This window comes from Lacrimispora indolis DSM 755, assembly GCF_000526995.1.
GTDB classification, from domain to species: domain Bacteria; phylum Bacillota; class Clostridia; order Lachnospirales; family Lachnospiraceae; genus Lacrimispora; species Lacrimispora indolis.
Genome location: NZ_AZUI01000001.1, coordinates 3,080,001 through 3,137,671, shown reverse-complemented (window position 1 = coordinate 3,137,671; position 57,671 = coordinate 3,080,001). Strand labels below are relative to the sequence as shown.

General features: G+C 45.1%; 53 protein-coding genes, 7 tRNA genes, 1 rRNA gene and 1 pseudogene (2 of these 62 cut by a window edge). 23 read left to right on the top strand and 39 right to left on the bottom strand.

Features of this window, described 5'->3' with window-relative positions; all coding sequences use genetic code 11:
- Together hisH and K401_RS0115105 are read right to left on the bottom strand one after the other, a co-directional pair.
- Positions 1 to 600 carry the 5' portion of an imidazole glycerol phosphate synthase subunit HisH gene (gene hisH, locus K401_RS0115110; protein ID WP_024293726.1) on the bottom strand. The gene continues 9 nt to the left of window position 1, outside the view, so the window shows 600 of its 609 coding nt (coding positions 1-600); the start codon lies at positions 598 to 600; its stop codon lies beyond the left edge, outside the window.
- A 71-nt stretch (positions 601 to 671) separates the two neighbouring features.
- The gene (locus K401_RS0115105; RefSeq protein WP_024293725.1) at positions 672 to 1,289 is read right to left on the bottom strand and encodes an SIR2 family NAD-dependent protein deacylase; all 618 of its coding nucleotides are present in this window, start codon (positions 1,287 to 1,289) and stop codon (positions 672 to 674) included.
- 248 nt (positions 1,290 to 1,537) lie between these two features.
- Here K401_RS0115105 and K401_RS0115100 point away from each other — a divergent pair, with 248 nt between their 5' ends.
- The 3 genes from K401_RS0115100 to K401_RS0115090 are packed head-to-tail and all read left to right on the top strand — an operon-like array spanning position 1,538 to position 3,707.
- On the top strand, positions 1,538 to 1,969 hold the full coding sequence (locus tag K401_RS0115100; RefSeq protein WP_024293724.1) for a DUF4430 domain-containing protein: 432 nt from the start codon (positions 1,538 to 1,540) through the stop codon (positions 1,967 to 1,969).
- Positions 1,966 to 2,487, top strand: a complete 522-nt coding sequence (locus tag K401_RS0115095; protein WP_024293723.1) for a hypothetical protein — start codon at positions 1,966 to 1,968, stop codon at positions 2,485 to 2,487. The genes K401_RS0115100 and K401_RS0115095 overlap by 4 nt, the downstream gene beginning before the upstream one ends.
- Positions 2,488 to 2,501: 14 nt before the next feature.
- Complete coding sequence (locus tag K401_RS0115090) at positions 2,502 to 3,707, top strand: class I SAM-dependent rRNA methyltransferase (protein WP_024293722.1); 1,206 nt, start codon at positions 2,502 to 2,504, stop codon at positions 3,705 to 3,707.
- A 48-nt stretch (positions 3,708 to 3,755) separates the two neighbouring features.
- Here the strand turns inward: K401_RS0115090 and K401_RS0115085 are convergent, their stop codons facing one another.
- From K401_RS0115085 to K401_RS0115070, 4 genes are all read right to left on the bottom strand, one after another.
- Positions 3,756 to 4,907: an aldo/keto reductase gene (locus K401_RS0115085; RefSeq protein WP_024293721.1), complete on the bottom strand. Its 1,152-nt coding sequence runs from the start codon at positions 4,905 to 4,907 to the stop codon at positions 3,756 to 3,758.
- A gap of 392 nt (positions 4,908 to 5,299) precedes the next feature.
- Entirely contained in the window at positions 5,300 to 6,172 is an 873-nt protein-coding gene (locus K401_RS0115080) for a hypothetical protein (protein ID WP_024293720.1), read from the bottom strand.
- A gap of 17 nt (positions 6,173 to 6,189) precedes the next feature.
- Positions 6,190 to 6,897 (bottom strand): ABC transporter ATP-binding protein, encoded by a 708-nt coding sequence (locus tag K401_RS0115075; protein WP_024293719.1) that lies wholly within the window; start codon positions 6,895 to 6,897, stop codon positions 6,190 to 6,192.
- Entirely contained in the window at positions 6,894 to 7,268 is a 375-nt protein-coding gene (locus tag K401_RS0115070; RefSeq protein WP_024293718.1) for a GntR family transcriptional regulator, read from the bottom strand. Before K401_RS0115070 ends, K401_RS0115075 begins: the two co-directional genes overlap by 4 nt.
- Positions 7,269 to 7,535: 267 nt before the next feature.
- On the opposite strand from K401_RS0115070, the pseudogene K401_RS31295 reads away from it, so the two are divergent.
- Positions 7,536 to 9,121 (top strand): annotated as a pseudogene (locus tag K401_RS31295) (transposase).
- 231 nt (positions 9,122 to 9,352) lie between these two features.
- Here the strand turns inward: K401_RS31295 and K401_RS0115055 are convergent.
- The 6 genes from K401_RS0115055 to K401_RS0115030 form a co-directional block, all read right to left on the bottom strand.
- Positions 9,353 to 10,312, bottom strand: coding sequence for a polysaccharide deacetylase family protein (locus K401_RS0115055; protein ID WP_024293717.1), 960 nt, complete (start codon positions 10,310 to 10,312; stop codon positions 9,353 to 9,355).
- A 130-nt stretch (positions 10,313 to 10,442) separates the two neighbouring features.
- On the bottom strand, positions 10,443 to 11,174 hold the full coding sequence (locus tag K401_RS0115050) for a PHP domain-containing protein (RefSeq protein ID WP_024293716.1): 732 nt from the start codon (positions 11,172 to 11,174) through the stop codon (positions 10,443 to 10,445).
- A complete protein-coding gene (locus K401_RS0115045; RefSeq protein WP_024293715.1) occupies positions 11,155 to 11,505 on the bottom strand; it encodes a hypothetical protein in 351 nt (116 codons plus the stop codon). The genes K401_RS0115050 and K401_RS0115045 overlap by 20 nt, the downstream gene beginning before the upstream one ends.
- Positions 11,483 to 12,895: a [Fe-Fe] hydrogenase large subunit C-terminal domain-containing protein gene (locus K401_RS0115040; RefSeq protein WP_024293714.1), complete on the bottom strand. Its 1,413-nt coding sequence runs from the start codon at positions 12,893 to 12,895 to the stop codon at positions 11,483 to 11,485. The genes K401_RS0115045 and K401_RS0115040 overlap by 23 nt, the downstream gene beginning before the upstream one ends.
- Before the next feature lie 121 nt (positions 12,896 to 13,016).
- Positions 13,017 to 13,439 (bottom strand): ATP-binding protein, encoded by a 423-nt coding sequence (locus tag K401_RS0115035; protein ID WP_024293713.1) that lies wholly within the window; start codon positions 13,437 to 13,439, stop codon positions 13,017 to 13,019.
- Positions 13,439 to 13,786 carry a DRTGG domain-containing protein gene (locus K401_RS0115030; protein ID WP_024293712.1) on the bottom strand — a complete coding sequence of 116 codons (348 nt, stop codon included), beginning with the start codon at positions 13,784 to 13,786 and terminating at the stop codon, positions 13,439 to 13,441. Before K401_RS0115030 ends, K401_RS0115035 begins: the two co-directional genes overlap by 1 nt.
- A 209-nt stretch (positions 13,787 to 13,995) precedes the next feature.
- On the opposite strand from K401_RS0115030, the gene K401_RS0115025 reads away from it, so the two are divergent.
- From K401_RS0115025 to K401_RS0114995, 7 genes are all read left to right on the top strand, one after another.
- Positions 13,996 to 14,490: an NADH-quinone oxidoreductase subunit NuoE family protein gene (locus K401_RS0115025; protein WP_024293711.1), complete on the top strand. Its 495-nt coding sequence runs from the start codon at positions 13,996 to 13,998 to the stop codon at positions 14,488 to 14,490.
- 12 nt (positions 14,491 to 14,502) lie between these two features.
- Positions 14,503 to 15,060, top strand: coding sequence for an ATP-binding protein (locus K401_RS0115020; protein ID WP_024293710.1), 558 nt, complete (start codon positions 14,503 to 14,505; stop codon positions 15,058 to 15,060).
- Between the two features lie 107 nt (positions 15,061 to 15,167).
- Positions 15,168 to 15,545: a (2Fe-2S) ferredoxin domain-containing protein gene (locus tag K401_RS0115015; protein WP_024293709.1), complete on the top strand. Its 378-nt coding sequence runs from the start codon at positions 15,168 to 15,170 to the stop codon at positions 15,543 to 15,545.
- Between the two features lie 12 nt (positions 15,546 to 15,557).
- Complete coding sequence (locus K401_RS0115010; RefSeq protein WP_024293708.1) at positions 15,558 to 17,345, top strand: NADH-quinone oxidoreductase subunit NuoF; 1,788 nt, start codon at positions 15,558 to 15,560, stop codon at positions 17,343 to 17,345.
- A 17-nt stretch (positions 17,346 to 17,362) separates the two neighbouring features.
- Positions 17,363 to 19,108: an NADH-dependent [FeFe] hydrogenase, group A6 gene (locus K401_RS0115005; protein WP_024293707.1), complete on the top strand. Its 1,746-nt coding sequence runs from the start codon at positions 17,363 to 17,365 to the stop codon at positions 19,106 to 19,108.
- 120 nt (positions 19,109 to 19,228) lie between these two features.
- Complete coding sequence (locus K401_RS33225) at positions 19,229 to 19,402, top strand: hypothetical protein (RefSeq protein ID WP_166435274.1); 174 nt, start codon at positions 19,229 to 19,231, stop codon at positions 19,400 to 19,402.
- Between the two features lie 13 nt (positions 19,403 to 19,415).
- Positions 19,416 to 19,661 carry a spore coat protein gene (locus K401_RS0114995; RefSeq protein WP_024293706.1) on the top strand — a complete coding sequence of 82 codons (246 nt, stop codon included), beginning with the start codon at positions 19,416 to 19,418 and terminating at the stop codon, positions 19,659 to 19,661.
- 92 nt (positions 19,662 to 19,753) lie between these two features.
- Here the strand turns inward: K401_RS0114995 and rpe are convergent, their stop codons facing one another.
- From rpe to K401_RS0114920, 15 genes are all read right to left on the bottom strand, one after another.
- Positions 19,754 to 20,410: a ribulose-phosphate 3-epimerase gene (gene rpe, locus K401_RS0114990; RefSeq protein WP_024293705.1), complete on the bottom strand. Its 657-nt coding sequence runs from the start codon at positions 20,408 to 20,410 to the stop codon at positions 19,754 to 19,756.
- Positions 20,403 to 21,185 carry a YhfC family glutamic-type intramembrane protease gene (locus K401_RS0114985; protein WP_024293704.1) on the bottom strand — a complete coding sequence of 261 codons (783 nt, stop codon included), beginning with the start codon at positions 21,183 to 21,185 and terminating at the stop codon, positions 20,403 to 20,405. The genes rpe and K401_RS0114985 overlap by 8 nt, the downstream gene beginning before the upstream one ends.
- Positions 21,186 to 21,215: 30 nt before the next feature.
- Complete coding sequence (locus K401_RS0114980) at positions 21,216 to 22,565, bottom strand: glycoside hydrolase family 1 protein (RefSeq protein ID WP_024293703.1); 1,350 nt, start codon at positions 22,563 to 22,565, stop codon at positions 21,216 to 21,218.
- Between the two features lie 10 nt (positions 22,566 to 22,575).
- Positions 22,576 to 23,466, bottom strand: a complete 891-nt coding sequence (locus K401_RS0114975; protein ID WP_024293702.1) for a type I phosphomannose isomerase catalytic subunit — start codon at positions 23,464 to 23,466, stop codon at positions 22,576 to 22,578.
- Between the two features lie 2 nt (positions 23,467 to 23,468).
- Positions 23,469 to 23,780 (bottom strand): PTS sugar transporter subunit IIB, encoded by a 312-nt coding sequence (locus tag K401_RS0114970; RefSeq protein WP_024293701.1) that lies wholly within the window; start codon positions 23,778 to 23,780, stop codon positions 23,469 to 23,471.
- Between the two features lie 72 nt (positions 23,781 to 23,852).
- Positions 23,853 to 25,283, bottom strand: coding sequence for a glycoside hydrolase family 1 protein (locus K401_RS0114965; protein WP_024293700.1), 1,431 nt, complete (start codon positions 25,281 to 25,283; stop codon positions 23,853 to 23,855).
- A 36-nt stretch (positions 25,284 to 25,319) separates the two neighbouring features.
- Positions 25,320 to 26,678 carry a PTS cellobiose transporter subunit IIC gene (gene celB / locus K401_RS0114960; RefSeq protein ID WP_024293699.1) on the bottom strand — a complete coding sequence of 453 codons (1,359 nt, stop codon included), beginning with the start codon at positions 26,676 to 26,678 and terminating at the stop codon, positions 25,320 to 25,322.
- A gap of 18 nt (positions 26,679 to 26,696) precedes the next feature.
- Positions 26,697 to 27,032, bottom strand: a complete 336-nt coding sequence (locus K401_RS0114955) for a PTS sugar transporter subunit IIA (RefSeq protein ID WP_024293698.1) — start codon at positions 27,030 to 27,032, stop codon at positions 26,697 to 26,699.
- Between the two features lie 21 nt (positions 27,033 to 27,053).
- Positions 27,054 to 28,955 (bottom strand): BglG family transcription antiterminator, encoded by a 1,902-nt coding sequence (locus K401_RS0114950; protein WP_024293697.1) that lies wholly within the window; start codon positions 28,953 to 28,955, stop codon positions 27,054 to 27,056.
- Between the two features lie 258 nt (positions 28,956 to 29,213).
- Positions 29,214 to 30,665, bottom strand: a complete 1,452-nt coding sequence (locus K401_RS0114945; RefSeq protein ID WP_024293696.1) for a 4Fe-4S dicluster domain-containing protein — start codon at positions 30,663 to 30,665, stop codon at positions 29,214 to 29,216.
- 55 nt (positions 30,666 to 30,720) lie between these two features.
- Complete coding sequence (locus K401_RS0114940) at positions 30,721 to 31,902, bottom strand: SpoIIE family protein phosphatase (protein ID WP_024293695.1); 1,182 nt, start codon at positions 31,900 to 31,902, stop codon at positions 30,721 to 30,723.
- On the bottom strand, positions 31,902 to 33,635 hold the full coding sequence (locus K401_RS0114935; RefSeq protein ID WP_024293694.1) for a [Fe-Fe] hydrogenase large subunit C-terminal domain-containing protein: 1,734 nt from the start codon (positions 33,633 to 33,635) through the stop codon (positions 31,902 to 31,904). The genes K401_RS0114940 and K401_RS0114935 overlap by 1 nt, the downstream gene beginning before the upstream one ends.
- A 2-nt stretch (positions 33,636 to 33,637) precedes the next feature.
- A complete protein-coding gene (locus K401_RS0114930) occupies positions 33,638 to 33,877 on the bottom strand; it encodes a (2Fe-2S) ferredoxin domain-containing protein (RefSeq protein WP_024293693.1) in 240 nt (79 codons plus the stop codon).
- A gap of 109 nt (positions 33,878 to 33,986) precedes the next feature.
- Positions 33,987 to 35,738: an adenine deaminase gene (gene ade / locus K401_RS0114925; RefSeq protein WP_024293692.1), complete on the bottom strand. Its 1,752-nt coding sequence runs from the start codon at positions 35,736 to 35,738 to the stop codon at positions 33,987 to 33,989.
- A gap of 19 nt (positions 35,739 to 35,757) precedes the next feature.
- Positions 35,758 to 36,588, bottom strand: coding sequence for a purine-nucleoside phosphorylase (locus K401_RS0114920; protein ID WP_024293691.1), 831 nt, complete (start codon positions 36,586 to 36,588; stop codon positions 35,758 to 35,760).
- Between the two features lie 314 nt (positions 36,589 to 36,902).
- On the opposite strand from K401_RS0114920, the gene K401_RS0114915 reads away from it, so the two are divergent.
- The 3 genes from K401_RS0114915 to K401_RS0114905 are packed head-to-tail and all read left to right on the top strand — an operon-like array spanning position 36,903 to position 39,348.
- Positions 36,903 to 37,964 carry an ABC transporter substrate-binding protein gene (locus K401_RS0114915; RefSeq protein WP_024293690.1) on the top strand — a complete coding sequence of 354 codons (1,062 nt, stop codon included), beginning with the start codon at positions 36,903 to 36,905 and terminating at the stop codon, positions 37,962 to 37,964.
- 32 nt (positions 37,965 to 37,996) lie between these two features.
- Positions 37,997 to 38,779 carry an ABC transporter permease gene (locus K401_RS0114910; RefSeq protein WP_024293689.1) on the top strand — a complete coding sequence of 261 codons (783 nt, stop codon included), beginning with the start codon at positions 37,997 to 37,999 and terminating at the stop codon, positions 38,777 to 38,779.
- Positions 38,770 to 39,348 carry an ATP-binding cassette domain-containing protein gene (locus K401_RS0114905; protein ID WP_024293688.1) on the top strand — a complete coding sequence of 193 codons (579 nt, stop codon included), beginning with the start codon at positions 38,770 to 38,772 and terminating at the stop codon, positions 39,346 to 39,348. The genes K401_RS0114910 and K401_RS0114905 overlap by 10 nt, the downstream gene beginning before the upstream one ends.
- Positions 39,349 to 39,416: 68 nt before the next feature.
- On the opposite strand, the gene K401_RS0114900 is transcribed toward K401_RS0114905, so the two are convergent.
- Positions 39,417 to 40,127 carry a hypothetical protein gene (locus K401_RS0114900; RefSeq protein WP_024293687.1) on the bottom strand — a complete coding sequence of 237 codons (711 nt, stop codon included), beginning with the start codon at positions 40,125 to 40,127 and terminating at the stop codon, positions 39,417 to 39,419.
- Positions 40,128 to 40,246: 119 nt separating this feature from the next.
- Complete coding sequence (locus K401_RS0114895; RefSeq protein WP_024293686.1) at positions 40,247 to 40,717, bottom strand: methylated-DNA--[protein]-cysteine S-methyltransferase; 471 nt, start codon at positions 40,715 to 40,717, stop codon at positions 40,247 to 40,249.
- Positions 40,718 to 41,194: 477 nt separating this feature from the next.
- On the opposite strand from K401_RS0114895, the gene K401_RS0114890 reads away from it, so the two are divergent.
- The 7 genes from K401_RS0114890 (at position 41,195) to K401_RS0114855 (ending at position 43,223) form a co-directional block, all read left to right on the top strand.
- Positions 41,195 to 41,269: transfer RNA gene (locus K401_RS0114890), tRNA-Pro, on the top strand.
- Between the two features lie 47 nt (positions 41,270 to 41,316).
- Positions 41,317 to 41,387 (top strand) — tRNA-Gly (locus K401_RS0114885).
- Between the two features lie 3 nt (positions 41,388 to 41,390).
- Positions 41,391 to 41,464: transfer RNA gene (locus K401_RS0114880), tRNA-Arg, on the top strand.
- Between the two features lie 33 nt (positions 41,465 to 41,497).
- A tRNA-His gene (locus K401_RS0114875) sits at positions 41,498 to 41,573 on the top strand.
- A 39-nt stretch (positions 41,574 to 41,612) separates the two neighbouring features.
- Positions 41,613 to 41,684: transfer RNA gene (locus K401_RS0114870), tRNA-Gln, on the top strand.
- A 3-nt stretch (positions 41,685 to 41,687) separates the two neighbouring features.
- Positions 41,688 to 41,760, top strand: a tRNA-Lys gene (locus tag K401_RS0114865).
- A gap of 611 nt (positions 41,761 to 42,371) precedes the next feature.
- Positions 42,372 to 43,223 carry an AraC family transcriptional regulator gene (locus K401_RS0114855; protein ID WP_024293684.1) on the top strand — a complete coding sequence of 284 codons (852 nt, stop codon included), beginning with the start codon at positions 42,372 to 42,374 and terminating at the stop codon, positions 43,221 to 43,223.
- Between the two features lie 244 nt (positions 43,224 to 43,467).
- Here the strand turns inward: K401_RS0114855 and K401_RS0114845 are convergent, their stop codons facing one another.
- The 7 genes from K401_RS0114845 to K401_RS0114810 form a co-directional block, all read right to left on the bottom strand.
- Positions 43,468 to 43,944, bottom strand: a complete 477-nt coding sequence (locus tag K401_RS0114845) for a MarR family winged helix-turn-helix transcriptional regulator (RefSeq protein WP_024293683.1) — start codon at positions 43,942 to 43,944, stop codon at positions 43,468 to 43,470.
- Between the two features lie 179 nt (positions 43,945 to 44,123).
- A complete protein-coding gene (locus tag K401_RS0114840) occupies positions 44,124 to 45,980 on the bottom strand; it encodes an ABC transporter ATP-binding protein (RefSeq protein ID WP_024293682.1) in 1,857 nt (618 codons plus the stop codon).
- On the bottom strand, positions 45,977 to 47,707 hold the full coding sequence (locus K401_RS0114835; protein WP_024293681.1) for an ABC transporter ATP-binding protein: 1,731 nt from the start codon (positions 47,705 to 47,707) through the stop codon (positions 45,977 to 45,979). Before K401_RS0114835 ends, K401_RS0114840 begins: the two co-directional genes overlap by 4 nt.
- 250 nt (positions 47,708 to 47,957) lie before the next feature.
- The gene (locus K401_RS33860) at positions 47,958 to 48,722 is read right to left on the bottom strand and encodes a hypothetical protein (RefSeq protein ID WP_024293680.1); all 765 of its coding nucleotides are present in this window, start codon (positions 48,720 to 48,722) and stop codon (positions 47,958 to 47,960) included.
- 1,022 nt (positions 48,723 to 49,744) lie between these two features.
- Positions 49,745 to 49,936, bottom strand: a complete 192-nt coding sequence (locus K401_RS0114820; RefSeq protein ID WP_024293679.1) for a YwbE family protein — start codon at positions 49,934 to 49,936, stop codon at positions 49,745 to 49,747.
- A 60-nt stretch (positions 49,937 to 49,996) separates the two neighbouring features.
- Positions 49,997 to 50,416, bottom strand: a complete 420-nt coding sequence (locus K401_RS0114815) for a GNAT family N-acetyltransferase (protein WP_024293678.1) — start codon at positions 50,414 to 50,416, stop codon at positions 49,997 to 49,999.
- Positions 50,417 to 50,508: 92 nt separating this feature from the next.
- Entirely contained in the window at positions 50,509 to 51,183 is a 675-nt protein-coding gene (locus tag K401_RS0114810) for an HAD family hydrolase (protein ID WP_024293677.1), read from the bottom strand.
- A gap of 200 nt (positions 51,184 to 51,383) precedes the next feature.
- On the opposite strand from K401_RS0114810, the gene K401_RS0114805 reads away from it, so the two are divergent.
- Together K401_RS0114805 and K401_RS0114800 are read left to right on the top strand one after the other, a co-directional pair.
- Positions 51,384 to 52,244, top strand: a complete 861-nt coding sequence (locus tag K401_RS0114805) for a tyrosine-type recombinase/integrase (protein ID WP_024293676.1) — start codon at positions 51,384 to 51,386, stop codon at positions 52,242 to 52,244.
- The gene (locus K401_RS0114800; RefSeq protein ID WP_024293675.1) at positions 52,245 to 53,378 is read left to right on the top strand and encodes an IS91 family transposase; all 1,134 of its coding nucleotides are present in this window, start codon (positions 52,245 to 52,247) and stop codon (positions 53,376 to 53,378) included.
- 323 nt (positions 53,379 to 53,701) lie between these two features.
- Here the strand turns inward: K401_RS0114800 and K401_RS0114795 are convergent, their stop codons facing one another.
- The 3 genes from K401_RS0114795 to K401_RS0114785 all read right to left on the bottom strand — a co-directional run.
- Positions 53,702 to 54,364: a hypothetical protein gene (locus K401_RS0114795; protein WP_024293674.1), complete on the bottom strand. Its 663-nt coding sequence runs from the start codon at positions 54,362 to 54,364 to the stop codon at positions 53,702 to 53,704.
- Positions 54,365 to 54,859: 495 nt separating this feature from the next.
- Positions 54,860 to 54,932 (bottom strand) — tRNA-Gly (locus tag K401_RS0114790).
- A gap of 100 nt (positions 54,933 to 55,032) precedes the next feature.
- Positions 55,033 to 57,671: ribosomal RNA gene (locus tag K401_RS0114785) — 23S ribosomal RNA — on the bottom strand (it continues 254 nt past the right edge of the window).

Genomic DNA, 57,671 nt, shown 5'->3' with positions numbered 1-57,671 from the left:
TTCAATGAAATTTTTTAAAATCTTTAAACCAGTATCGCTGCTCTTCTCCGGATGGAACTGACAGGCAAAAAGGTTCCCCCGTTCCACCGAGGCCCCGAACTTAACTCCGTACTCGGAAGATGCGGCCACATCAGATTCCCTGTCTGCTTCTAAATAATATGAATGGACAAAATACACATATGCCCCGGAATCAATCCCTTTGAAAAGTCTTGCATCAGGCTTGATATCCAGGCAGTTCCACCCCATGTGCGGGACTTTAAGCCCCGGCATATCGGGAAATCTCACAATCCTGCCGGGAAGCAGGGAAAGCCCTCTCACCCCTTGGCATTCCTCGCTGCTTTCAAAGAAAAGCTGAAGTCCCAGGCATATCCCAAGAAAGGGTGTTCCTTTTGAGACCACCTGATGGATCACATCTACCAGCCCATACTGATGGAGCTTTTCCATTGCATCCCCAAAGGAGCCCACGCCCGGCAGGATCACTTTGTCCGCAGAAAGGAGGAGCTCCTTGTCCCGGCTTACCACCGGATTTTCCCCCAGCGCGGTCAGGGCCTTCTCCACACTTTTCAAGTTCCCAGCATCATAGTCGATTATCGCAATCATGGCCGTCACCTCTTTACGCCTTTTTTCAACATTTTAACACAGCGGCATACAATGTACAACGCAAAATATAACTATAATTTCCGAAAGAATTCCAAAGAATTTTCTAAAACGCCATCTGCCTTCCCTTTCACAGCCTCCGGAAGCTGGGAAAAGCTTTCATGAATCCGGTACATATGAGCCTTCTTATTTATTGACACGGTCTTCTCAAAAGGCCAGCGGATGACCGTGGGAGTCTGAAATCCAACCCCAAGTTCCAGGACCAGCAGCCTTTTGTTAAGGGTCCCTGCCAGCCATGAGGTATAGGCCTTCCACTGGGGAAGATATCCCTCTTCAATGTAATTCTCTGCCTCAATGGTATTGCCTGTAAGTGATGCCCCGCAGTGGGGACAGACATCCTCCGGAAGTTCTCCCGGCTCCCATATATTCTTTGTACAGGATTTGGAGCACTGTCTCCATGTTACGTTTCCGCAGGGCGCCACCATCCGGCTTTGTTCCAGGGAGGAGTGAAAGATCTCTCCATCGGTGACGGTTGTCACGATAAAAAAATCTTTATCCTTAATGAGCTTTTCCATCTTCTCATAAAGGCTCATGATATCCGGAGAGTTTTCTGCCTTCCATTCCTCTCCGATTCCGATCAAAAGCTTTTCACAAACCTTTATTTCTTCTAAAATCTGTTCTTTCACAGTCATTTTCATCCACCTTTTCTTTTAAACAATTCTCATTTATTATACATCAAAGGATATTTTAAGAAAAGATGGAAATTCTGTCCTTGCGGCCCGCCATGGATATATGCTATACTAATCCATGCATTTAGTCAAATACCCTCAGCAGACCGGAAGGTATTGGGCCCTTGCGGCATTGGCTTGATTCGTCAGAATGCAACCATATCCGCTTGATTCATCAGGAAACAAATAATAAAAAAGGAAGTCAGCAGATTATGAATAAGTTTAAGAGGCTTTCTCCCTTTTTAGGGAGCTGCGCCGCCATTGCGGTCCTGGCACTTCTGTTAGTCATATATACCCTGACAAAACCGGTTCCCATGGCGGGAACAAAAAGCATTTCCATTGAAGTTGTATACGATAATGGAGTAACGGACCACTACCAGATCACCACGGAAGCGCAGTTTCTGTTAGAAGCACTTAAATCCATACCGGATCTTCAAATTGACGGAACCACTTCCGAGGAACTGGGCCTCATGGTCAACACAATTAACGGAAAACGGGCAGACTACCAAAAGGACGGCGCTTACTGGGCTCTTCTCTGCAACGGGGAACCCTGCAGCTATGGAGTGAGCCAGCAGGCCATCAAGGATGGAGAACGCTACACCTTTCAGTATACCTTGTCCTCTGAGGAAAATAAAAAATCATGAAAAACCATCCCCTGTTTACCACCAGGGAGCTGGTATTAGACGCATTGCTTTCAGCCCTTTTATTTGTCAGTCAGGTGGGGTTGTCCTGGCTGCCTAACGTAGAACTGGTATCCCTGCTTCTAATTTTATACACTCTGGTATTCCGCAAACACGTATGGCTCATCCTGTACGTGTTTGTTATATTGGAAGGGCTGGTTTACGGCTTCGGCCTCTGGTGGTTTTCCTATTTATATGTGTGGCCCATTCTACCGGCCGCCGTATTTCTTATCTACAAAAACAAAGCGCCAAAGCTTTATGGTATATCCCTGCTTTCCGGGATCTTTGGAATGCTGTTCGGATTATTCTGTTCCGGATTCTACCTCATTGCCGGAGGCGTTGGCGCAGCCCTCACCTGGTGGACGGCAGGAATCCCCTACGACATCGTCCACGGAACAGGCAATTTCTTTCTGTCCCTCATTTTGTTTCAGCCGTTGTACCGGCTGCTCACCTCACTAAAACGAGGTTTCATTCAACGATAAAGGAGTGTATGCTTATGGAATCAGCAACCGTAAGATTGAAAAAAGGAGAAGGCCGCGCTTTAAAAGCCGGCGGCCTGTGGATCTATGACAATGAAATCGATACCATAACAGGAGATTATATAAACGGAGACATGGTAACCGTAGAAGACTTTGACGGTTACTTCCTGGGCCATGGCTTTATTAATACGGATTCCAAGATCACCATCCGCATCATGTCCCGTAAAAAAGACACCATAACTGACGAAAGCTTCCTGGAGATGCGAGTCCGCAATGCATGGGAATACCGGAAGGCAACCGTGGATACCTCCAGCTGCCGCCTGATCTTCGGAGAGGCTGATTTCCTTCCCGGTATGGTAGTGGATAAGTTTTCAGATATTCTTGTGGTGGAATCCCTGGCCCTTGGCATTGACCGGCTAAAGCCTGTGATCCTGGAAAAACTGAAGAAAGTTCTGGAAGAGGACGGCATAAAAATCCGCGGCATTTACGAGCGAAGCGATGCCAAGGTCCGCCTCCAGGAAGGCATGGAGCGCATAAAAGGCTTCATCGGCCCCGCCTTTGACACCAAGGTGGAAATCATTGAAAATGGAGTCAAATACCTGGTTGACGTCCAGGAAGGACAGAAAACCGGATTTTTCCTTGACCAGAAATACAACCGCCTTGCCATTCAGCGATTATGCAAGGACAAACGGGTCCTGGACTGCTTCACCCACACCGGCTCCTTTGCCTTAAACGCAGGCATTGCCGGAGCCAAGGAAGTCCTTGGGGTAGATGCCTCTGAGCTTGGTATTGCCCAGGCAAGAGAAAACGCCGCATTAAACGGTTTATCTGACCGTGTGGCCTTCCAGTGCGCTGATGTTTTTGAACTTCTTCCTGAGCTTGAGAAAAACGGAGAGAAATTCGACGTGGTGATTCTGGATCCTCCAGCCTTCACCAAATCCAGAAACTCCGTGAAAAACGCAGTAAAAGGCTACCGGGAAATCAATCTGCGGGGCATGAAGCTGGTCAAAGACGGCGGCTACTTAGCCACCTGTTCCTGCTCCCACTTTATGACCCCCGAGCTTTTCACCAAAACCATCCGGGAAGCAGCCGCAAACGTCCACAAACGCCTCCGCCAAGTGGAATACCGGACCCAGGCAGCGGATCATCCCATCCTGTGGGCAGGAGAAGAAACCTCCTATTACCTGAAATTTTACATTTTCCAGGTCTGTGACGAAAAATAACCGGAATTCACCAGGATCATACCATCCTCCCTGACGTTGAGCCTCTCATCATTGGGCCCTTTTCCCAAGCAGTATTTCTGCTTCCATCATGTTTTCTATGACCGGTACCCCAAATGGACAGCGCTCCTCGCAGCTGCCGCAGGCTATACACTCATCGCCGCTATGAAGAAGGCTTTGATAATGGGAACGTATGGAGGGTGGGACGGCTTTTTTATCAAGCCTAGCGATGTCTAAGTATTTGTTCACAGCGGCAATATCTATTTCAGAAGGACATGGCTGGCAATGTCCACAATACACGCAATTTCCCTCAAAAGCGCTATGCACTTCGTTAAAAATCCAGGAATAATCCTTATCAGCTTCGGCTGCCGAAAGATAACTCATGGTGTCATGTAATTCAGCCCGTGTTTTACAGCCTGTCAGAACACTGGCTACTGCCGGCCTTGAAAGTGCATAATGGATACACTGGGCCGAAGTCATGGGCTTGCTGTAAGGCGTATGTTCCGGGGATAGCAGTTTGCCGCCGCCAAAGGTTTTCATTACAGTAATACCAACCTGTTTTTGCGTACAAAGCTTGTATAATTCCGCGCGCCTGGGATCAATTCCGTTAAAAGCCCTAGCATCAAAGCCATGATCAAGACAGTCGAAAATGCTCGCTTTTGAAGAAAGCATATCAAATGCGGGATTGATGCTGAACATCATCATCTCCGGCACTCCCGTGTCAATGACCTTTATTGCCGTTTCAGGGTTATGGGAGCTAAAACCAATGTGCCGGATGTCGCCTTGCTGTTTTAAACGCTCCACATATGCAACAAAATCTGTCTCAAAGACATTTTTATAGTCCTGCTCCGAGTCAATAAAAAACATCATGCCAAAATCTATGTATCCGAAGATCCGCAGGAGCTCTTCAAAATACTGTTTAACCACAGGTAAGTCCCGGCTGATATCATACTGCATATTTACATTCGTGGAGCCGATATGCCCTTGCAGCATCACCTGATCACGCCTATTTCCAATCGCTTTTGCAATATTTTCCCGCACTTGCGTACCAGGCATAAAAACATCCATAATATTAACGCCATACTCAAGTGCGGCGTCAATCGTCTCCTTTACCTGTTCATATGGCTTGCCGTCAAGATGTTCGCAGCCAAGACCAATCATGCTTGCATGTTTTCCGGTTTTCCCAACCTCTCTGTATTCCATATTATTACCCCCTATACTTAAATATCGCTTAATTCCCTGACCCGTGTCTGATCCGCCTCTTCTTATGTCTTTAACTGTAATTTGCGGGATAAAATTTTTCGTTTTTTACTCCCGCTGACTTTCCTGATACCGGCAGAGTCTTTCATTATATTATCCCTTTGCATTATTATAACTGCTATAACAGCACTTGTAAACAAAGAGTCAGGACATGGTCTGGGAGATGAAGGGTAATTGCAAAAATGGCTGCTGTAATTCCTGAAGAAAGGATTTTTATGAATGGATGGAATTCACAAAAAATGCCCCGCAATTAATTGTTACATAATTAATTGCGGAGCAGCATTTCCTGATTATCTTGATTGAGATACCAAGTTTGCATTCAAACCGGTCTGCCATTACTCTAAGTTCAGCCGCTTGGACAGGATGCGCTCTGTGCCGAAAAAGAATATGGCAAGCTGAATTGCATTGTAAATAATCGATCCGATGAAAGCCAGGTGCATGACTAAGGCCACCCCCTGTGTGTCGGGCATCGTCTCAATCATGCGGAAGAAGGATTGAAAGGATGGTACTTTTGCCAGTATGATCATTGCCAGGCCGTTTATAAAGCTAAAAAGCATGGATATTGCAATAAAGGCGACAACGGACATCATGATTCGGTGCTTGCCGGAAAGATGGCCCAGTGCCATGGAAAAGTACATATGATAAAGCTTGACAAGTCCGCTGACAATGACCAGAATGATCAGTTCAAGCACAAACAGCGGCCAGGACGGAACCTGAGCAATCCCGCGGTTGATGACAGCCCATATCTGGGGATCAGTAATTGCCGTAAAAACCCTGGAAGGGCCTGCGGCACCCAGCACCAGAATAAAAATGGATACAAAAGCCGTCAGGATACTGGCTAAAGACATCCCAAATGCCACCGTACCCTTTGCTGCAATCAGCTGCCAGGGCTTCACCGGCAGGGTAAACATCAAATAGCCTTCATCACACAGAAGACCCTTATAAAACCGCTGAATGACAATGATCAGCGTCAGTACACTCAGAGCAACCAGAACGCCGAAGTAGGCGATCACGGAGATCGTCTGAATCAGGCTAAGCAGTCCGTGTCCAAAGCTTAAACCGGACATCAGGCTGTCATAATAGCCGTTGGACAGAGAGCCTATGCCCATAAACGCATTGAGAATGGATATGGCGATAACCGCCAGGTAAATGGGCGCAAGGGTGCGCACAATGGATTTGAACTCATATTTGCAAAGTTTGCCAAACATCTTATTTCCTCCTTTTATTAGCTGCCGTAGGCGAAGATTTCGCGGAACAGCTGATCGACTGACTTGCCTTCCTGCTCCCGGATGTTATCTACGGTGTCGTGGCGCACAACCTTGCCGTTTTGCAGGAAAATAGCCTCGTCTAACACGCGCTCAATATCGGAAATCAGGTGTGTGGACAGCATGACTGTGCCATTTTCGTTATAATTGGTCAGAATCGTGTTCAGAATGAAGTCACGCGCTGCCGGGTCAACGCCGCCGATGGGCTCGTCAAGCAGATAAAGCTGCGCCTTCCGGCTCATAATAAGCGCAAGCTGCACCTTCTCCTTGGTACCCTTAGACATGGTTTTCAGCCGGTCATTGGACCGGATGCCAAGGGCAGCAAACATTTCCGTTGCCTTTGCCCGGTCAAAATCTACGTAAAAATCAGCGAAGAAGTCGGTCAGATCACAGGCTTTCATCCAGTCGGCAAAGTACATGCGGTCCGGCAAATAAGAAATGACTGACTTGGTTTCCACGCCGGGCGCATTGCCGTTTACTTCCAGCGTGCCGGAAGTGGGCTGTAACAGTCCGCACAAAAGCTTGATAAAGGTGGTCTTACCTGAGCCGTTAGGACCCAGAAGGCCGATAATCCGACCGCGGCCCACCGTCAGATCAATATGGTCAAGCGCGGGCTTTGTACCGTAAACCTTTGTCAGGCCGCGCGCAGTAATAAGCTCCTGATTCATACATGTTCCTCCTTTTTATTCCATGCTGCAAGCAGCTCCCGGGTTTGCTCATCGGTGTAGCCCAGGGCACGCATGGACGCAAGAAATTCATCCATTCGCGCATAAGCAATCTCTTCCCGCACACTGCGGATGAGTGACAGATCCTCTGTAACAATCCGTCCCGCTGTGCGGCGCGTTTCTACCAGCCCCCTGCTTTCCAGCTCTGCCAGGGCACGCTGCATGGTGTTTGGGTTTACACCTGCCTCACTGGCCAGCCCGCGCACCGTTGGCACAGCCGCGCCGGATGCATATACGCCGGACACGATGCGCAAAGTGAGCTGATCAACAAGCTGTATCCATATAGGCCGGTCATCGGTCAGTTTCCAGATCATGATACCGCCTCCTTTTTGTATTGTTGTATTAATCAACTAGTACAATGATACAATTATTTTCCTCATTTGTCAACAGGCAGTTTTTAAAATGCTGTTTTCCCTATATTCAGCCGCTGCAAGCTGCTGGCAGATTACGCCGAAAAGCGAATCAAATGACTGTTTATATAAGGATTCCCATTATGACAATAAAAATGGGGCTGTAAAAAAACTTCCCTAAAAAAATCGCTGAGGTCGTGAGACCACAGCGATTTTTTGGTATAATTAATTATGCGACTAAAAAACCACACCAATGGTAATTATACCTCACGTCAGTTGAAATTACCATTAGATATCGAAAAAATAATTAATGTTTCTGATCCGGTATACACTTTTTGTGAGGTGATGGATCACATTGACCTATCAAGATATTTTGTAGAGAAGGGATACAAAACAGGTCGTCCAAGATGTGATGAACAAAAACTCCTTAAAGTTATACTCTTTGCTTTCATGGAGCACGGCATCTGCTCTCTGCGTGAAATAGAAATACTTTGCAGGAATGATATTCGATATATCTATCTCCTTGATGATATGAAGGCTCCTTCTTTTGCGACGTTTGGGAATCTAATTCGCAATGAATTGACGGATTCAATTGAACAGATCTTTACCGATATTAACAGCTACATTTTTAAAAAGGATCAGGTGGATCTGGAGCATACATATATTGATGGCACAAAAATCGAAGCAAATGCGAACCGTTATACCTGGGTGTGGAAAAAATCATGTCTTCGTAACCGTGATAAAGTTTTTGAAAAACTATCGGCATTAATTGATTCGATGAATACAAATGTTTTAGACTATATGGGAATAAAACTTGAAAAGCGAAATGAATATGCCATTGATTATGTCACAGAATTACTTGAAAACTATAAAACAGCAACCGGCCTGGATATGATAAAGCTTGTGTCAGGGACTGGGCACAGAAAAAGTATGGAGCAGCGCCAATATCAGGAGATGCAAAGATTTCTGGAACGTCTGAAATCATATGCAAAGCACATAGAAATATGTGGAAATGAAAGAAACAGCTATTCGAAGACCGACTGCGATGCTACTTTCATGAGAATAAAACGGGACTATATGGGAAATGACCAGCTCCTTCCGGCCTACAATCTACAGGTGGCGATATGTGATGAATACATAGCAACAGTTGATGTAAAACCCTACGCCTCTGACATGGAATGCTTTGTGCCGCTCATGGAAAAGTTCAACAGCATCTATGGACATTATCCCAAATATCCAGTTGCAGATGCCGGGTATGGTTCGTATAATAATTATCTTTACTGCGAAGAGCACGGCATGGAAAAGTTCATGAAGTTTACCATGTTTAAAAAAGAAACCACGGATAAGAAATACCACAATGATCCATACCGGGCTGTCAACTTTAAAAGAGATAAGTCAGGTGCTCTTATCTGTCTGAATGGAAAAAGATTTAAGTTTAAATACAAGAAACAAGTATATAAAAACAAGTATGGAAGAACAGAAGAAATATACGAATGTGAAAGCTGTGAGGACTGCCCATATAAGCCTGACTGCTGTAAAAAGAAATCCGGGAACAGAACCATATGCATGAATCAGGAATTAACAGCAATCCACCAAGAAGTGATGAGTAACCTGGAATCCATTCATGGAGCACTTTTGCGAATGAATCGAAGCATTCAGGCAGAGGGAACCTTTGGGTAATCAAGTGGGATAAGTCGTACAAACGGCTCTAAAGACGAGGCGAAAAGAACGTAAGTCTTGAGCTCACTTTAATTTCATGTAGTTATAATCTTTACAAGTATCATAATAAAAAAAGCCGGTTACTGACAGCTGCATAAAAAGCCAGCGGGATGGAATCATTTATCCCCTTGGATTCCCAAGGGTAACATTGAGTGCGCATTTTTTGCTTAAACAAAGATATCATAATTATTTTTCCGGGCGAAATCAATATAAAATTTGAAATAGGATTCATATCAGCGTTCGCTGATATGAATCCTATTTCAGGAGGGACTTATTTTACAGCCCCATGTCCCATTTCTTATTAGATTCTATACTGTTTCATTCAGCCTTTACGGGTAAAAATGAAAATAAACACCGCCCGGAGCAGCTCCTCCCCGCAGCGCGGCCATCTCACTTACCGTAACCAACTGGTATCCTGCCTCCGTAAGCCTTGGGATGATTTCAAGGGCAGCCGCCCCACTCTGGGAATAAAGCTCATGCATCAGAACAATATCCCCGTCCCGTACCTGACTCATTACCGCATTTACCGTCTTTGCCGCATTTCTCGTCTTCCAGTCCCGCGTATCAATGCTCCACATAATGACAGGAGCCTGGACATTTGCAATGACCGTGTTGTTTTTCGCTCCTCCCGGAGGCCTTACCAGGGAAGGCCTGACACCGCAGGCAGCTTGTACCGCATCATTGCAAAGGTTGATCTGGCTCTGGATCTGAGCCCCGTTTAACTTTGTGAGAGTTTTGTGCTCATAAGTGTGATTGCCGATCTCATGCCCTTCCGCAGCCATGCGCTGCATTTCAGCCCCATAAGCGGAAACCCGGCTGCCCACCACGAAAAATGTAGCCTTTCCGCCATATTGGGCCAGACAGTCCATGATCTGATTTCCCACAGGAGCAAATGGCCCGTCATCAAAGGTCAGAGCCACCATTGGCCTGGAAGGGTCAATCTGGCGTCCTGCCGGCACCTGTTCCTGGCTTTCCTGGGCTGCCGTCTCCTGCTGCCCCTCTGATGTTGTTCCGTCATTTAAGTCCTGGGCCACAGAGCTGTTCTGACTCTCATCACTGCCCCCTTCTTCTCCTTGCTTACCCGGTTGTTCTGAAATATTTCCATTCTCGTCTACCCACCTGGCCACACCAGGACCCAGGTTTTCATCTATCCAGCCATTCCGTACTTCCGCCGCCTCCTGGCCCGATGCTGTTTCATCTGCCATAGACGGAAACGGCGTAGCCGGTACGAATGCTGTCACAAGTGCTACGGTCATCAAACCAAAGCCCCATTGTAATAGTTTTTTCATGTCACATCTCTCCTTTCCTTATTACTGCCCATGCTTTTTGGGCATAGAGGTATAGCCTCAGGGTATAACCCTGTTGCCATAACCACTACTATACAGGAAACAAGAGAAAATTGGAAGGAGATTTCCCAACTTAAATAAAAAAGTTCTGGTGGTGCAGCAGAGCCCGGACAACTGCATCCATGGTTTTTTCCTCTGCCTCTACGGTTAGCCTGGGCTCATGAATGTCCTCCAGATAGTGGGCATCGGAATTGCTTATGATCCGGCAGCCCTCCAGATATGGGTTCCTTTTCCTCAGCTCATGAAGTTTCGTAAGATCCTTTACCTCTGCCGTGGCAAACTGGCTGCCAGGAGGCACAAATCCTAAGTTGGAGAGCAGGCTGTTGGCTGACCTGTCAATATGAGCCGGAAACATAACACCTTCATAAGACCTTACCAGATCCCACAGTTCATCAAAGGAGATATCCACGCTGTTAATAAGAAGATTTGGCACTGTCCCGCATACTACATCTTCCTTATTATATATCTGCTGCTTTCCAAATATTTCCTCATTATTGGGGAAAGGCAGCAGCCGTTCATACACGTATTCATCAAATTCCATTGCCCTTTCAAGGCTGGAAAACAAGCATACCGCATGTACCTCCTCAGAAGTACAGATTTCCATTCCAGGCACTGCAAGGATCCCGTATTCCTCTGCAAAATGAAGCACAGCCGGACAGTTTTTACAGGAATTATGATCCGTCACAGCGATCACGTCAAGCCCTTTTAAGGCAGCCATTCCCACAATATTTGCCGGTGTCATATCATCATCCCCGCACGGTGATAAGCAGGAATGAATGTGAAGATCATAGGTCAGATTCATCATGGGGCAGTCTTTGGTAGACCAGCAGGGCGGCCTCAAAGATGGGCAGCTCTGTTTTTAAAACCGTGATCTCCTGATCCGCTGCCTTTTTTACGGCTGCTTCGTCAAGAGCAGCCCCTTCTGCCATGATCACACAGGCAGCGTCGGCAAGAGAGGCCACTGCAAGAGTATTTATGTTACCCATCACCGTTACCCATGCGCACCCCTCAGTTGCCCTTCCCATTGCAATGCTTAATAAATCGCAGCAAAACGGTTTTTTGATCTCACGGTCAAGCTCTTCTCCTGCATTTACAAGTTCAAACAAATTGCTGTCAATCAATTCTCTTATCGTCATTTTGTTTCCTCCCGTCTTTTCTGTCAAGCTGAGTCATTTCATCAGAAATTCTCTGGATGTACTTTGTCATGACCTTAAACTTTTCATAGCTTTCACTGTCGCCTTCCACAATATCGGCCGCCAGCCTGGAAACCTCCTCTGACAGCTTATGCACATTGTCCCTGAGGAAATAAACGCAGTCCGATTCTACTGCCTCTCCCCGTACAATGTCTTCTGCCAGGGCCTTGCAGGTAGGCGCTCCGCAGGAACCGCAGTCTAAGCCGGGAAGCTTCTTTAACAGCCGTTCCACCTGATTAAGCCTTGCAAAGCTTTCCATCATGGTTTCGCCTAAATTAAACACCGGCTCATACTGGACCTCCTTGGTCCACTTTACCAGTTCTTCTGCTCCTGCCTGCATGTGGCTCCTTGCCACAGGCATGTACTTCCGGAGCCGTTTCAGCTTCACCTCCGCCACATAGGGGTTTTCCACCGTGAGCACGCCGCCCACGCAGCCGCCGTTGCAGGCATTAAGCTCCACAAATTTTAAATTGGTAAATTTCTGGTCCTCCATATCCTCCAGGACCCGGATGACATTTTCAATGCCATCTGCAGCCAGATAATCCTCGGTAAACAGGCCGCTGGCCTCTCCTCCGCTCCGGCCCCAGCTGATCCCGATCTTCCCTGAAGTCCCGATCTCAGGCGGGTCATCTCCCACCGCCTTCATACAGGATAAAAGCCTGGGATATACATCCTTTATGGCAAGCACCTTATCCACTTCGCTGTGCTCTGTACCAAGAGGAGACTTCACATAAGTGACCTTGGAAGGACAGGGGGAAATGAAAATAATCCCGATCTTATCTCTTTCAAGTCTGGTCTTTTCCATGGCTCTCTGGGCTGCAAGAATAGCCGCCACCTCCACCGGAGGGTTTAAGGGCAGCAGATTGGGGATCAGGTTCGGGAACTTGACCCGGATGAGCCGCACCACAGAAGGACAGGCAGTGCTGATTGCCGGAAGCTTGTCCGGATTTTCGCTTAAATACTCCCTGGTAGCCTCACTCACAAGCTCCGCAGCCGCGCTTACCTCAAATACATCATCAAAGCCCATCATAAGAAGAGCATTTAAAACAATATTTACATCATCCAGATTGTTAAACTGGCTGTAAAGGGATGGAGGCGGCAAGGCCACTGTATATTCATACTGTTTTAAAACCTCAAGCTTATCATATGTGGCATGCTTTGCATGGTGAGGACATACCCGGATGCACTCTCCGCAGTCAATGCAGAATTTACTGTTGATCTGTGCCTTCCCGTTTCTCACCCTGATGGCCTGAGTAGGACACCGTTTGATGCAATTGATACATCCCATACAAAGCTCTTCATCAAGCCTGACCGAATGATAAAATTTATCCACTTTATTACCTCATTTCCGCATTATTGCTCACGCCTTTTGGGCATAGAGGTATACCCGAAGGGTGTTTCCGTGTGATTACCCACGCCTTTTGGGCATAGAGGTATGCCCAAGAAGAAGCCTTTTATATATTCACCACCATACGAATGGTCGTCCCTTTTCCTATGACTGTATCGATCTCCATATCATCCGAATATTTTTTCATATTTGGAAGTCCCATTCCGGCTCCAAAGCCAAGGGAACGCACCGCGTCCGGTGCAGTGGAGTATCCTGCCTGCATGGCAAGGCCGATATCCGGGATTCCCGGTCCAACATCATTTAAGATCATCTCGATCCGGTCCGGGGTTATGTTAACGGTTATGTCCCCGCCTTTCGCATGAATCACCATGTTGATCTCCCCCTCATACATGGCAATGGCCACCTTGCGAACAGCTTCCGGGGTGACCCCCATCTTTTTCAGCTTGCTTTTCACATCGCTGCTGGCCTCTCCCGCCCTTGTAAAATCATCGGGAGAAATGCTGTAATGAAATGTTATCATATCCGTCATTAAATAGCACCTCCATGAAGCCCGGCCTCATAAAGCATTCCGCAGGCCGAGAACATGCGGTGTCCTGTTGACAGGATGATGAGACCTCGCTCCTCCGCCATCTGAAGCATGGATTCATCCGGCTTCTTGCCCCTGACAAACACAATACAGACAATGTCTAACATCTCTGCCGTACGAATTACCTGAGGGTTGCACAGTCCCGTAAGCAGGACTGAATGATCCTTGGAAAACGCCAGTACATCACTCATCATATCAGAACCGCAGGCACTCCGGACCTCTTCATCCAAATGGTCCTCACCTGCCAGAACCCGGGCACCCAGTTTATCTTTCACATCTCTTACTGTCATATTGACGCTCTCCCTTCTTTCATTCGCTCTATTCAAACAATTCGCACCATTATTGATGATTATACCATAAATAGTCCGTCCGGTATAGAAATATTACACGGAGGGTTTGTTATTTTTTTGTCGAATGTTGATTAAACTATAGATTTTTTCTCAATAACATGTTAAAATATCAGTTACATTGCATAAGCAACATTTAAGGAGGTTATCAAATGGCTTGTAAAACACAAGGCGTCCAGTTTAACGGGACAAAAGAGCAGGAAGCTGCTTTAAAAGAAGCAATTTCCCTGCTAAGTGACACAAAAGGATCTCTAATGCCTATCATGCAAAAGGCGCAGGAGATTTATGGCTATCTTCCAATCGAAGTCCAGACCATGATTTCTGACGAAACGGGCATACCGCTTGAGAAAATTTATGGTGTAGCAACCTTTTATGCCCAGTTCGCGCTTCAGCCAAAGGGTAAATATCAGATATCTGTCTGTCTTGGAACTGCATGCTATGTAAAGGGTTCCGGAGACATCTTCCATAAGCTTGAAGAACTTCTCGGAATTACCAACGGCGAATGCACGCCGGACGGAAAGTATTCACTTGACTCCTGCCGCTGCGTGGGTGCCTGTGGCCTTGCTCCCGTCATGATGGTGAACGGAGAGGTTTACGGAAGGCTGAGCGCTGATGACGTTCCTGGTATTCTTGCTAAATATGAATAAAAAATTGCGCTTATGATGACAGAGATTTCTTTAAACATTCTGGATGTGGCAGAAAATTCCACACGGGCAGGCGCTACCCTGGTTACCATTCTCGTTTCTGTTGATACTGAGGCAGACAAACTGATTGTCACCATTGAGGACAACGGCTGCGGTATGACAAAAGAACAGGTACTTAAAGTAACGGATCCATTTTTTACCACCAGGGGAACCAGAAAGGTGGGCCTTGGCGTCCCATTCTTTCAATATGCGGCGGAAAGCACAGGCGGAAGCTTTTCCATTAAGTCGGAGCCTGGAGCAGGAACAGCGGTGACCGCTGTTTTTGGACTGTCCCATATTGACCGCATGCCTCTTGGTGATATAAACAGTACCATTGAAACCCTTATCACCTGCCATCCGGACACAGACTTTCTCTATATCTATCGTTATAACCAAGCGTCATTTGAGCTGGACACCAGAGATTTCCGGGAAATTTTAGGGGATATCCCCTTTGACACCCCTGAGGTATCGGCTTACATAAGAGAATATCTTAGTGAAAACAAATTGGAAACAGACGGAGGCGCGGCCGTTTAGGCCCGTCAGATCAAGGTTGAAAACCATTTCAGCCTTAGGTTTGTGAATTGACCGGATATGCAGACATATCCCCTTGATTCACCAGTATGGAAAATTGGAGGAATAACATGAAGACTCTTGAAGAATTAAAAGCAATTCGTGAAAAGATGCAGGGTCAGGTCAGCATGCGCGGTGAAGATCATGGCCGCACACGGATCCTGGTCGGCATGGCTACATGCGGAATTGCCAGCGGCGCAAGACCTGTTCTTAATACATTGTCAACCCTGGTTCAGGAAAATCAGATGACAGACCGTTTTTCCGTTACTCAGACCGGCTGCATCGGCTTATGCCAGTATGAACCGATCGTTGAGATTCTGGAACCCGGAAAAGACAAAGTTACATATATCAAGATGACCCCGGAAAAAGCGGAAGAAGTTTACAAGGAGCATTTACTGGGTGGTCATGTAGTTCAAAACTATACGTTAGCTTCAGCTGACATCAAATAAGGAGGAAACAGGATGTATCGTTCACATGTATTAGTTTGCGGCGGCACAGGGTGTACTTCCTCCGGAAGCCAGCAGATTATGGTAACATTAAGAGATGAATTAAAGAAACAGGGTCTGGATGAGGAAGTATCCGTTGTACAGACAGGCTGCCACGGCCTTTGTGCCTTAGGCCCCATTATGATCATTTATCCCGATGCCACCTTCTATGCCATGGTAAAGGAAGATGATATTTCTGAAATCGTAACCGAGCACTTATTAAAAGGACGTCCTGTGGAAAGACTGCTTTATGATGAGACAGTGACTCCGGCAGGAATCAAGGCCTTAAGTGATACGGATTTCTATAAAAAACAGCACAGGATCGCTCTGCGCAACTGCGGTGTCATCAACCCGGAGGAAATTGAAGAATACATCGGTACCGGCGGATACCAGGCTCTAGGAAAGGTTCTTACGGAGATGACTCCCGGCGAAGTGATCCAGGCTCTCTTAGACAGCGGATTAAGAGGACGAGGCGGCGCAGGCTTTCCAACCGGCCTTAAATGGAAGCTGGCCAGCCAAAACGATGCGGACCAGAAATATGTCTGCTGCAACGCGGACGAGGGTGACCCAGGCGCATTTATGGACCGTTCCGTTTTAGAGGGTGATCCTCATGCCCTTTTAGAGGCCATGACTATTGCAGGTTACGCCATCGGCGCTTCCCAGGGCTACATCTACGTGCGTGCTGAGTACCCAATCGCTGTACAGCGTTTAAAAATTGCCATTGATCAGGCCAGAGAGATGGAGCTTTTAGGCGACGATATCTTTGGATCAGGATTTTCCTTTAACATTGATCTTCGTTTAGGCGCAGGCGCATTTGTCTGCGGTGAAGAGACCGCCCTCATGGTTTCCATCGAAGGCAACCGCGGTGAGCCAAGGCCACGTCCTCCGTTCCCGGCACAAAAAGGTCTGTTCGGCAAACCAACCATCTTAAATAACGTTGAAACTTATGCAAATATCCCACAGATCATCTTAAACGGCCCGGAATGGTTCGCTTCCATGGGTACTGAGAAATCCAAGGGAACAAAGGTATTCGCTTTAGGCGGCAAAATCCACAACACCGGACTGGTGGAAGTTCCTATGGGAACCACCCTTCGTGAGATCATTGAAGAGATCGGCGGCGGCATTCCAAACGGCAAAAAATTCAAGGCTGCCCAGACCGGAGGACCATCCGGCGGCTGTATCCCTGTGGAACACTACGATATTCCCATTGATTATGACAACCTGATTGCAATCGGCTCCATGATGGGCTCCGGCGGTCTGATCGTTATGGATGAAACCGACTGTATGGTTGACATTGCCAAGTTCTTCCTGGAATTCACGGTTGAAGAATCCTGCGGCAAATGTACCCCTTGCCGTATCGGTACAAAGCGTATGCATGAAATCCTTGACAAGATCACCAAGGGACAGGCAACGCTGGAAGACTTAGACCGTCTGGAAGAGCTGTGCTATTACGTAAAAGAAAACTCCGCCTGCGGCCTTGGACAGACAGCACCAAACCCGGTTCTTTCAACCCTTAAGTTCTTCCGCGACGAATACAATGCCCATATTGTTAACAAGACATGTCCTTCCGGTGTGTGCAAAGCGCTGCTCTCCTATCACATTGACGCTGAGAAATGTAAGGGCTGTACTCTTTGTGCAAGAAACTGTCCGGTGAACGCCATCTCCGGTTCCGTTAAGAACCCACATGTCATTGATCCTGAGAAGTGTATCAAGTGCGGCGTATGTATGGAGAAATGTAAATTTGACGCTGTCTACAAGAAATAATGGAGGGAAATTGGATCATGGAGAATATCACAATAAAAATCAATGGCATGGAAGTAAGCGCTCCGGCCGGCTCCACCATTTTGGAGGCCGCCAGACTGGCCCATGTTGAGATACCGACCTTATGCTTTTTAAAAGATATGAATGAAATTGCTGCCTGCCGTATCTGTACTGTTGAAATCAACGGTGGCAGACTGGCCGCTTCCTGCGTATATCCCATTAATCCGGGTCTGGAAGTATTGACCAACACGCCAAAGCTGCGTGACTACAGAAAGAAAACCCTTCAGCTCATCCTTTCCAATCATGACCGCTCCTGTTTATCCTGTATCCGCAGCGGAAACTGCGAATTACAGACCTTATGCAAGGAACTGGGCGTTGAAGTGGATGATTATTACGATGGCGCTAAGACACCTTCCACTCCTGATGAGAGTGCGGCCCATATGGTCCGGGACAACAGCAAATGTATCCTGTGCCGCCGCTGCTCTGCTGTTTGTGAAAAGGTTCAGGGAATCGGCGTAATCGGCCCCAATGAACGCGGCTTTGCCACCATCATTGGTTCTGCCTTTGAAAAGGGACTTGGGGAAACAAGCTGTGTATCCTGCGGACAGTGTATTGCAGTCTGTCCGACCGGCGCGCTCTATGAGAAGAGCAGCATTGACGAAGTAGCTGCTGCCATCGCAGACCGGTCAAAACATGTGATCGTTCAGACCGCTCCCGCTGTCCGTGCAGGGCTGGGAGAGGAATTCGGTTATCCCATCGGAACCAATGTGGAGGGAAAGATGGTTGCCGCTTTAAGAAGGCTGGGCTTTGATAAGGTATTTGATACCAACTTCAGCGCCGACTTGACCATCATGGAAGAAGCCCATGAATTCATTGACCGTGTACAAAACGGCGGCGTTCTTCCTATGATCACCTCCTGTTCTCCAGGATGGATCAAATACTGTGAGCACTACTTCCCGGATATGACAGAGAACTTATCTTCCTGTAAATCCCCGCAGCAGATGTTCGGCGCTATTGCAAAATCTTATTATGCGGAAAAGATGGGCTTAAAGCCGGAAGAAATTGTATCCGTCAGTGTCATGCCATGTACCGCTAAGAAATTTGAGATCGGCAGAGACGACCAGGATGCCAACGGCTCTCCTGATGTAGACTATTCCATGACCACCAGAGAGCTGGCCAGGATGATCAAACAGGCCGGTATCCGGTTCACAGAGCTTCCTGATGAAGATTTTGACACTCCTTTAGGTCTTGGTACCGGCGCAGCCGTTATCTTCGGTACTACCGGAGGCGTTATGGAAGCAGCTTTAAGAACCGCCGTGGAAAGCCTGACAGGCGAAGAGCTTGAAAAGCCTGATTTCGCTGATGTCCGCGGAACAAAGGGAATCAAGGAAGCCTCCTACCGGGTAGGCGACATGGATGTAAATGTTGCTGTTGCTTCCGGCCTGGGCAATGCAAGAGAACTCCTTAACAGAGTAAAATCCGGAGAAGCAAACTATCATTTCATTGAGATCATGGGATGCCCCGGCGGTTGTGTAAACGGCGGCGGCCAGCCTCAGCAGCCTGGCTTTGTGCGCAATACAACCGATATCCGCAGCCTCCGTGCAAAGGTCCTTTATGATGAAGACGCTGCCAAGACCATCCGTAAGTCTCATGAAAACCCTGCAATCAAGGAATTGTACGAGACCTACCTTGGAGAACCTGGAAGCGAAAAGGCTCACCACCTGCTGCATACAACCTATGTAAAGAGAAAAATAAACGAAATTTAATTTCAAAAACTCCCTCTGCCTTAAAACAGAGGGAGTTTTCTGGTTTAACAAAAAAAGAATTAGCCTTGAAGTGAATGGATTGTATAAAAACCTCCATACTAAGACTGGAGGTGATGAAACATGAGCCCAAAGGAATTAACTTATATTGAAGATGCTCTTGGCCATGAGACTTTTTTAAAAACCCAGTGCCAGGAAGCGGCACAGAATCTGCAGGATCCGGAATTAAAAGCTTGCGCACAGCAGCTTCTCCAACAGCACCAGCAGATTTTTGACAGCTTCTATAACTTAGTGTAAGGAGGAATCACATATGGATGACAAGTGTATTATGGAGAACCTGCTCCACACTACAAAGGGAGTGTGCGACTTATATCTGCATGGAACCATCGAATCCCCTACCATGAACGTGCATCAGGCATTTGACGGAGCATTAAATGACAGCCTGTGCATGCAGAGCGATATTTACAAGAAAATGTCCGCAAAGGGATGGTACACCACAGAACAGGCAGAGCAGCAGAAAATTTCCAAAGTTAAAAACCAGTTCGCTGGGATGTAACAAAAAGAATGGCATGCTGCAAAACTAATTATCTGATTAGTTTTGCAGCATGCCTTTTATTCTTACATATAAAATTCCCCTCAGCTGCCGTATCAATGCAATGCCCTGAGCTCCGCCATAATTTCTTTATAGCTGCGGCCCTTGCCAAACAGGGCTGATGTTCCAAGTATAAACCCATCCACTCCGGCCTGGTACAGCTCCTGTATCTTTTCAGGAGAACAGGCTCCATCCACCATGAGCTTAAAATGATACTCCCCTTTTATGGATACCAGCTTCTGAATTTTCCGATCTACAAATCCAATATATTTTTGCCCTGCAAAACCGGGATTCACAGTCATAACCATCACATAATCCACCAATTCCAGTAAGGGACTTACGGTCTCAACGGACGTCCCCGGATTGATCGCTATTCCCGGTTTTGCTCCGGCATCTATGATCTTCTGCAGGGTCCTGGCAATATGTACATCAGATTCCGGATGGACATAAATAATCTCCACTCCCATCTGAACAAACTTTTCTATATAGTCCCCCGGATTTTCTATCATCAAATGAATATCTGCCGGCCGGCCGGCTGTTCGTGCAATGTATTCAATGTCCTGAAGTCCCATGCCAAAATTAGGTACAAATTCTCCATCCATCAGATCCAAATGAAAGATATCCGCCCCTGCCTCTTCCAGGCTCTTGATTTCCTGCTCCAGATTTCCATAATTTGCACACATCATGGATGGACATAAAATCTTTTCATTCATTAACAACCTCTTTCTTTCTGTTTTTACTGAAGCAAACCACCTGCCTTCTGATCTTATACAAAATCAAAAAGCTAGTAATCAGAACTGTAAGACTGTAACAGAGCAGCAGCCAGAAGGATTGCTTTCCCAATAAAACGCCCGTCAGCCTGATGCCGGTCATTGCAGCCGTTGTCCCCATAAATTTCCTCATATTCCAGCTTTTAAAATAAATGAGCATCAGGCAGATCAACGCAGAAACCATCACCATACTGCTTACTTCATAAACTGCTGACAGAAGAAATTCCCTTCCGCTGATCCCCTGCAGGAAAGCTGCTGCCGCCTGCACTGATTCCTGACCCGCAGTGCTCATCTGGCTCATGGTTCCATTTTCAGCAGCCATTAAGATGGAAAGATCAGCAATAAACGGAATACCTGCCAAACATACGGACTCCAGGAGCCCCCTTCCAAAACCGATGGAAATGGCGGCCTTGTAAGAGCGGTTATCTTTTAGGAGATAACGAAACAGCAATACAAGGGACAAAATATCCAAGGCTGTGGAAAGGGTCGCCGTTATAACCATGGCAGGCAAACTTCCATTCATAAATGAATATCGTTTCAATCCATTTAAAAGGAACGGCACTGCTCCTGCCTGCACCACCAGATAAATTCCGGCTCCACACGCAAGCAGTTTAAACTGAAGCTTCTTCCTTGCTCCCATATGCAGCATAATCAGAAGGGGGAATACTGTGCTTATCATCAAAGCAAGATACAGACTGCCTGTTACTCCGATTTTCATGATCCTTACTCCCCCGGTTCTTCTGTTTTGCTATAATTCTTCTCCATTTGTTTCAATCACCTTTTTATACCAGTAGAAGCTCTTTTTCGGTATTCTTTTAAAGTCATCATTTTTATCTACATAAACAAACCCATACCGTTTGTTAAATCCTTCACGTGTAGAGTACAAATCAATGGCCGACCAGGTCAGATATCCGATTATATCCACGCCTTCCTCCACCATTTCTTTCATTCTTAAAATATGGTCACGGAGAAATTCAATCCGGTATCCATCATCAATGTTCCCGTCTTCATCCGGCACATCCCGGTACCCATAACCGTTTTCCAGAATCAAAATAGGGATTTGATACCTGTGATAATAATCTTTTACAAAATGCTTGAATCCATAAGGATCGATGTTCCACTTCCACTCTGTCTGCTTAAGATATGGATTCACCGCCTTCCGGTTGGAGGCTGATAACAGCTTCTCTTTTCCTTCATCCTTTACAATGCTGCTGTGATAATAGGTCAGGGACAGAAAGTCCGGCTCCGCCTGTGCAATGATATCCAAATCGCCGGGCAGGATTATCTGATCCAGATTGAGCTTTTCAAGAGATTTTAAATAAAAGCCGGAATACATTTTTCTGACATATACATCCCCATAATTGTACCCCACCAGATACTTATACTCTTCACAGGCCTCCACATCTTCTGCCCTGCAGGTCGCCGGATACGGGCAGATATTGCCTATATTGCCGCCTGTCTTTGCCTGGTGATCAATTTCATGGATCAGCTTTGTACACCGCGCGTATGCAAGGTTCATATGGTGTTCTACCGTAAAGGATTCCTGTCTGTCCCTGCACTTGTATCCGGTCATATAAAGGGTATCAAACATCAGCAGATTCTGTTCATTAAACGGCACCCAGTATTTTACACGCCCTTTAAAGGCAGTCACCACGGTCCTGACATATTTCAAAAATTCATCAATGCAATCTCTGGACAAAAAACCGTTGTATTTTTCAACCAGATGATATGGTAAGTCGTAAGCATAAAGGGTTACTACCGGCTGTATGTTATACTTTAACAGTTCATCGATAACATTGCTGTAAAAATCGATCCCTTCCTGATTGGGCTCCCCATCGTCTCCGTTGGGATAAATCCTGGTCCAGGCCATGGTCAGCCGGTAAATCTGAAATCCCATCTGATGATAATAGGCAATGTCTTCTTTATAATGTTCATAATGATTGCTCGCCTGTTTGAAATCATCAAAGTTTGCCTCTGCTGCCGCATTTGGAATCACCCGGACATCTGCAATCGAAAGGCCTTTACTGCCTTTGTCATACCCTCCCTCAAACTGCTGGGCGTTCGTCGAACTGCCCCACAAAAATTCTTTGTTAAACATAAGATACTCCTCATTTTACTAAAGATCTTGCCACAATCGCCTCAATTTCACCGGAAAACTCCACTCTTTCTCCCGGTTCAAGCACAATCGTCATTCCCTTATGTACCATCACTCCGCTAACCGGACTCTCCCCTCCGATAACCGTAACCATTTCAAGCCGGTCAGACACATTGCGGCAGCTTCTGCCTTTCAAATAACCGCTCCAGTATTTCTTCTCCTGATGGCCGGCTTCCCCGGATAATACCGCTGACTTTAAACTCACATCAACTGCCTCCAGAGCCTTTTCAATATGAAGAGGTCTGGAATTTCCCTGGGAATCCTTTCTGCCATAATCATAAAACCGATACGTCAGGTCACTGTTTTCCTGTACCTCATAAACCATGGAACCTCCGCCTAAGGCGTGCAGCGTTCCTGCCTCCACAAAGACATAGTCGCCCTTTTTCACCTCCAGATAGTCTATGATATGTTCAAAATCATTGGAGCAAGCTCTTTCCACCAGCTCATCTCTGCCATAGCACAGACAGCCATTTACAATTGTCCCCCGGTCCGGCGCCTCCAGAAAATACCAGGATTCGGTTTTTCCAAAAGGCTGCTGTTCCAGTTTTGCCGCACAGCTGTCATTTGGATGAACCTGAACACTTAAGTCCTCTTTTGCATCCACGAGGGCAATCAGAAGGGGATATTCCTCAAAGCTCATATCAAACCGCTGTCTCGCATCCTGGTAATATTTATAGAATGTTTTTCCGGCATAACTTCCGCCAACGATCTGGTTGCTGCAGTCCTTGTTGCATTTTACGGTATAAAGCTGCCCTATGTTTTCTCCTTTATAGCCTTTAGCATAGGGAATCAGCCTGGTTCCTCCCCAAATAGTTGCCATGGGGATGGGTTTTAAAATCTGCATAGTTATTGATTCCTCTTCTTTAATGTCAATGCCTGTTTCAGCACATTTTTTCCATTGCAGGTTCCGTAATCCGATGACTCTATCACATCCACAGGTATCCGGAGTCTGACTCCTTTCGCCTTCAAAGCATCCGCCATGAATTTGATCTGGGGCCCTAACAGCACCACATCTGCTTTCTGCATGTTCTCATCCGCAACATCGGTGGAAACCGCCCAGATCTTACAATCAAAGTTCAATTCCTTTGCCACCTTCTGCATTTTTGTGACCAGCAAACTGGTAGACATTCCCGCCGAACAAATTAATAAAATATTCATACAACACCTCTCATTCTGCCGCCTCTGCAGCTTATCTGTCCCGGAAAGAACCCTCGGCCCCTCCGGTTTCAGCTACCTGTACTCAGGCTCTAACCTGCGAAATTCAAACTCTTTCTTCTCTCCGATTTCGTGAAACCAATGAGCAGATTTTTTCATATGTCTTGCAAAATTATCTTCCAGATCGATCTCTATAAATCCATAACGATTTTTAAAGGAATTTAAAGGAGAAACACAATCGGTAAAAGCCCACAGCATATATCCGGTACAATTGCTTCCTTCTTCCACCGCCTTTAAAAGCCATGCCATGTGTTCGCTGATATAATCAATCCGATAATCGTCCACGATCATTCCGTTTCGGTCTTTATACTGTTTTTCTCCTTCCACTCCCATTCCGCTTTCGGAAATCAGCCACTCAATGTTCCCATATTCTTCCTTCATGCGAATAGCCATATCATACATGATCTTCGGATATATCTCCCAGCCGCGATGGGGATTCATTCTTCGCCCCGGCAGTTCATGAAGATCAAAAAAATAACTCGGATGAAACGGTACGTCCGGATTCCATGCACTGTTCCTGGCTTTTACTCTCATGGGAAAATACAGATTCAGGCCGATATTATCACAGGTATTATTCTTTATGACTTCCAGCTCCTGGCCAGTGCTGTCAAACATACAGTGATGTTCTGTTAAGATCTCAGTCAATTCTTTGGGGATCTCTCCCTTAACAGCCGGATCAAGAAACATCCGGTTATAAAACAAATCATACATCTGCGCCGCTTTTTGGTCATGAGGCGCATCCGACCTGGGATAGGCATATTCAATATTGATCACCACCCCGATCTTCCCATCCAGCTTCAAACTCTTATATGCTTCCACGGCTCTTGCTGTTGCAAGGATTTTATTATAATTCCACTGCATCGCCAGCGGGGTATCCTGTTTGAACGGAAACCGAAGTCCATCCAGAATCGTACGGGTCTGTACAACAATAGGCTCATTAAAGGTAAAAAACTGCTTCACCTTTTTACCGTACCGTTTAAAAACCGCAGCTGCATATTTCACATATAAATCAACCACATGCTTGCTGCCCCAGCCTCCGTACGTTTCATACAGTTCCCCGGGGAAATCAAAATGTTCCAGACATATCATCGGGGTAACCCCTTTTTCCAGCATATAATCAATCACTTCATCATAAAACGCTGCACCTTCCGGATCAATCTCTCCGGTTTCCAAATTATAGATAAATCTGGACCAGTCTATGGAAGTCCGGTATGCTTTCACCCCGCTTTTCACCATCAGGTCAATATCTTCTTTAAAATGATGATAAAAATCAGTTGCGGCCTTAGGCCCAATCTGATTGTGCCACAGTTCTGGGGCAGACTTATACCAGAGATCCACAAACGTATCATGCCCCTCTTTTTTCCCATACCAGCCTTCTGTCTGCCATGCGGAGGAAGCCGCGCCCAATATGAAATTATCCGGTATTCTGTATTTATCCTGTATCATTTTCCACCTCATGTCCGCTATTGTCTTTCTGTTCTCTTATTTCATGGAGTCCGCCAATGCCTGGAGATCATCCAAAGACACTTCCGCTTCCTGCATTTCTTCTTCCACCTTTTTTCTGTCCCAGATCTTCAAAAACGGATAGTATACAACAATTGTGATAATCAAATTAACAAGCTGCACAATCACCGCTCTGAAGTCTCCTCCCGTTGCCAGAAATCCTGATAAAAACACAGGCACTGTCCAGGGCACGGCCACGCCGACCGGATAAGTACACAAACCAAGAGCCATTGCAAAATATGTGGTGGTTCCTACAAGCAAAGGTGCGATGATAAACGGAATGACCATGATCGGGTTCATGATAATCGGAAGGCCGAACAATACCGGCTCCGCAATATTAAACACAATCGGTCCGATAGCCAGCTTGCCCAATGATTTGATCTGCTTTGACTTTGCTGTAAATACCATCAGAATTACAAGCCCCATGGTTGCAAGGCCTCCAGCATTGGTAAAGCAGTCATAGAACTGTTTTGTAATGATATTGGGAAGCTCTCCTCCCACCTCAAACGCCGCTCTGTTGGCTTCCATGGCGGGAAGCAAAATAGAATCCATTACACCAAATACAACACGGCTTCCGTGAATACCGGTAGACCAGAATAAATGAATTGCTCCCACGGTTGCCAGCATGCCGCCGTATGACAGACCTACCTTTGATAATGGCGTGGCAATAAACTGGTTAATAAATCCGAAAATCGTCTCAAAACCTGTGCCCTCAAACAGCATCCTTACCAGCCAGCAGATAGTCAGTATGATCATTGCGGGGGTAATTGCTGCAAATGATTTTGCAACTGCAGGAGGTACGCTGTCGGGCATCTTGATCACCCAGTTCTTTTTTACAACAAATGCATATACCTCTGCGCTGAAGATTGCAACCAGAATGCCCACTACCAGGCCGCCTGCTGACAAATACGTATTGGTCTGGATGACCCGTCCCAGATTCAGTGTGGTCTCTCCCATAACTGCATCTGAGATGTTAAAAACTGGTACTAATGACAAAAATGCCGCAATAGCCACGATCAGGGAAGACAATCCATCCACTTCTCTTTGCTTGGCTATCTGATATGCGATGGAACCCACGGCAACTAAAGTCAGGATATCAAAGGTCGCTCTGCATGGATAATTGAGCTTTGCCACAAAGCCGTCTCCGAATATCCCGTTCATAAAGTCCCCATACCCCTCAATTGGAACATTTGCCAGCAGCATAAAAATTGACCCTACAATTACAAGCGGCATTGTCACGGCCAGACCATCTCTTAACGCACGGATATAGCGCATTGCAGCTATCCTTGACGCAACCGGCATTACTCTGTTTTCCAAGAAACTCATTAAACGATTCATTTTCTCTCCTCCTGTTTCTCAATCAATGTTACTCCCCTTACAATCTTTTATCATGTGGTATACATGAATCAGCTCTTCAGCCCTTTCTTTTGCCATCATTGCCATTGTTAAATGATCCTGGGCATGCACCAATATAATGTTGACCTCTACCGGTCTGCCTGCCGCTTCCTGCTGGATCATATCGATCTGGCACTGATGGGCAAGTCTCATCTGTGCTTCTGCTTCTTTTAAATACTGTTGTGCTGTCACAAAATCAAATTTTCTGGCTGCTTCGATTGCCATCATTGAAGCAGACTTTGAATCTCCTGCATTCATAATCAGTTGAAATGCGACACCATAATCTTTTTCTTCCACCTTTTATTCTCCAGTCCTTTACTAAATTTCTTCCAGCTCCTGCTCCACTCTGCCCAATTCCCGGATGAACTGATCATAATCCCTTCTTCTGATCAGATCCTGTATACGCTGTTCATCCAACAAAAAATTAGAAGTGATCTGATAAAACTTTTGTAAATCTTTTTCTTTTCTGTCCTCTATCAGTACCAGGAATACCACCGAGACATCCCGTTCCGTCCAACGTACCGGTTCATCCAGAACTGCAACGCATACATAGGTTTCTTTACTCATGACCTGGTACGGATGGGGCATTGCCACCAGATTGCCAAATTCCGTCTGGGCAAACTCTTCCCGTTTCATCACGGAATCATAAAGAGTATCCGGCACCCCCAAATGCTGCACCAGATAATTACACAAAAACCGGAGAATCTCTTCTTTGCTTTTCATGGAAACATGAGGCAGAAAAATATCCTTTCTGTAATACTTCTCCATGGAACTTTTCATATTTCCCGACAATACTTTTCTGACATTTTGTATATCCTTACTTTCTAAGAAAAACTGTACATTCTGTATAGGAACAGGTATTTTAACGGAAATGGGAACTGTCGCAAACACATAGTCAATATCAGAAAAATCCACCAGATCAATTGTGGATACACTGCATGTCTCAATCCTGTTTAAATACATTCCGAATTCTTTCTGATACTTATAGACCAACAGCTGGGCGCTGCCCTTGCCGGAAGAGCAGACCAGCAAAATATTTTTTTTAGCAGCTGTTGTTTTCTGCCGCTCTAAGGCCAATGCAAACGGCAGCGCGATATAGGCGATCTCGTCTTCGCTTAATTTCCTGTGATACACTTTCTTCAATACCCCGGATGCCTGCGATGCCATCGCATAGGGAAGGGAAAAATGTTCCTTGATTTCCTGAAGCAGCGGGTTATTCAAATTTAAATTGTACTTCATTCTGACTTCCAGCGGCACGATATGCTGACTGAGTGACATCCTCAGTTCCAGATCGCCTCTGAAATCATACCGGAAAGCATCGTAAACCACTTGCAGCATTTCTGTTACAACGTTGCTGATCTGCCGGCTGATCACCAGATTGTCATTTTGCCGGCCGGACTCACCATAGTTCATCTTTCCAGCCAGATGAATGGTCACATAACCGATTTCCGAATCCGGAAAATCCACGCTGAACAATTTCTTCATTTCCTGTACAATCTCAACTGCAATCCGGTATTCCTGCCGTTTAATAAGCTCCTCTAAATCTTCCTGTTTCAATGATATTTCATGTTCCTCTCTGATCCTCATGACAGCAATGTACAAATGCAGTACAAGATTTTCAAATGCCACATCTGATATGATATAATGATTTCTTCTCAGGCAGTCCGAAACACAGTCCGCAATTGTCCCCAGGGTCTTCACCGGTATCAGATTCTCATTTCCATGGTGGACAATGCATCTTCGCAGTTCAAGCTCTTCTCCCTGGATTTTGATCCCATAATATGGTTTCCTCATCAACAGCAGATCGTATTCCTGAAGTATTGTTTCAACCTCCTTTAAATCATGACTCAGCGTCTTTTTTGAAATGAACAGTTTATCACTTAATTCATCCAGTTTTATAAAATCTTTTCTTCCTAACAGATATTTCAGTAAAAAACCGATCCTCTCTTTTGAAGAATTGGGAATTTCCTCATAATCGGAATTTCCCCCGTTGTTTACAAAGCTTTGAAATGCTTCCGGATCATCAATCACAAGACGATAACCAAGTCTGGATTTTGACTCTAAATGGGCGCCTTCAGTCAAAATCTTTTCCCCCAGTTTTTTTACCAGGTTTCTTACTGTCTTCACACTCACCTTCAAATGACCAGACAGCCACTCAGCCGTATGGTAATCTTCGGAATTTAAAAGCTGCAACAGCGTATTAAATCTTTTATCTTTCATGATAATCCTTCCTAAAAACTTACCGTAAGTTTTACATTCAAATTATAGCATTGTGCATATTGCACTTCAATTACCATTTCAAGCATAATAATTATGGTATTTTTTTCTTTTCACTCTATGCCTATCCGCTTATACCCCGTATTATTGGACTTTTTTTCGTTTCTCATTTGCAGAATTACGCAATGTACTGTTTTATGGCAAAAAAAGAAGAGCAGCTGTTCAACGAACACAGCTACCCTTCTTTTTCTCATTTGACAATCAATGCCTGTGCATGGGAACCATCTGCAGTCCCTGGCTCTTTAAGTTCTCATGAACCTCCCTTTTGTCTGCCTGGCCAATGAGTAAGTCACGGGCTCTTTTTGCCTCGTTCTCACTCTTATACCTGCTCGGACCGCCTACACAGCCTCCTACACAAGCCATACCCTCAATGAAATCTCCAGGAAGCCGGCCCACTTTAAGCAGCATAAGGGCCTTCTTGCATTCAGCCGCCCCATTGCATTTTAGTACTTCAATGTCCGTACTTTCTCCCGATTCCTTTAAGCATTCCAAAACAGCCGCTGTCACACCGCCTCCGTTTCCAAAACGCTTTCCAAAGACCGACCCCGCCTGGTAAGTGTTCTCCTCCGGCTCAAGCTTTACACCCTTTGCTTCCATCATTGCATGGACTTCTCCCAGAGTCAGGGCATAATCTGCATTGTCTATAATATTCAAATCCAGGGTCTCACTCTTCTTGGCAATGCACGGCCCAATGAATACGGTGATCACCTCAGGGTACTTTTCCTTTACCATTCTGGATACGGCACACATGGGGGATACGGTGGTGGACATGTTCTCAAGAAGCATGGGATAATGCTGCTTGATCATGTTCACAAATGCCGGACAGCAGGAGGTCGTCATCTTTTTGCCTTCCTTATGGGCGATCGCCCACTCCTCCGCTTCTGCGGCAGCGGTCAGATCTCCGCCTAAGGAAACCTCGATCATATCCTGGAAGCCCACCTTCTTTAAAGCCGTTCTCCAGCTTGCCATGGTGATATCCGGACCGTATTGGCCTTCTGTTGCAGGAGCGACCATGGCTACCACCGGTTTCCCTGCATTAATCAGGTTAATGACATCCACCAAAAAGGTCTTGGAATCAATGGCACCAAAGGGACAGCCGTGAATGCAGGCTCCGCACTGGATGCATTTGCTCTCGTCAATGACCACAATGCCGTTTTCATCCATTGTGATGGCATCCACCGGGCAGCTTTTCTTGCAGGGACGGGTCAAATCGGCAATGGCGTTATAAGGACAGGCCTGAGAACACTTTCCGCATTCCTTGCACTTATCCGGATCAATGTAGGCACGGTCACGTCCCATGCTGATGGCATTAAAATTGCAGGAACCCTGGCACGCCTTGCCCATGCACAGCTGACAGTTATCGGTTACCACATACCGGGTAATGGGACAGTCCTCGCAGGCCGAGCTGATGACCTGAACCACATTTTTCGTGTCCTTTCCGCTGGGACAGAGGCCTTCCGCCAGACGGATTCTCTCTCTGATGATCTCCCGTTCCCTGTAGATGCAGCAGCGAAACTGGGCTTTGGGGCCTGGAATGATCTTATAAGGGATCTCATTCCTTTTTTCCTCCAGTTTTCCTTCCCATGCAAGCTCTGCCACTTCATTTAATACCTGATGCTTTATGCGAAGTAATGTTGCATCATTTGTTGCCATATTTTTCCTCCTTGTAACTTCCACGCTCAATGGCCGTGTGAATATCTGCCCTGATTTAATAATAGGTTACCGTAACCCTTTTCCCCATTTCTTCCACTACGTGTTTTAATTGCTCCACAAGATTCTGGCGGATCCCTAAATCAAAGGGCAGGCCAGGGTTCTGATAAGCGCTGTTAATGGCTTTTCCCACGTACAAGTTAAGCTCCGTACAATCCTCAATGATCATCTTCGCCACCATGGAAGCGCCGTTAGGCTTATCCAGCTCCAGGAAAAATTCCTCTGTAACGGATTCATTCTTCACATAACGTCTTAAAAGCTTCAAGACCTTGTTTAAGGTCAAAACACCTTCCGTAACCAGTTCAATTCCGTCGATATAGGCGATAGGCGGAATATCCGGGTCATTATAATTCAGAGAGACAGACAGCTTTTTTTCGGTCACTCTGGAAACAATATTGGCACTGGTTCCCCCGCAGACGATCTTTTTGACGGTATCGTCTCCTGACAGGAAATCCTCCACCATACAGCTGTCATCCTCCGGCTTCCTGGGAGGACCTGTCATCAAATGCACCGTCTTCCTGTCAATGATCCTCATAACGGCAACCGTGGTATCATCACCGGGCTGATACTGATACAGCTCATCACAGGCACGGCTTAAAACAGCAGCAAGGCGCGCCGCGGATATGGTCAGACGGTACTGCTTCACCGCATAGGAAGCAATGTCATCCCACAGCCAGCCAAAGTTTAAAAGCTGGCCCACCCCCGCATGGATGGTCCCATCGCTCATAAGGATCAGTGCATCCCCCTTTTTCACCCTGAAACGGTATTCATTGATGCTTTTATTCCGGATCACCCGGGTGTTTTTTGGAATAGAAACTAAGTTTCCGTCCCGGATGAAAATACAGCCGGGATTATCAAATTCCACCAGATAGGCTTCTCCGTCATGAAAAACCTGGAGGATGCTGAAGGTGGAATAGGCCACCTGACGCACCTGACACACCGGAAGAGTCTCTACAATGGTTTCCACACACTCTTCCAGGGTCGCGCCGTTTAAAAACATGGTCCCAAGAATCTTGGAAGTCATGGTTGCCAGAATGTTGGCCTTTACCCCGCTGCCCATGCCGTCAGCCAGGATCATGATGTTGGAATCCTCGGTCTGTAAAACCTCCACCTTATCCCCGCACAGCACTTCTCTGAATTTATTCAGGCTTTTATATGCAACATCTACGGTAACTCCCATCACTTGACCTCACTTTCACTTCCCTCATCCAATAAGGACTTACAAAGCTTTGTCAGCGTGGTCTTGGTCTCCGCAGTTGTTTCCCCTAAAAGACCTGCAATTTCCTGGGCTACCATCATCTGCTTGTGAATGACCTTCTGAGCCAGATCAATGGTTTCCAGCTTCTTTTCGTACTCCTGTCTTGCCTGTTCTTCCTCTTTGGTGATGTCTATGAAGGTGGCCAATACCACATCTTCCTTTTCAATGTATAAAATATTCTGGAGAGTGGAAATACGGTATTCTCCATAAGTCACCTTTTTTCCATGGATCTTCTGATGGGTTTGATAAACCCACTGGAAATCAGAAGGATCAATGAGTTCATATAAATACATGGTCAAGGCTTCCTGTCTGGTTTTTCCGAAATACCGTTCTCCTACTGCAGAATACTCTAAAATTTTCATATCTTTATCAACAATTAAAACAATATTCGGAGAGGTCTCCATGACCAGGTTGGATAAGGATTCCGCCTTTTCATGCATAAAGGGAATGCACATGTTAAGCTCTGCCTTTTTCTGGAAAACCGCTATAGCCTTTTCCCTGCATGTAGAATAGCCGCAGGCGCCGCAGTTTAACTCATCCTCAGGCCTGATCTTTCCGGTCATCTTCAGTATCTGCTGGATCTGGGCTTCCGTTGGCAGGACCTCCCTGGGTGACCGGTCTAAGAACCGCTTTCCAAAGGAAATGCGCTCCATAACAGGGTCCAGTTCTTCCCATGGCACAGGTTCCTTTGCAATGGTTTCCTCCATATCAAGCTTGATCTTAAATCTGGAGACGCTTTCATCATCAACCGTAGGCCCTTTGATACAGCCTCCGGAACACATATTCATCTCAATAAAGCAGCCCTTAATCCCTCCCCGCACCATGCTTTCGCACAGATCCATGCAGTTAAGGCAGCCATGGACATAAAACTTCCGGTATCCATCCCGTTCCTCTTCCGTGGCCAGAACAGAATTCACCACTCCGTTGGTGACCGGATAAAGGCGGTTGACCCTTGGATTCCTGTTGGTGAAGGGGATATCCTCGCAGTCTTCAATGGTGATCTCCTCTTCAGAGAGCCATCTGTTAATATCATTGAAATTCAGGACAGCATCAATATAGCCATCATGGCGTGGGTCCGTTGCTTCCTTTTTCTTTGCAATACAGGGCCCAAGGAAAACCACTTTTACTTCAGGCCCCATTTCTTCTTTTATCATCTTTCCATGGGCAATCATAGGAGATACCACAGGAGCCATATGAGGAATCAGCTGGGGATAATAAATCTCGATCAGATCGTTGACGCTGGGACAGCAGGTGGTGATGATGTTCTCCATCTCCCCCTCCTTTAAAAGCCTTGCATATTCCGCGGTCACAACGGCCGCTCCCTCAGAGGTCTCCCTTACGTCGGCAAAACCCAGCTTCCTAAGGGCCCCGTTTACCTGGCCGATGGACTGGTAGCTTAACAAGCCCATATAAGACGGGGCAAGGGAAATGACTGTGGGGATCCCTGCGTCAATATAGCTCTTTACCAGTTCCAAATCACTTATGAGAGTTTTTGCCGACTGGGGACAGACCTGCATGCATTTTCCGCATAAAATGCACTTATCGGGCATGATCTCAGCACGCTCATCCTTAATCATGACAGCCTTGACTTCACAGTTACGGATACATTTATAGCAGTGCTTGCATTTTGTAGCCTTGAAATCAATGATTCCCATGATTACAGCCTCCCCATGATCTCTTTGTCAAAAAACTCCTTTGTTTCTTCCGGTTTTAAGGAGTATAATTGACCTTCCACGGTTACACAGACGCCATTTACACAGTCGCCGCAGCAAAAGGAACCGTTTAAATCCACCTGATCTTCCAGATGTTTTTCCTTCACAAGGGTCTGCAGCTGGGCTATGATTTCTCTGGAACCTTTTAGATGGCATGCGCTCCCTATACATATCGTTACTCTCATGAATATTCTCCCTCCAAATTTCCTACCTTGCTTTTGATTGCCCTTTTGAAACATTATCGCATATTGATATATTTTTATCAATATTTTTTTACTGATTTCCTGTACTTTTTCAGGTACAGGAAATAATTGTCTCCACGATCTCCTGCTTCTCTACATCAATGAGGCCATATGTATTTAACCGCAGCTTTGGAATCACCGGAAGGCTGGCAAAGGCAAGAGTCATAAAGGGATCAATGCTGTCTCCGATTCCAAGGTCTCGTGTCTGGGCTTTCAGCTCCTCCAGCTTTTCATCCACCCATTCCGCCGGTTCTTCACTCATAAGGCCTGCAATGGGAAGAGGCAGTTCTCCCAAAATTTTCCCGTCAGCCACCACCGCTAAGCCGCCCCGGTTCTTTCTCACCGTATTGGCAGCAAGGGCCATATCCTGGTCACAGGCGCCCGCCACAATAAGATTATGGGAATCATGAGCAATACTGGTAGCAACTGCCCCCCGTTTTAAGCCGTATCCGCCTAAGAAGCCAAGCCCCATGTGGCCGGTGTTGTGATGCCGTTCCAGTACCGCCATTTTCACGATATCCTGCTCTATGTTTACACCTGGGGCAACTCCCTGGTTTTCCGTCCATGGAGCCAGAAGCTCTTTGGTGGTCAGCTCTCCCGGCGTAAGGCAAAGTACCCGGATGGTGCTGCCCTTTTTTTCCATTCGGAAGTCTTCCGGACGGATCTCGTTTAAATGGAAGGAATCTCCCACCCGGGCAGGGGTCTCCACGCTCCGTTGTTCCGCCGCAAGGATTCCCTCTTTCATTACGCCGTTTTCTGCCACCAGCTTTCCGTTTTTATATACCTGCTTTACTTTAAAGTCCTTCAGATCGGAAACAACGATGAAATTCGCCTTGTATCCCGGCGCAATGGCTCCCACCTCACGAAGTCCGAAATAACTGGCGGGATGGAAGGAGGCCATCATGACAGCATGAACCGGATCCGCTCCCAGACTTATGGCCTCTCTTATGATATAGTCCAAATGCCCCAGCCGGATCAAATCACCTGGATGCTTATCGTCGGTGACCAGCATGCAGCGGTGATAATACGGCTCCTGGAACAGGGGCATCAGAGCTCTTAAGTTCCTGGCTGCCGTTCCTTCCCGTATCATGACCCACTGACCTCTCTTAAGCTTTTCCACTGCCTCTCCTGCATCAGAGCATTCATGATCCGACTGCACCCCCGCGGTCACATAAGCATTCAGCTCCCTGCCGGAAAGCCCCGGGGCGTGGCCGTCGATCAGCAGATTCCTGTTCCTGGCCTCTTCCACCTTATCAAGGATCCCCCGGTCCGCCCTTACAGTTCCATAAGAGTTCATAAGCTCGGCAAGGCCAAGCACCCGTTCTTCCTCATAGAGAGGGGAAAGTGCTTCCGCAGACAGCACTGCCCCTGATTCATCAAGTCCCGTGGCCGGTACGCAGGAGGGAAGCATGAAATACACGTCAAGGGTAAGCCCCCTGGTCCGCTCCATCATAAAACGGATACCTTCCGCTCCCGCCACATTGGCGATCTCGTGAGGATCCGTAATGACCGCCTGGGTCCCATGAGGCACCACAGAGCGCTCAAATTCTCCTGGTGCTACCATGGAGCTTTCCAGATGAATATGTCCGTCAATCAGCCCAGGACAAACCACCGCTCCCCCCAGCTCGATCTCCGTCTGTCCCTCATAGTCCCCCACTCCCACAATGTAACCATCCTCAACAGCAATATCTCCATCTTCCAGTTCTGCCGTAAAAACATTGACCACCTTGGCATGTTTTAACACCATGGACGCTTTTTTCGCCCCTGATGCAGCCAGAATCCGTTCTGCTAACATCCGATCCATAAGAAAATTTCTCCTCCTTTTATTTGCCTGCGATCTTTGTAATGGAAGCCGTAATCAGCTTTTTAAACAAAGGTGCCACCCGGTCTGCCGTCTCCTGCACCTCTCCATGGCTTAAAGGCTGGTCCGTAATGCCGCAGGCCATATTGGTGATACAGGAAATGCCGCAAACCTTCATCCCCATGTGGTTTGCTGCCAGCGCCTCACAGGCTGTACTCATTCCCACCGCATCTGCCCCCAGAATGCGGCACATCTGTACCTCTGCCGGAGACTCGTATGCAGGGCCGGTAAGCTGCATGTAAACACCCTCTCTTAAGCCGATCCCTTCTTCCTTTGCAGCCTCTTTGATGACCTGCTGCAGCTTTTTGCTGTACACATCGCTCATATCCGGAAATCTTGGACCTAAGTCCTCTAAATTTTCACCGATTAACGGAGACGGAACAAAGCTGGCAATGTGATCCCTTATAAGCATGAAATCTCCCGCCTGAAACTCCTTGTTGACGCCGCCGCAGGCATTGGTCAGAAACAGCACCTTTGCTCCTAAAAGGCCCATAAGCCTGGCCGGAAGCACCACATCCGTCATTGGATATCCCTCATAAAAATGAACCCGTCCCTGCATAATAACCACCGGAACCTCATTTACATACCCGAATACAAATCTTCCTTTATGGCCTGCAACCGTTGATATGGGGAATCCTTCGATATCTTTATACTCAATGGAGGTCTCCACCTTTATTTCCTCCGCATATTCCCCAAGGCCGGACCCTAGGATCAAAGCCACTTCCGGGACAAAATCCGTCTTCTCCCGCACACTCTTCAAACAATTTTCAAGCTTTGCATATACTTCATTCATACGCCTTTTTCTCCTTTCATTTTACCGTCCACGCTTTTTGGACATACAGATATGCCCGTAGGATGCTTCACATTCCTGTCAGACTTGGCCGACATAAGTACATACAGTATATCACATTTTCAGATTTATCTGTATCTATATTTTGACAAAGATAGGGGAATAATGGTATACTGAAGGTGTTCGTACTAACCCGGAAGGAACCCTGACGGAGAAGGCGAGGAGAATACGTAAATCGGAAATCCCATGCCTGTTGGTATGGGTTTTTTTGACGGTAAAAAAGCCATGACAGGTACGGACAGAAAGCGAGGATCATTATGAAAAAAGCAGTATCAGTATTGATGGCGTTTGCCATGACAGCTGCCCTTCTCTCCGGCTGTGCAAAGAGCAGTCCGGAAAGCACCCAGGCGACCTCTGCCTCCGAAAAGGAATCCACCACTGAGGCAGCAAAGGAAACGCCGGAAACTCAAAGCACCGGCGATACCTATACCTTAAAAATCGGCTCCTTAAAAGGGCCTACCTCCATGGGACTTGTAAGGCTGGCGGACCAGTCTGAAAAGGGCAGCGCAAAAGGCTCCTATGAATTCACCATGGTAACCGCTGCCGATGAACTCCTTGGAAAAATCGTAAGCGGAGAGCTTGATGTTGCACTTGTTCCCGCCAACATGGCCTCCATTATTTACAATAAGAGCAATCATGGGGTGAGCGTCATTGATATCAACACCCTGGGCGTTCTCTATGGAATATCTGCCGATGATTCCATTAAGACGGCAGCAGACTTAAAGGGAAAAACCGTCTACTTAACCGGCAAGGGAACCACACCGGACTATGTCCTTCAGCATGTGCTTAAGGCCAGCGGCTTAACCACGGACGATGTGACCCTGGAATATAAATCTGAACCTGCTGAGGTGGCTTCCGTCCTGAAGGAAAAGTCTGACGCAGTAGGCCTTCTTCCCCAGCCATTTGTAACAGCCGCCATGGCTCAGAATGACTCCCTTAAAATGGTTCTTGACTTAACAAAGGAATGGGATGCCACTGCCGGCGAAGACGGAGGCAGCCTGGTAACCGGAGTTACCATCTGCCGGAATGAGACCCTAAAAGACCATAAGGATGCCATTGATACTTTTATGACAGAGCATAAGGAATCCGCTGAGTTTGCCAATGCCAATGTAGCAGAGACCGCTGCTTTAGTGGCAGCCGCCGGAATCATTGAAAAAGCCCCTGTTGCAGAAAAGGCCATCCCATACTGCAGCATCACCTATGTGGACGGAAACCAGATGAAATCCCTCTTAAGCGGATACTTAAAGGTTCTTTTCGATATGGAGCCGACTTCCGTAGGCGGTACGCTGCCGGCCGATGATTTCTACTACATGCCATAATTTGCGGAAAACCCGGTAAGGAGATTGACACAATGAAACCAACAGCCCGATCGCTTAAAAAGGCCGGAATCATCCTTTTCTGGCTTCTGGCATGGCAGGCGGCAAGCCTGGCCGTGCATAACAGCATTATACTGGTTGGCCCTTTGGAGGTGATCCGGTCTTTATGGATCCAGGCAGCCATGCCCGGTTTCTGGAAAACCATTGCCCTCTCTTTTGGAAAGATAAGCTTTGGATTTCTCCTGGCTTTTGGGACAGGAATCTTAACAGGGGGCGCTGCCTGCCGTTTTCCTCTTATAAAAGACTTTCTGGAACCGCTCATGTCCCTGATCAAGTCGGTTCCGGTAGCTTCCTTTGTCATTCTGGCCCTGATCTGGGTAGGCTCTGAAAATCTGTCCGTTTTTATCGCCTTTCTCGTGGTATTCCCCATCATCTACATAAATACCATGGCAGGCTTTATGAGTACGGACCCAAAGCTTCTGGAAATGGCCCGGGTTTTCCATATGCAGGGAGGAAAGAAGCTCTTTTATATCTATCGACCTGCCCTTCTCCCATACCTCATAAGCGGCTGCAGGGTTGCCTTAGGTATGGGCTGGAAATCCGGCGTTGCCGCAGAGGTGATCGGTGTTCCCAGCTATTCCATCGGTGAAAAGCTCTATATGGCCAAAATTTATTTAAGCACCGCAGATCTTTTTGCCTGGACTCTGGTCATCATCGCAATCAGCGCCATTTTTGAAAAATTCTTTTTATGGCTGTTAAGCCTGGCAGAGGCCGGCAGAAAGTTTCATAAAAAAAGGAGGCTCGGCCCATGGAAGTAAAGGTGAATCATCTGAGTAAATCATTTGGTACCCTTAACATTTTCACCCAGGTAAATCTCTCCCTTCACTCCGGCCGTATTTACTGTCTTATGGGGCCATCCGGATCCGGAAAAACCACATTCCTCCGGATCCTTCTGGGCCTTGAGCAGGCCGACTCCGGTTCCATGGAAGGTCTTCATGGCATAAGGTCTTCCGCCGTGTTCCAGGAAAACCGCCTGTGTGAACCATTTACCCCGGTTGACAACATCGTCATGGTGATCCCAGGCCGTACTTCCCGAAGCAGGAAACAGGCCAGGGAGGAGCTTTCACGGCTTCTTCCTGAGGAAGCCTTATCCCGTCCCGTATCCACACTAAGCGGCGGAATGAAACGCCGGGTCGCCATTGTAAGGGCATTATCGGTTCCTTGTGACATGATTATAATGGACGAACCTTTTACCGGACTTGATGAAAACACAAAATTATCCGTGATCCGGTACATCAAGGAAAAGACCCGTGACAAGCTGGTCATCATAAGCACCCACCAGGAGGAGGATGTTGCACTCCTTGGCGGAACACTCATGACATTGTAAAAACAGGGGCTAAAGCAGGAATTCCCGCTTTAGCCCCTGTTTTCTATTATACATCTTAATTTCCTGTCTTATTTCAGCTTCAATGTATCCAGAGCTGCCTCGATCTGACCTTCTACCGCGGTATCCGGTGATTCCACTGTTCCTGCTGCGCTGATATACTTTTTCGCAGCAGCGTCATAGGAACCGGAGATCGCATAATAACGGACTCCATCCTGAGGATCCTTATACCGGATCGCATAACGGAAGGTCTGGCTTCCGTCACTGCCGTTTTCTACATTATAACGGACAAATTCCATATCCTCGCCACGGCTGATTAATTCCTTGTACTCTTCCATGGTATCCGGATAGATTTCTCTCGCTCCGTCTGCATCTTCTCCTTCTGCATAAGTAACTTCCAGCATATCGCTGCCGTTGGGAGAGGTGAATGCAACTGCGCTCTCATCTCCATCATCTTCAATGGTCCAGCCTTGCGGCGGCGTGATCTGATATTTTCCGGATTTGGAAGTAAAAACACCGGAAGACAGGCTTCCTGCATCAGAAGCGGCCTTCTGAGCGGCTTCCGTCCCAGCATCAGCCTCATTCTCGGAATCCTCTTCACTTCCCGCAGCATCCTCTGAGCTTTTTGTTTCATCTGCCGTTCCTTTTGTCGTTTCCGCGGTACCGGCCTCTGTAGAAACATCCTGCGAGGATTTGGAATTATCTTTTGATCCACAGGCCGTAGCCGCCATCATGACTGCCATGGCGATAGCAATTATTGCCAGCATCTTGTTTTTTCTCATTTTAATCACTCCTCATCATGAATTTCATTCCTGGTGACGATGAGGATTATAACATTATCTGCATCAAATGTATAGGGGATTAAAGGAACTGAAAGAATCACCAAAAATTCTTAATAATTTTACAGAAGAGCTTCCGCGCGCTCCAGCTCCAGCAATTTTACTTTTATATCCAGGCCTCCGCCGTATCCTATCAGGCTCCCATTGGCCCCGATCACCCGGTGGCAGGGAATGATAATTGGTATGGGATTGCGGTTATTTGCCATGCCCACCGCCCGGCAGCCTTTGGGATTATCAACCATGACCGCAATATCTTTATAGCTTTTCGTCTCTCCATAGGGAATCAGTAACAGGGCATTCCAAACCCTTTTCTGAAATTCCGTTCCCGCCGGCTTTAATGGAAGATCAAACACGGTTCTCGTCCCAGCCAGATATTCTTCCAATTGGTCTTCTGCTCTCCCGATCAGCTCTGTCCGCTCCTTTATGGCATTCTCAGGCTCTGACCTTCCAAAATCTATGCTTAGAACCGCTTCATCATCACATGTAATGGTAAGAGGCCCTATTTTGCTTTCATAAACTTCCCAGTACTTCATTCCAAATCCCTTCTTTCTCTTATGGCTTGTACGACAATAGACGCTTGCGTTTATTATATCATAAGGAAGCCAAAGAAACGACTCTTTCCTTATTTATTATTCCAGGACAGGGGTGCAGGAAGCAAACTATCTGTTTTTTCAAACATTCCTCATAATTCTTTTAGTTTTTTTATGAAATGTTTATGGCTTAGTCAAACTTCCGTCATATTTTCCGCGTATACTTATTATTGAAAAGGAACCCCACCCTTTTAACATTGACTTTTTATTTTTCATACTCAACCGGCAGGAACATGATATGTACCTGCCGGTTCCTCCCATTTCAGGGACATTTTTCCACAGAAAAAACGTACATACAGGCTTAAAAATGAATTTGAAAATTTTTCTAAAATATTGTTGACAAAAACATATCCATCATATATAATAACTCTTGCGTTGCGGAAAAGCAACCAAGGGAAAGATGGAAAATGCTTTCACAATCGGGGTGTGGCTCAGTTTGGCTAGAGTACCTGGTTTGGGACCAGGGGGTCGCAGGTTCAAATCCTGTCACCCCGATTTAAGAGAAAAGCCGTTAATGGCAGTTTTAGCTTCTCTTGCCTTTTGCGGGTGTAGTTCAATGGTAGAACACCAGCCTTCCAAGCTGGATACGTGGGTTCGATTCCCATCACCCGCTTTTGAGTCTGTAGCTCAGTTGGATAGAGCAACGGCCTTCTAAGCCGTGGGTCGGGGGTTCGAATCCCTTCAGGCTCGTTTCACATCTCTGACCAAGGTGTGAAAAATTATGGTGGGTATGGCGAAGTTGGTTATCGCGCCAGATTGTGGCTCTGGAGGCCCAGGGTTCGAATCCCTGTACTCACCTTTCCCTTTTAGGGAATTTTTTTTTATCACCACTTGTTATTGGGCTATCGCCAAGCGGTAAGGCACAGGACTTTGACTCCTGCACTCGTTGGTTCGAATCCAACTAGCCCAGTATGGGATACTAGCTCAGGTGGTAGAGCACTTGACTTTTAATCAAGTTGTCCGGGGTTCGAGTCCCCGGTGTCTCATGAACAAATCAGGCAAGCCGGGAAAGTAACTCTTTCCCGGCTCCTTTTTTTACCCGCAAGCTATATATTGAAGGAATCCTACGTCCTGCCCCACATAGAACCTCATGAGAACCCAGTCTTTCCCTATTTTCCTTGACCCGCTTATTTTTCATGCAATTCATTTATTATCAACCGATCTTACTATCAAATATGGCGTTTGTAATTTGCACCGAAAGCTGCTCTCTTATCTCTTGTTTCACGCATTTATATGTTATAAATCCTTCCGGCATGAAACGTCTTATATGCCCCTTCTGATGCATGAAGTGCGGACCATGGCATTTCCCCGCACCACATTGATACAGGCCCGGTATGGGCATTTTAAAGGCCTCTGACGAGCGCTTTCTCTTCTATATTTATAGGATCTCATATTTCTTCCGAATCATCAGCCCTTAAGACTTAAACAGGAAAAGCATCAGCCACAAAAAGTAATAAGATGATTGTTTATCTGCCCTTAAAAAACTATAATAGATTCATAGGATTCTCTTTACTTTACTCTCCTCTCTAATTTGTACATAAAAAGAGAGGACAGGCAAACAAATAAAAAATATAATATAAATGAAAGGGTTGATTTTATGGAATGGATTGAGGGATTAAACAAGTCGATTAACTATATTGAAGAACACTTAACGGAAGATATAGACTATGAGCAAGTGGGGAAAATAGCCTGCTGTTCTGTTTATCATTTTCAGAGAATGTTCGCATATATGGCCAATGTACCTTTATCTGAATATGTACGGCGCAGGCGCATGTCCCTGGCGGCAGTGGACCTTCAGAACGGGGTTAATAAAATCATTGATGTTGCTCTAAAATACGGTTATCAATCTCCGACTGCATTCAACCGGGCATTTCAAAGTGTACATGGAATAGCACCGTCTCGTGTAAAAGAAAGCGGCGTTTCCGTAAAATCATATCCACCCATCAGTTTCAAAATCACAATAAAAGGAGTGGAAGAATTGAATTATCGAATTGAAAAGAAGGAATCATTCCGAATTGCAGGCACTGCACAGCCCCTGCACCGGGAAATCGAAAAGAACTTTGAAATTGTACCTCAAATGTGGAGCAAGGCCGCTATGGACGGGACAATTCCAAAATTAGCAGCTATGGCAGACGGATGCCCCGTGGGAATATTGGGAGTCAGCATATGCAATGATTCAGAAGAATGGAGGTACTTTATTGCCGCAGCCAGCACAAAAGAAATTGATGATACTTTGGAGGAATATACCATTCCTGCTTTCACCTGGGCCATATTTTCCGGAGAAGGCCAATGCCCCCAGGCAATACAGGAACTGGAGAAACGAATTGTCACTGAATGGCTTCCCTCTTCCGGATACGAATACGACAATGGACCGGATATAGAGGTTTATTTAAGCCCTGACCCTCAAAATGCAAAGTTCGAAGTGTGGATACCTGTTATTAAAAAATAAGCAGGAGGACATCTTGAAGGGATCAAAAGAAAACTTTACAGCTTTTCTCCAAACAGCAGACAATGGTTATAAAGATTTTGTTGTAATAATAAATGATTATCTCGCACAAAACAACTGCAAATGTGAAATTAAAACGAGTTGAACTCAAAAGAACCCAGCGTGACAGCGGCCGACCATTCAGCAGCTTACACTTCTATGAAAGAAGTTCCCAAAAAGCAGGCTCTGATTAAAATGGCCGCTGATTTCACGCCATTGTGCCGCACTCTCCTTTATTTTCATTGCTTACCGGAGTTTTATAAGCCTCCAGATTGTCACACATTTTTATTAATACTTTACAGAATATGTCTATTTCATCTTCAGGTATGCCGGAGCAGATGAGTTCTTCAAACTGCTGGAAAACCTTTCTTGTCTCTTCAGCTTCTGCCAGCCCCTTTTCTGTGAGACTGATCAGAAAGGAACGTCTGCAGTCCGGATTGTTTTCCCTCAGAAGGAACCCCATATCCTGAAGTTTGTCTATATTTCTTGACATGGTGGCCGCATCGAAACGGCATCGGTCTGCCAGCTCTTTTTGAGTGATATGGTCCTTTTGTAAAAGATTATATAAGATCCTGGCGTGCCCCTGCCCAGGCGTCAATCCGATATTTGACAAAAGCGGAGAAATCATCTGCTTCCTGGCCTTTTCTTCACGAACCAACAGCTCTCTCACATCATGTTGCTTCATATATTTTCACGTTCCTTTCACTTCGCTCAAGGCAAAGACAAATGATAAAACATGTTGTGCCCTTCTGCTCTTTGTTTTATGATTCCTGTATAGCATAACAAGTTCCTGCAATACATGGGTTTTAAAATCCCCCAGTTAAAACCGTATGAAAAACAGCCATATCTTTCCTCTTCATCTCATCATTCTAACTCAAACTGCCCTGTATGCAATTGGTAATATTTCCCCTTTTCCTGCAGCAGTTCTTCATGGCTGCCCCGCTCAATGATCTCTCCTTTTTCAAGAACCAGGATAGCGTCTGAGTTTCTTACGGTGGACAGTCTATGGGCGATGACAAATACCGTTCTGTCTTTCATTAGGGCATCCATGCCTTTTTCAATGAGCTTTTCCGTTCGTGTATCAATAGAACTGGTAGCTTCGTCCATGACAAGGACAGGCGGCTGCGATATGGCAGCCCTGGCAATGGCGATCAGCTGCCGCTGACCCTGTGATAAATTGCTTCCGTCACTTTCCAACAGGGTATCATAGCCATTTGGAAGACGTCTGATAAAGGAATCCGCATTTGCAATTTTTGCAGCGGCCAGTATGTCTTCCTGAGAAGCATTCAGCCTTCCATACCGGATATTATGGGCAATGCTTCCGGTAAATAAGTGGGTTTCCTGAATAACCAGAGAGATGGAACGCCTTAAATCATCCTTTTTTATGTTCCGGATATCGATCCCATCGTAGGTTATGGTGCCTTCATTTAATTCATAAAACCGGTTGACCAGATTGATAATGGTCGTCTTTCCCGCACCGGTAGAACCAACAAATGCAATTTTCTGACCAGGCTTTGCATACAGGCTGATGCCGTTTAAAATGGTGTTTCCGCCTGTATAACCGAAAACCACATCATGGAACCGGACATCTCCCTTTAAGGGGACCAGAAGATATCCCATATCCCGGTCAGGAACCTTCCAGGCAAAGGAACCGGTATAGATATCAGTTTCCTTCAGGCTTCCATCAGCCTCCTGTATCACTCTCTTTAAGGTGACGGTTCCTTCATTGGATTCAGGTTCTTCCTCCATCATATTAAAAATCTTTTCTGCACTGGCCAGAGCTACCATGAGAAAATTGATCTGCATGGTAAACTGGTTCATGGGCATTGCGCTCTGCCTGACATAAACCAGATAAGATGCCAGAGTTCCCATATTAATCAGTCCGGAAAGCGCAAACAATCCGCCCACACAGGCAGAAATGGCATAATTAATGTAAGAAAGAGCAACAATGGTAGGAACGGTGATGCCGGTATAGGTGGAGGCCATTGTGGAGGAAATTCTCAATTTCTCGTTCAGCTCACAGAACTTTTTTAAATCCTGCTTTTCATGGCGGAAAATCTTTTCTACCTTCTGCCCTTCCACCATTTCCTCAACATAACCATTAATGTTTCCCAGATTTTTCTGCTGCTGTACAAAATACTTTTTGCTCAGCCTTCCGTTGTGACGAATATATATTAACATAACCAGAAGAAAAAATACAACGATAAATGACAGCTGCCAGTCCAGGAGAATTAACATGACAATGGTGCCTACGGAAGTAATAAAGCTCTGTATCAGCAATGTAAAGCTGTTGTTGAGCGCTTCTGAGATGGTATCAACGTCATTTGTAAAATGGCTCATCAGATCCCCATGCGTATGGGTATCAAAAAATTCCAAGGGCAGCTTCTGGGTATGGCGGAACAAGTCGATCCTTATCTCACTGACCACCTGCTGGGAAACGTGGACCATCATTCGGTTATACAGCAGACAGGATATAGCTCCCGCCAGATAAATCAGCCCCATTATGAAAATCATTCTCACAAGACCAGGTATATTTCCCGGCAGAATATATTCATTTATGACCGGTTTCAGCAAATAGGTTCCCATGATTCCGGAAAATGCACTGATGCTTACCAGGATCGCTATGAGCAGCATGGAGAATTTGTAATGACCGATGTATCTCAAAAGCTTTACCATGGCCCTTTTTGTATTTTTGGGTCTTACATGTCCGGTATTCTTCATAAGGACTGACTGCCTCCTTTCTGCTGGGAATAATAGATATCCTGATAAATTTCATTATCAGCCAGCAGCTGTTCATGGGTTCCAATGGCATTTATTCTTCCGTCATCAAGGATAATGATCTGATCGGCATCCATAATAGAAGAAATCCGCTGGCTGATAATGATCTTTGTCATGCCGGGAAGTGATTTATCCAGGCCCTCTTTTATTTTTGCTTCCGTCTCGGTGTCAAGTGCACTTGTAGAATCATCTAAAATAAGTACCTTTGGCGCTTTTAAGATCGCTCTTGCAATGCAAAGCCGTTGTTTCTGTCCTCCGGAGACATTAACCCCTCCCTGCCCCAGCTCCGTATCATATCCATGATCCAGGCGGCCGATGAATTCATCAACACGGGCAATGGCGCATGCTCTTTCTATTTCTTCATCCGTTGCATCTTCTTTTCCCCAGTAAAGGTTCTCCTTCACTGTGCCGGAAAAAAGGGTGTTTTTCTGTAACACCATGGCAATGGAATCTCTTAAATGATCCTGGGTATATTCGTATATGGGATGGCCGTCAATAGTAATGTTGCCGGCTGTTACCTCATAGAGCCTTGGAATCAGCTGTACCAGGGTACTTTTGGCGGCGCCTGTCTGACCAATGATTCCAATGGTCTGTCCCGGACCGATTTCAAAGGAAATGTCGGAAAGCACAAATTCCTTTGCATGCTCCTTGTATTTAAAATATACGTTTTCAAACCGGATCCGCCCTTCCTTAATGGAAATATCCTTTGCGCGGTCATCATTGATGGTCGGTTCCTCCTCCAAGACTTCTGAAATTCTTTTCCATGAGGTCAGGGAGCGGGTAAATAACAGAAAAACGTTGGAAAACATCATAAGGGAATTGAGCACCTGCAGCACGTAGCTTAAAAAGCTGGTCAGAGCGCCTACCTTCATGTTACCGATCATGACCAGGTTTCCGCCGAACCACAGAATGCTTAATATGGTCCCGTACATGACAAACTGTAAAGCAGGCATATTTAACGCTGCCAGAGAAAAAGACTTTTCGGAGGAATTCTGTAAGTTCATGTTTCCCTCTTTAAACTTATTTATCTCATATTCTCCCCGGACATAAGCCTTTACCACACGAATGGCGATGAGATTCTCCTGAATGATCCTGTTTACAAGATCAACGGCTCCCTGCATTTTTGCGTACAAGGGTCTTACGTTCTTAATGATTGTAAATAATATAACAGCAAGCACTGGAGCCGCAATTAAAAACACTACAGCAAGTTCGGCATTCAGCCTGAAGGAAACGATCAATGCAGTCATCATCATAACCGGAGAACGAAAACCGGGACGCATGCCGTTTGTGATGGAATTCTGGATTGTGGTAATATCGCTTGTAAGCCTTGTTACCAGAGAAGGGGTGCTGAACCGGTCCGTGTTAGCAAAGGAATAGGTCTGCATTTTCTGAAACTCTGCCATACGGATTTCAGCCCCAACACCATTTCCGCAGATCGCGGTATACCGGGCACATGCATGGCCCAGAAAAAGAGAGACAACAGCAAAGAATACCATTTGGAATCCCTTTAGAAATATGTAATTTTTATCACCGTTTGCAACTCCCACATCAATGATATCCGCCATAATCATGGGGATAACTAATTCAAAAATGGTTTCAGCCTCAATACAGATTACTGCAAGAATAAATTCTTTTTTGTATTTTTGGGCATAGAGAATTAAATTTTTCATATCAGGCTCCCGTATTAGTTGTTGTTTCAATTATTGCATTTACAACAATTGCACACACAACTATTATATCGTGATTTCTTGAATTGTCAATGAATTTTATGGGGTGCCAGGGCAACGCCCCCTGATCTCTGCTCGCCAAATACATTTAAGAGGCTGGCAGACGTAATTCTCTACCAACCTCTTATTCACTGATTTTATTCTTTTCTATATTATTGAATCCCCTATAGGTCTAATAATATCCGACCGGGAATTATTGGACCCATACGCCTGACTGGTTAACATAGGAACCGTCCGGTGTTGTGGTATTAACAAGCATATATCCATCTGATCCCATATAATACCATAAGCCGCTTTCCGGAGATTGATACCAGGTATCCTTTAGATAGGTACCATCTGAATTTTGGATCCACCAACCATTTCCATCGCTTGCCCATTTCTGAGTGACTGCTCCGCTTTGAGCAACAGACCCACTTCCAGCATTTGGCGCTGACCAGTTATCTGTTAAATGAGCAATCCATCTCCAGGAATAGTTAATATCAATGTCAGTTACATATATAACAATAAAGGGATCATTTACATGAGAGGTGCCTTGAAGATCAGCTATCATTGCCTTTACTTCATCATTATATAAACTATACTCCTTACCAAGCTCCAGCCTTTCTGTCTTTGCTAACATTCCCTCTTCCCAAAACAGGCGTGTCTGACCATTCGAATCAGAGGTGCTGGGGCAATACAGGCTTAAAACCAATTCATGAGACGGATCAAGATCGGAGCCTTCTTTTTCAATGCTAAAAGTATCATTTTTTGGCAATACCGCACATCTCCCCGTAAGCTCCTCGCCAAACTCGCTCAGAATTAAATCCTCATGCCTTGTGGTATCCTCACCGTATGTCCTTTCTGTGCCATAAAACAGATGAGGCGAAACTTCATTCGCTAACGCTGTCATTGGTAAAGCAGACACAAACAGGGCAGCCATTGTAATCAACGCCGCAACATTCTTACTTTTCATACTCATTTTCAAATCCTCCTGGTATTTTTTTATTCAGGTGTAAATATAACCATATATTATCATCAATGGAAAGATTATACAACATATTTTGACAATATAATTACTTATTTTGAAATTATACTCTTCACACGTTAAAAAAAGTAACTGCGAAACAAATCAAGTAATTATTCTCAGAAAAACGAATTGTTTACATAAATCAAATTATTAGCAGACCTTAATTATAGCATCCATAATACTTTATAACATATAAAGCATAAAAGGACTAAATATAAATACAAGGTGAGTATGGCAGCTGAGTTTATTGCCGTTGTTCTGTCTGTTTCCGCAACATTCACATATCAAAAATTTTTTAAGAAAAGCCAGGTAAGGCAAAGCAAAGGACTATCAGAGCTTTTAGCATCATTTTCAGAAAATTTTATTTATAAACTAAGAATCCCTCTCAGACAATGACTTTGTTAAGGAGGGATTTTTCAGATATTTTCATTTTTTATTAGTATATTTACAAGCTGGAACATATAATTATACTGGCAGGTACAAACTGCTGGCAATCGTGTATAGGGTGGTAGGCCTCGATTCTACATAGAATGGAGGTGTTGCTCATGAAGAATTTTGACTTTAAGGACATAATGTCTTTTGGTATGTTCCTTCTAGCACTGCTGACATTCGTCATTATGACATGTCGCTAAATGCAAAAGACCTTCCCTGTACTTTGGCCAGTCGGGAAGGTCTTTGCTTTACTAATTAGCCAACCACCCTGTGGCGATTGCCTTTCTTTATTATATTATACCTAATCCTTAAAATATTACAAGTAAATGTATTTATTTTAAAATCTTTGTAACTACTTCCTGTCTTCAGCGGTCTACAGCCTGAAAGACAAAAAAAGCGAAAGTCCTTATAAATTAAGGTTTCCGCAGGAACATCGCTACCCTTAAAAAAATTCTAGTCATTCTAAAAAACGGAAACACTTGAACAAGTCACCTTTTCCTTGTTAATATAATATTCCTTAAATAAACATAATGGGCCTTAAATCATAATATTTCCTGGACTCTACCCACTTGTCCATTCGTTAACATTACTTTGATACCATGAGGGTGAAAGCTACTGTTCGTTAGTATTTTTCCAACGATTCCCTCTGTTAGTTTTCCGGTTCTTTGGTCAGATTTCAATACAATTTTTACTGTTGCACCTATTTTAACATCAGCTCTATTTTGTCCGTTCATTTTTCTCCTCATTTTAGCATCAGTTAGTTTATAATAAATTGTTTTACATGTTGAAGTTTATTAAATTACCTTTACGAAAAATATTTCCATAGGCTGTTTAAAATTGGGGACATCAATAATCAATCCTCCTGAATCATGATACCCTATTTTTCTATAGAAATGCTGTGCATCTTCATCTACTTGAGTTGAAGTCATAATTAATTCATATCCTGCTGCCTTCATATTTTCTTCCCAAAATTTCACAAGTTTACTGCCATATCCCTTATGCTGATACTCTCGTTGAATATAAAGCATTGTACAAAAAGGGATATTGTCCCAAAACAGATTATACCTTAATAAACCAGTAGGGATATTATTCTCTAACAGTACATATCCCATTTTATCTCTGATTTTCTTTTCAAATTCACTTTGAGGTAAGTGCTTATCTAATTTAAACCAGAAATCCTTATCTTCTTCCTGCACATATCTAATAATTATCATATTTTTATCACCATAAGTTTTTATTCATCAGTTTTATTTTTTTACATTTTTAATAACCTTTTATAAATATAATGTGCAGTCCGTTTGCTAACCTACATATCCACGTAATTCAACACATCCAGCGGTTTTTCCATCTGTATGAAGTCATGCTTTCGTTTTGAAGGCTGTGTTGTTCCTTCTTTTAAATACCAAGCTGCTTGGACCGCCTTCATCCCAAGCTTTCTAGCAGTTTCCAGCTCATTGCTGCCTCCATCTCCAACATATATACATTGCTCTGCCTTCACAGATAAACTATCCATACATCTTTTAAAAATCTCCTCTTCTGGCTTTTGAATCTTTTGTTCATAGGAAAGATAAACAGCTTCAAAATATGGAAATAGTTTGCTTCTTCGGATTACGTAAGCTTCCTCAGAAAAGCAGTTACTTATTAGTCCAATGAGAAGCCCCTCTTTTTTCAATGTTGAAAGCATTGGAATAATTTCAGAATGTAAATGCCTGAAACACTCTTCTTTTGCCGCTATCCGTTTTTCTACAATTTTCTTTAAAAGTGATTCGGAGTAACAATGATTCTCTCTAAGAATTATTTCCAATACTTCCTCCAGTGTTAACTTCCCTATAGTACGTTCCAGTTCAGTCGGACGCCAAAGTGCCTGAAATTTATCTTCTGGAATTCCTGCATCCTCTGCCATCTGTACTCCAAAATATTGAGGACTATTATAGTGCGTAATTAACGTTTCAAACATGTCAAAAACTACTGCTCGTATCATTGTTTTTCCTTCCTGCAGATACCTATGTATCCTTTTCTTCTCTTGTATTCTATTTGCTAAATAAATATAGCACTAAACTGCTAGCGCAGTGGTTCTCTTGCTTTAGGTAATTCTTTCCTTTTTTACATTTTATCACTTTATTTACACACGGTAAACCTTTAAAATATAATCTTAAACTATTTTAAAGGAGGTCATTTATAATGACAAATGAAGAAATTCTACAAAAACTTGAGGAAGAAATTTATCTCCGCGGATTTAGCCCCCATACACAAGAAGAATATATAATTCGGGCTAAATCATTCATGCTCTATGCCGATCGCCCACTAGAAGAACTTACGGAACAAGACATACGTGCATTTCTAATCTATTTATTGAATGTTAAAAAGCTTTCCGCAGCTAGCGTAAATGGATATAACAGTGCCCTACGCTTTCTCTTTGGTGCCATACTCCATCGTCATCTCAATTTCTATGATATCCCACATCACAAGCATGTTTATACTTATCCCACCGTACTTACCATGCAGGAAGTTCAAAGGATCTTAGATGCAGCGGATTCTCTCCGGGATAAAACTATGCTGATGACAATCTATGGTGCTGGACTCCGTGTTTCTGAAATTATCAATCTAAAAACAAGTGATATTTATGCTTCCTCTATGCGTATTCTAATTCGTCAGGGAAAAGGAAAAAGGGATCGTTTTACTCTTCTTTCAAAGACAAATCTAGATATTCTTACACAGTATTGGTATGCCTATAAGCCGAAACATTCTGACCATTATCTTTTCCTTAATCGTTCTAAAAACAAAATGACAACCAGAGCCGCTGGAGATATTTTTAGAAAAGCTCTCCGTCAATCAGGAGTCCATAAACCCGCAACGATTCACACATTACGGCATTGTTTTGCCACGCATCTTCTTGAAAATGGAACAGACCTCTGCCAGATAAAAAATCTACTCGGACACACCAATATCAAGTCCACTGCCCGTTATCTACACCTAAGTAACTTTGAAGAAAACCTTACCAGTCCTCTTGATACCCTGTTTCTAAAATCGGAGGTTCAATAAATGCCAGAAATTCAAGATATCCTAATCAAGCACGGAAAGGATTACTGCCAGAATCATTCCATTTCTTACACACAACAGAAGGTCATGCATGCCTTAACGAAATGCCGTACTTCCTGTTTGGGCGGACATGTCACTGTGTGCGACGATTGCGGTCATCAACAAATATCGTACAATTCATGCAAGAACCGCCATTGCCCCAAATGCCAAACCTTGACTAAAGAAAAATGGATTGATCATCAGAAATATAATCTATTAAATATTGGGTACTTTCATGTAGTCATGACTCTCCCACACACACTTCATCATGTTATTCTGCAAAATAGAAAAGTTTGTTACAACATCCTATTCAAAGCAGTTTCAGAAACTCTGGCTGAATTATCTTCAGATAAAAAATATCTTGGAGCACAAACCGGATTTACTGGAATCCTACACACCTGGGGACAAAATTTGATGTTTCATCCTCATATTCATTGTATTGTTCCTGGCGGGGGAATCAATAAACTCATGCAATGGATTCCATCAAAGAAAAAGTTCTTTCTACCAGTCAAAATAGTATCAAGAAAATTTCGTGGAAAGTTTCTATCTTTATTAAAACAAGCTTTCTATGATAGTGCATTGGTATTTCACGGTCAAATCAAGCATCTGGAATTCCTGCCAGAATTCGAGAATTTCTTGACTCCTATTTACAACCAGGAATGGGTGGTCTACTGCAAGCCGCCTTTCAAAACAGCTGCAACTGTTGTTGAATACTTAGGCCGGTACACTCATCGCGTTGCAATCTCGAATAACCGTATTCTAGATTCTAAGGATGGTAATGTATCTTTCAAATGGCGTGACTACAAAGACAAAAACAATTGGAAAATCATGACCATTCCTGCCGAAGAATTCATACGAAGATTCCTTTTGCATGTATTACCTAGCGGTTTCATGAAAATCCGTCATTTTGGAATTCTTGGTAATCGTAATAAAACAAAAAAGTTGAAAATTTGTAAGACTTTAACCAATACACCGATCACAGAAAAAACTGTTTTGTCCACCACTGAACTCATTGAAAAACTGATTGGCAAAAAAGCTTTTCTTTGCCCTTGTTGCAACAGTGCAAAGCTTAACCGATATGCTTATAACCCAACCTGACATGTTTCAATTTAATGATTCAGTTATCCCCGGTTATATAATAATGGGGGAAAGGGGGAACTATGCTTATTTTACCTTATAATTCTGTGATTACAAAGCAAACTTTTATCATTTCTGTTTTACTTCCATTTAAATATTTACTTTAAGGGCAAAGTTTCCTATTCAATCCCCATAGGTTACTGGCAACCGCAGTTTCGTGCTATACAATTATCCAAAGTAATGCACCAGTTACTGGCACAATTAAAAGCAGATATCAAAGTTAACGGTATCTGCTTTTTTGGTGCATTACTTCGGATAACTATCTATTCATAATGGGAAGTTTATTACCACCTAAAAATCAATGGCAAACCAGGTCTAAAATCTCTTAATTGATTTGACTGTCCATTATCAAACTCTAGCTCAAGGAGATGTTCCTGACTCTTAATAACTGCAATGTTCTGAATTTTATTAAGAACATCAGCTGTACTCGATAATGCAATATCTTGATTTACAAATATTTTTATTGATGTTATTTCTCTTAAAGGTACATTATGTTCCATCGGTTCTTTCTTTTCATCAGAAACACTATCCTGCCTCTTAGCAAAAGAAAGATAAAAATACATTGGTTCACTCAATGGTGTGTTATCAGCTACCTGAATTTTCAGAAAATCTGGCAGATATATTGGATGGTAATTCCATACTTGAAATGGTAATATTTCATTTTTATCAGTAGTAGGTCGAAATGCCATGCCAAATGGTGAATTTACATTTTCTTCTAACTCACAACGTTCAAAGAGCCTCATTGGTTTGGTGCGTTCATTCTGCACTTCTTCACTATCCTCTACCCATAGAAGTTCTAACATTAAATTGTGAAAATAAAATCTTCTATTAGCTGTTCCTTGCCCTGGATGTGTATTTGATGAACCTTCCAATAATCCGAACTCTACTAATAAATCTCCTGCAGGGGCATTCTTTTCTGTACATATATAAATGTGATCTATTTCCATGAAATTCACCCCTTTAAACTTTATAATATTGCTATAATTAGATTTCAAATCAAATAATAAAATTATTTTATCACACTAATATTTGAATATCCATACTGTTATATGAATCTATTGATAATTTGCACAAAAAAACAAACTGTAAAAGAAAAAGATAACTCTTTACAATTTCAATGAGGTCGTGGAGTTTACCAAAACAAACCGGGATTGATTCGTTGCCCTAGTACGAAAGGCAATTGATATTCTGAAAAAGATTGACTGCCAAAGCAATTTTAATTTTATGAGAAATGATAACCGGATTACATCAAGGCAGATCGCCTATGTTTTGGAAAAGTATGCAGAACGTTAGGGGCTCTCCAAGAAGTCCAGATATACGGTAAGAAAAACCTTTTCTAGCAATCAAAACGCTAATAATGTACCTAAGCTGTCTACAGCCTGAAAACACGCAAAAATAGCGGAAATCCTGATAAATCCTAGGTTTCCGCTACAAATAAAAAAAGCGCGAGACGGGACTCGAACCCGCGACCCCGACCTTGGCAAGGTCGTACTCCACCAACTGAGCCACTCGCGCTTATCTCTTTTTAACTTTTCTCTTTTGAGGCATATACCCTCAAAACCACACATTGTTACATATCTATCTTCATCCGTTCTTTCCTCTTACCTAAACCAACCTGGTTAAGCCCTCGACCTATTAGTGACAGTCAGCTGCACATGTTGCCATGCTTCCACCTCTGCCCTATCTACCTCGTCGTCTTCAAGGGGTCTTACTCTTGCGATGGGATATCTCATCTTGAGGGGGGCTTCACGCTTAGATGCCTTCAGCGTTTATCCCTTCCCGACTTGGCTACTCTGCCATGGTGTTGATCACCAACAGATACACCAGAGGTCAGTCCATCCCGGTCCTCTCGTACTAAGGACAGCTCCTCTCAAATATCCTACGCCCACGCCGGATAGGGACCGAACTGTCTCACGACGTTCTGAACCCAGCTCGCGTACCGCTTTAATGGGCGAACAGCCCAACCCTTGGGACCTACTACAGCCCCAGGATGCGATGAGCCGACATCGAGGTGCCAAACCACTCCGTCGATGTGAACTCTTGGGAGTGATAAGCCTGTTATCCCCAGGGTAGCTTTTATCCGTTGAGCGATGGCAATCCCACTTTATACCACCGGATCACTAAGTCCTAGTTTCCTACCTGCTCCACCCGTCGGTGTCGCAGTCAAGCTCCCTTATGCCTTTGCACTCTTCGAATGGTTTCCGTCCATTCTGAGGGAACCTTTGAGCGCCTCCGATACCCTTTCGGAGGCGACCGCCCCAGTCAAACTCCCCGCCTGACATTGTCCCCCAGCCAGGTCATGGCTGCAGGTTAGAAACCCAATACCGCAAGGGTGGTATCCCAACATCGGCTCTGATAAGACTGGCGTCCTATCTTCACTGCCTCCCACCTATCCTGTACATGCAGTACCGAATCCCAGTATCAAGCTGGAGTAAAGCTCCATGGGGTCTTTCCGTCCTGGCGCAGGTAACCAGCATCTTCACTGGTACTTCAATTTCACCGGGTGCATTGTCGAGACAGCGCTCAAATCATTACGCCTTTCGTGCGGGTCGGAACTTACCCGACAAGGAATTTCGCTACCTTAGGACCGTTATAGTTACGGCCGCCGTTTACTGGGGCTTAAATTCAGAGCTTCGCGTTGCCGCTAACCCCTCCTCGTAACCTTCCAGCACCGGGCAGGCGTCAGCCCATATACCTCACCTTTCGGTTTTGCATAGACCTGTGTTTTTGCTAAACAGTTGCTTGAGCCTATTCTCTGCGGCCTGATTTCTCAGGCACCCCTTATCCCGAAGTTACGGGGTCATTTTGCCGAGTTCCTTAACAATGCTTCTCCCGCCGGCCTTAGGATTCTCTCCTCATCCACCTGTGTCGGTTTACGGTACGGGCACATATCACACAATAGCGGCTTTTCTTGACAGCCCCTACGAAGACTTCCCTACTTGTGTTCGGTACGCGTCACACCTTCCTGTTGCTGAGCGGATTTTCCATCTCAGCCAGTAAAATGCTTGCCCCGGTCTTTTCATTCCCGGGTTCTTCCTCGGTTCTGTGTCCCCACAGTTCTGATGATATGCGGTACAGGAATTTCAACCTGTTGTCCATCGACTACGTCTTTCGACCTCGCCTTAGGCCCCGACTTACCCAGAGCAGATCAGCTTTACTCTGGAAACCTTAGATATTCGGCCTGGAGGATTCTCACCTCCATCTCGCTACTCATTCCGGCATTCTCTCTTCTTAACACTCCACATCTCCTTACGGTAATGCTTCTGTGCGTTAAGAATGCTCCTCTACCAATGTGTATGAATACACATTCCACAGCTTCGGTGTCGTGTTTTAGCCCCGGACATTTTCGGCGCAGGACCTCTCGACTAGTGAGCTATTACGCACTCTTTGAATGTGTGGCTGCTTCTAAGCCAACATCCTAGTTGTCTCTGAAATCCCACATCCTTTTCCACTTAACACGCACTTTGGGACCTTAGCTGGTGGTCTGGGCTCTTTCCCTTTTGACTGCCCAACTTATCTCGTGCAGTCTGACTCCCGTACATCATCTGACCGGCATTCGGAGTTTGATATTCTTTGGTAAGCTTTGACGCCCCCTAGGAAATTCAGTGCTCTACCTCCGGCAGACTAATACGAGGCTAGCCCTAAAGCTATTTCGAGGAGAACCAGCTATCTCCGGGTTCGATTGGAATTTCTCCCCTACCCACACCTCATCGCCACCCTTTTCAACGGATGTGCGTTCGGTCCTCCATTTCCTTTTACGGAAACTTCAACCTGGACATGGGTAGATCACCCGGTTTCGGGTCTACCTTTACTGACTCATTCGCCCTATTAAGACTTGGTTTCCCTTCGGCTCCGCACCTTAAGTGCTTAACCTTGCCAGTAACGGTAACTCGCCGGACCGTTCTACAAAAAGTACGCGGTTCCACTTAAAATGTGGTTCCACAGCTTGTAAACACAGGGTTTCAGGTTCTCTTTCACTCCCCTCCCGGGGTCCTTTTCACCTTTCCTTCACAGTACTATGCGCTATCGGTCACTAAGTAGTATTTAGCCTTGGGGGGTGGTCCCCCCGAATTCCCACAAGGTTTCTCGTGTCTCGTGGTACTTTGGATCCTGCCCGCTGACTATTGCTTTCCCATACAAGGCTTTCACTTTCTATGGCCGGTCTTTCCAGGACCGTTCTGGTAACAAATCGTCTCACTTATTGCAGTCCGTAACCCCGGTATGCACGCATACCGGTTTAGGCTCTTTCCATTT

Coding starts and splice junctions, on each gene's coding strand:
- K401_RS0114805 (WP_024293676.1), top strand. CDS start 51,384: ATGACAAATGAAGAAATTCTACAAAAACTTGAGGAAGAAATTTATCTC.
- K401_RS0114795 (WP_024293674.1), bottom strand. CDS start 54,364: ATGGAAATAGATCACATTTATATATGTACAGAAAAGAATGCCCCTGCA.
- K401_RS0115085 (WP_024293721.1), bottom strand. CDS start 4,907: ATGGAATACAGAGAGGTTGGGAAAACCGGAAAACATGCAAGCATGATT.
- K401_RS0114820 (WP_024293679.1), bottom strand. CDS start 49,936: ATGAACGGACAAAATAGAGCTGATGTTAAAATAGGTGCAACAGTAAAA.
- K401_RS0115010 (WP_024293708.1), top strand. CDS start 15,558: ATGTATCGTTCACATGTATTAGTTTGCGGCGGCACAGGGTGTACTTCC.
- K401_RS33860 (WP_024293680.1), bottom strand. CDS start 48,722: ATGAGTATGAAAAGTAAGAATGTTGCGGCGTTGATTACAATGGCTGCC.
- K401_RS0115050 (WP_024293716.1), bottom strand. CDS start 11,174: ATGATGAATCTGACCTATGATCTTCACATTCATTCCTGCTTATCACCG.
- K401_RS0115090 (WP_024293722.1), top strand. CDS start 2,502: ATGGAATCAGCAACCGTAAGATTGAAAAAAGGAGAAGGCCGCGCTTTA.
- K401_RS0115080 (WP_024293720.1), bottom strand. CDS start 6,172: ATGTTTGGCAAACTTTGCAAATATGAGTTCAAATCCATTGTGCGCACC.
- K401_RS0114930 (WP_024293693.1), bottom strand. CDS start 33,877: ATGAGAGTAACGATATGTATAGGGAGCGCATGCCATCTAAAAGGTTCC.
- K401_RS0114835 (WP_024293681.1), bottom strand. CDS start 47,707: ATGAAAAATTTAATTCTCTATGCCCAAAAATACAAAAAAGAATTTATT.
- K401_RS0114965 (WP_024293700.1), bottom strand. CDS start 25,283: ATGATACAGGATAAATACAGAATACCGGATAATTTCATATTGGGCGCG.
- K401_RS0115025 (WP_024293711.1), top strand. CDS start 13,996: ATGGCTTGTAAAACACAAGGCGTCCAGTTTAACGGGACAAAAGAGCAG.
- K401_RS0114905 (WP_024293688.1), top strand. CDS start 38,770: ATGGAAGTAAAGGTGAATCATCTGAGTAAATCATTTGGTACCCTTAAC.
- rpe (WP_024293705.1), bottom strand. CDS start 20,410: ATGAATGAAAAGATTTTATGTCCATCCATGATGTGTGCAAATTATGGA.
- K401_RS0114950 (WP_024293697.1), bottom strand. CDS start 28,955: ATGAAAGATAAAAGATTTAATACGCTGTTGCAGCTTTTAAATTCCGAA.
- K401_RS0114855 (WP_024293684.1), top strand. CDS start 42,372: ATGGAATGGATTGAGGGATTAAACAAGTCGATTAACTATATTGAAGAA.
- K401_RS0114995 (WP_024293706.1), top strand. CDS start 19,416: ATGGATGACAAGTGTATTATGGAGAACCTGCTCCACACTACAAAGGGA.
- K401_RS0115015 (WP_024293709.1), top strand. CDS start 15,168: ATGAAGACTCTTGAAGAATTAAAAGCAATTCGTGAAAAGATGCAGGGT.
- K401_RS0115100 (WP_024293724.1), top strand. CDS start 1,538: ATGAATAAGTTTAAGAGGCTTTCTCCCTTTTTAGGGAGCTGCGCCGCC.
- K401_RS0114915 (WP_024293690.1), top strand. CDS start 36,903: ATGAAAAAAGCAGTATCAGTATTGATGGCGTTTGCCATGACAGCTGCC.
- ade (WP_024293692.1), bottom strand. CDS start 35,738: ATGGATCGGATGTTAGCAGAACGGATTCTGGCTGCATCAGGGGCGAAA.
- K401_RS33225 (WP_166435274.1), top strand. CDS start 19,229: ATGAGCCCAAAGGAATTAACTTATATTGAAGATGCTCTTGGCCATGAG.
- K401_RS0114800 (WP_024293675.1), top strand. CDS start 52,245: ATGCCAGAAATTCAAGATATCCTAATCAAGCACGGAAAGGATTACTGC.
- K401_RS0114910 (WP_024293689.1), top strand. CDS start 37,997: ATGAAACCAACAGCCCGATCGCTTAAAAAGGCCGGAATCATCCTTTTC.
- K401_RS0115095 (WP_024293723.1), top strand. CDS start 1,966: ATGAAAAACCATCCCCTGTTTACCACCAGGGAGCTGGTATTAGACGCA.
- celB (WP_024293699.1), bottom strand. CDS start 26,678: ATGAATCGTTTAATGAGTTTCTTGGAAAACAGAGTAATGCCGGTTGCG.
- K401_RS0114940 (WP_024293695.1), bottom strand. CDS start 31,902: ATGGGAGTTACCGTAGATGTTGCATATAAAAGCCTGAATAAATTCAGA.
- K401_RS0114945 (WP_024293696.1), bottom strand. CDS start 30,665: ATGGCAACAAATGATGCAACATTACTTCGCATAAAGCATCAGGTATTA.
- K401_RS0114845 (WP_024293683.1), bottom strand. CDS start 43,944: ATGAAGCAACATGATGTGAGAGAGCTGTTGGTTCGTGAAGAAAAGGCC.
- K401_RS0114900 (WP_024293687.1), bottom strand. CDS start 40,127: ATGAGAAAAAACAAGATGCTGGCAATAATTGCTATCGCCATGGCAGTC.
- K401_RS0115070 (WP_024293718.1), bottom strand. CDS start 7,268: ATGATCTGGAAACTGACCGATGACCGGCCTATATGGATACAGCTTGTT.
- K401_RS0115105 (WP_024293725.1), bottom strand. CDS start 1,289: ATGACTGTGAAAGAACAGATTTTAGAAGAAATAAAGGTTTGTGAAAAG.
- K401_RS0115055 (WP_024293717.1), bottom strand. CDS start 10,312: ATGAAAAAACTATTACAATGGGGCTTTGGTTTGATGACCGTAGCACTT.
- K401_RS0115005 (WP_024293707.1), top strand. CDS start 17,363: ATGGAGAATATCACAATAAAAATCAATGGCATGGAAGTAAGCGCTCCG.
- K401_RS0115045 (WP_024293715.1), bottom strand. CDS start 11,505: ATGACGATAAGAGAATTGATTGACAGCAATTTGTTTGAACTTGTAAAT.
- K401_RS0115020 (WP_024293710.1), top strand. CDS start 14,503: ATGATGACAGAGATTTCTTTAAACATTCTGGATGTGGCAGAAAATTCC.
- K401_RS0114840 (WP_024293682.1), bottom strand. CDS start 45,980: ATGAAGAATACCGGACATGTAAGACCCAAAAATACAAAAAGGGCCATG.
- K401_RS0114810 (WP_024293677.1), bottom strand. CDS start 51,183: ATGATACGAGCAGTAGTTTTTGACATGTTTGAAACGTTAATTACGCAC.
- K401_RS0114895 (WP_024293686.1), bottom strand. CDS start 40,717: ATGAAGTACTGGGAAGTTTATGAAAGCAAAATAGGGCCTCTTACCATT.
- K401_RS0114980 (WP_024293703.1), bottom strand. CDS start 22,565: ATGTTTAACAAAGAATTTTTGTGGGGCAGTTCGACGAACGCCCAGCAG.
- K401_RS0114970 (WP_024293701.1), bottom strand. CDS start 23,780: ATGAATATTTTATTAATTTGTTCGGCGGGAATGTCTACCAGTTTGCTG.
- K401_RS0114975 (WP_024293702.1), bottom strand. CDS start 23,466: ATGCAGATTTTAAAACCCATCCCCATGGCAACTATTTGGGGAGGAACC.
- K401_RS0114935 (WP_024293694.1), bottom strand. CDS start 33,635: ATGGGAATCATTGATTTCAAGGCTACAAAATGCAAGCACTGCTATAAA.
- K401_RS0114985 (WP_024293704.1), bottom strand. CDS start 21,185: ATGAAAATCGGAGTAACAGGCAGTCTGTATCTTGCTTTGATGATAAGC.
- K401_RS0114920 (WP_024293691.1), bottom strand. CDS start 36,588: ATGAATGAAGTATATGCAAAGCTTGAAAATTGTTTGAAGAGTGTGCGG.
- K401_RS0115035 (WP_024293713.1), bottom strand. CDS start 13,439: ATGACGGATATGATAACATTTCATTACAGCATTTCTCCCGATGATTTT.
- K401_RS0114815 (WP_024293678.1), bottom strand. CDS start 50,416: ATGATAATTATTAGATATGTGCAGGAAGAAGATAAGGATTTCTGGTTT.
- K401_RS0115030 (WP_024293712.1), bottom strand. CDS start 13,786: ATGACAGTAAGAGATGTGAAAGATAAACTGGGTGCCCGGGTTCTGGCA.
- K401_RS0115075 (WP_024293719.1), bottom strand. CDS start 6,897: ATGAATCAGGAGCTTATTACTGCGCGCGGCCTGACAAAGGTTTACGGT.